The 56,608-nt window shown below is 71.8% G+C and carries 53 protein-coding genes and 1 riboswitch (2 of these 54 only partly in view); of the genes, 26 read left to right on the top strand and 27 right to left on the bottom strand.

The window, feature by feature from the left end; genetic code table 11:
* From ABZU25_RS02620 to ABZU25_RS02610, 3 genes are all read left to right on the top strand, one after another.
* On the top strand, positions 1-2,302 hold the 3' portion of the coding sequence (locus ABZU25_RS02620) for a S8 family serine peptidase (protein ID WP_355027566.1). It extends 266 nt beyond the left edge of the window; 2,302 of the gene's 2,568 nt are visible here — the last part of the coding sequence; the start codon falls outside the window, past its left edge; it ends in the stop codon at positions 2,300-2,302.
* 40 nt (positions 2,303-2,342) lie between these two features.
* Positions 2,343-3,281 (top strand): GNAT family N-acetyltransferase, encoded by a 939-nt coding sequence (locus tag ABZU25_RS02615; protein WP_355027565.1) that lies wholly within the window; start codon positions 2,343-2,345, stop codon positions 3,279-3,281.
* Positions 3,282-3,359: 78 nt separating this feature from the next.
* Positions 3,360-3,608, top strand: a complete 249-nt coding sequence (locus ABZU25_RS02610; protein ID WP_355027564.1) for a hypothetical protein — start codon at positions 3,360-3,362, stop codon at positions 3,606-3,608.
* Positions 3,609-3,664: 56 nt separating this feature from the next.
* On the opposite strand, the gene groL is transcribed toward ABZU25_RS02610, so the two are convergent.
* The 3 genes from groL to ABZU25_RS02595 form a co-directional block, all read right to left on the bottom strand.
* The gene (groL, locus tag ABZU25_RS02605; RefSeq protein ID WP_355027563.1) at positions 3,665-5,287 is read right to left on the bottom strand and encodes a chaperonin GroEL; all 1,623 of its coding nucleotides are present in this window, start codon (positions 5,285-5,287) and stop codon (positions 3,665-3,667) included.
* A gap of 272 nt (positions 5,288-5,559) precedes the next feature.
* Positions 5,560-6,726, bottom strand: coding sequence for a hypothetical protein (locus ABZU25_RS02600; protein ID WP_355027562.1), 1,167 nt, complete (start codon positions 6,724-6,726; stop codon positions 5,560-5,562).
* A gap of 95 nt (positions 6,727-6,821) precedes the next feature.
* On the bottom strand, positions 6,822-7,025 hold the full coding sequence (locus ABZU25_RS02595; protein WP_107161326.1) for a cold-shock protein: 204 nt from the start codon (positions 7,023-7,025) through the stop codon (positions 6,822-6,824).
* 395 nt (positions 7,026-7,420) lie between these two features.
* On the opposite strand from ABZU25_RS02595, the gene ABZU25_RS02590 reads away from it, so the two are divergent.
* Entirely contained in the window at positions 7,421-7,951 is a 531-nt protein-coding gene (locus ABZU25_RS02590; RefSeq protein ID WP_355027561.1) for a GNAT family N-acetyltransferase, read from the top strand.
* A gap of 76 nt (positions 7,952-8,027) precedes the next feature.
* Here ABZU25_RS02590 and paaN read toward each other — a convergent pair whose 3' ends face one another.
* The 4 genes from paaN to ABZU25_RS02570 all read right to left on the bottom strand — a co-directional run bounded on the left by paaN (position 8,028) and on the right by ABZU25_RS02570 (position 13,759).
* Positions 8,028-9,701, bottom strand: a complete 1,674-nt coding sequence (gene paaN, locus ABZU25_RS02585; RefSeq protein ID WP_355027560.1) for a phenylacetic acid degradation protein PaaN — start codon at positions 9,699-9,701, stop codon at positions 8,028-8,030.
* A 150-nt stretch (positions 9,702-9,851) separates the two neighbouring features.
* Positions 9,852-10,871, bottom strand: coding sequence for a GNAT family N-acetyltransferase (locus tag ABZU25_RS02580; protein WP_355027559.1), 1,020 nt, complete (start codon positions 10,869-10,871; stop codon positions 9,852-9,854).
* A 316-nt stretch (positions 10,872-11,187) separates the two neighbouring features.
* The gene (thrC, locus tag ABZU25_RS02575; protein ID WP_355027558.1) at positions 11,188-12,474 is read right to left on the bottom strand and encodes a threonine synthase; all 1,287 of its coding nucleotides are present in this window, start codon (positions 12,472-12,474) and stop codon (positions 11,188-11,190) included.
* A gap of 10 nt (positions 12,475-12,484) precedes the next feature.
* A riboswitch (SAM riboswitch) is annotated at positions 12,485-12,620 on the bottom strand.
* A 170-nt stretch (positions 12,621-12,790) separates the two neighbouring features.
* Positions 12,791-13,759: a DMT family transporter gene (locus tag ABZU25_RS02570; RefSeq protein WP_355027557.1), complete on the bottom strand. Its 969-nt coding sequence runs from the start codon at positions 13,757-13,759 to the stop codon at positions 12,791-12,793.
* Positions 13,760-13,850: 91 nt separating this feature from the next.
* Here ABZU25_RS02570 and ABZU25_RS02565 point away from each other — a divergent pair, with 91 nt between their 5' ends.
* The 3 genes from ABZU25_RS02565 (at position 13,851) to ABZU25_RS02555 (ending at position 15,100) form a co-directional block, all read left to right on the top strand.
* Positions 13,851-14,156 (top strand): helix-turn-helix transcriptional regulator, encoded by a 306-nt coding sequence (locus tag ABZU25_RS02565; protein ID WP_355027556.1) that lies wholly within the window; start codon positions 13,851-13,853, stop codon positions 14,154-14,156.
* Between the two features lie 151 nt (positions 14,157-14,307).
* A complete protein-coding gene (locus ABZU25_RS02560) occupies positions 14,308-14,499 on the top strand; it encodes a type II toxin-antitoxin system HicA family toxin (protein WP_355027555.1) in 192 nt (63 codons plus the stop codon).
* Positions 14,492-15,100, top strand: a complete 609-nt coding sequence (locus ABZU25_RS02555) for a hypothetical protein (protein WP_355027554.1) — start codon at positions 14,492-14,494, stop codon at positions 15,098-15,100. Before ABZU25_RS02560 ends, ABZU25_RS02555 begins: the two co-directional genes overlap by 8 nt.
* 120 nt (positions 15,101-15,220) lie before the next feature.
* Here the strand turns inward: ABZU25_RS02555 and ABZU25_RS02550 are convergent, their stop codons facing one another.
* Positions 15,221-15,670 carry a DoxX family protein gene (locus ABZU25_RS02550; protein WP_355027553.1) on the bottom strand — a complete coding sequence of 150 codons (450 nt, stop codon included), beginning with the start codon at positions 15,668-15,670 and terminating at the stop codon, positions 15,221-15,223.
* A 454-nt stretch (positions 15,671-16,124) separates the two neighbouring features.
* Complete coding sequence (locus ABZU25_RS02545) at positions 16,125-16,361, bottom strand: winged helix-turn-helix domain-containing protein (RefSeq protein WP_355027552.1); 237 nt, start codon at positions 16,359-16,361, stop codon at positions 16,125-16,127.
* A 579-nt stretch (positions 16,362-16,940) separates the two neighbouring features.
* On the opposite strand from ABZU25_RS02545, the gene ABZU25_RS02540 reads away from it, so the two are divergent.
* The 3 genes from ABZU25_RS02540 to ABZU25_RS02530 all read left to right on the top strand — a co-directional run bounded on the left by ABZU25_RS02540 (position 16,941) and on the right by ABZU25_RS02530 (position 19,390).
* The gene (locus tag ABZU25_RS02540) at positions 16,941-17,249 is read left to right on the top strand and encodes a hypothetical protein (protein ID WP_355027551.1); all 309 of its coding nucleotides are present in this window, start codon (positions 16,941-16,943) and stop codon (positions 17,247-17,249) included.
* Positions 17,224-18,780: a plasmid pRiA4b ORF-3 family protein gene (locus ABZU25_RS02535; RefSeq protein WP_355027550.1), complete on the top strand. Its 1,557-nt coding sequence runs from the start codon at positions 17,224-17,226 to the stop codon at positions 18,778-18,780. The genes ABZU25_RS02540 and ABZU25_RS02535 overlap by 26 nt, the downstream gene beginning before the upstream one ends.
* Positions 18,781-19,129: 349 nt before the next feature.
* Complete coding sequence (locus tag ABZU25_RS02530; RefSeq protein ID WP_355027549.1) at positions 19,130-19,390, top strand: hypothetical protein; 261 nt, start codon at positions 19,130-19,132, stop codon at positions 19,388-19,390.
* Here the strand turns inward: ABZU25_RS02530 and ABZU25_RS02525 are convergent.
* Positions 19,380-20,246 (bottom strand): ABC transporter permease subunit, encoded by an 867-nt coding sequence (locus ABZU25_RS02525; protein ID WP_355027548.1) that lies wholly within the window; start codon positions 20,244-20,246, stop codon positions 19,380-19,382. The genes ABZU25_RS02530 and ABZU25_RS02525 overlap by 11 nt on opposite strands.
* Positions 20,246-23,110, bottom strand: a complete 2,865-nt coding sequence (locus ABZU25_RS02520) for an alpha/beta fold hydrolase (RefSeq protein ID WP_355027547.1) — start codon at positions 23,108-23,110, stop codon at positions 20,246-20,248. The genes ABZU25_RS02525 and ABZU25_RS02520 overlap by 1 nt, the downstream gene beginning before the upstream one ends.
* Positions 23,111-23,484: 374 nt before the next feature.
* Between ABZU25_RS02520 and ABZU25_RS02515 the strand changes: the two genes are divergently transcribed.
* The 8 genes from ABZU25_RS02515 (at position 23,485) to ABZU25_RS02480 (ending at position 32,694) form a co-directional block, all read left to right on the top strand.
* Positions 23,485-24,663 carry a hypothetical protein gene (locus ABZU25_RS02515; RefSeq protein WP_355027546.1) on the top strand — a complete coding sequence of 393 codons (1,179 nt, stop codon included), beginning with the start codon at positions 23,485-23,487 and terminating at the stop codon, positions 24,661-24,663.
* Positions 24,650-27,175: a nitrate- and nitrite sensing domain-containing protein gene (locus ABZU25_RS02510; RefSeq protein WP_355027545.1), complete on the top strand. Its 2,526-nt coding sequence runs from the start codon at positions 24,650-24,652 to the stop codon at positions 27,173-27,175. The genes ABZU25_RS02515 and ABZU25_RS02510 overlap by 14 nt, the downstream gene beginning before the upstream one ends.
* Positions 27,172-27,645 (top strand): roadblock/LC7 domain-containing protein, encoded by a 474-nt coding sequence (locus ABZU25_RS02505; protein WP_355027544.1) that lies wholly within the window; start codon positions 27,172-27,174, stop codon positions 27,643-27,645. Before ABZU25_RS02510 ends, ABZU25_RS02505 begins: the two co-directional genes overlap by 4 nt.
* The gene (locus tag ABZU25_RS02500; RefSeq protein WP_355027543.1) at positions 27,642-28,130 is read left to right on the top strand and encodes a DUF742 domain-containing protein; all 489 of its coding nucleotides are present in this window, start codon (positions 27,642-27,644) and stop codon (positions 28,128-28,130) included. Before ABZU25_RS02505 ends, ABZU25_RS02500 begins: the two co-directional genes overlap by 4 nt.
* A complete protein-coding gene (locus ABZU25_RS02495; protein ID WP_355027542.1) occupies positions 28,108-28,854 on the top strand; it encodes an ATP/GTP-binding protein in 747 nt (248 codons plus the stop codon). The genes ABZU25_RS02500 and ABZU25_RS02495 overlap by 23 nt, the downstream gene beginning before the upstream one ends.
* A gap of 37 nt (positions 28,855-28,891) precedes the next feature.
* Positions 28,892-29,407 carry a hypothetical protein gene (locus ABZU25_RS02490; RefSeq protein ID WP_355027541.1) on the top strand — a complete coding sequence of 172 codons (516 nt, stop codon included), beginning with the start codon at positions 28,892-28,894 and terminating at the stop codon, positions 29,405-29,407.
* 36 nt (positions 29,408-29,443) lie between these two features.
* The gene (locus ABZU25_RS02485; protein WP_355027540.1) at positions 29,444-31,669 is read left to right on the top strand and encodes an AAA family ATPase; all 2,226 of its coding nucleotides are present in this window, start codon (positions 29,444-29,446) and stop codon (positions 31,667-31,669) included.
* Positions 31,670-31,761: 92 nt separating this feature from the next.
* Positions 31,762-32,694 (top strand): superoxide dismutase, encoded by a 933-nt coding sequence (locus tag ABZU25_RS02480; RefSeq protein WP_355027539.1) that lies wholly within the window; start codon positions 31,762-31,764, stop codon positions 32,692-32,694.
* Between the two features lie 62 nt (positions 32,695-32,756).
* Here the strand turns inward: ABZU25_RS02480 and ABZU25_RS02475 are convergent, their stop codons facing one another.
* The 9 genes from ABZU25_RS02475 to ABZU25_RS02435 form a co-directional block, all read right to left on the bottom strand.
* Entirely contained in the window at positions 32,757-33,266 is a 510-nt protein-coding gene (locus tag ABZU25_RS02475; RefSeq protein ID WP_355027538.1) for a GNAT family N-acetyltransferase, read from the bottom strand.
* Positions 33,267-33,406: 140 nt separating this feature from the next.
* Positions 33,407-34,303: a hypothetical protein gene (locus ABZU25_RS02470; RefSeq protein ID WP_355027537.1), complete on the bottom strand. Its 897-nt coding sequence runs from the start codon at positions 34,301-34,303 to the stop codon at positions 33,407-33,409.
* Positions 34,272-34,925 (bottom strand): DUF3618 domain-containing protein, encoded by a 654-nt coding sequence (locus ABZU25_RS02465; protein WP_355027536.1) that lies wholly within the window; start codon positions 34,923-34,925, stop codon positions 34,272-34,274. The genes ABZU25_RS02470 and ABZU25_RS02465 overlap by 32 nt, the downstream gene beginning before the upstream one ends.
* A gap of 22 nt (positions 34,926-34,947) precedes the next feature.
* Positions 34,948-35,343 (bottom strand): phage holin family protein, encoded by a 396-nt coding sequence (locus ABZU25_RS02460; RefSeq protein WP_355027535.1) that lies wholly within the window; start codon positions 35,341-35,343, stop codon positions 34,948-34,950.
* Positions 35,340-35,975 (bottom strand): hypothetical protein, encoded by a 636-nt coding sequence (locus ABZU25_RS02455; RefSeq protein ID WP_355027534.1) that lies wholly within the window; start codon positions 35,973-35,975, stop codon positions 35,340-35,342. The genes ABZU25_RS02460 and ABZU25_RS02455 overlap by 4 nt, the downstream gene beginning before the upstream one ends.
* Positions 35,976-36,155: 180 nt before the next feature.
* Positions 36,156-36,560: a DUF3263 domain-containing protein gene (locus tag ABZU25_RS02450; RefSeq protein WP_355027533.1), complete on the bottom strand. Its 405-nt coding sequence runs from the start codon at positions 36,558-36,560 to the stop codon at positions 36,156-36,158.
* A gap of 111 nt (positions 36,561-36,671) precedes the next feature.
* A complete protein-coding gene (locus ABZU25_RS02445) occupies positions 36,672-37,688 on the bottom strand; it encodes an ABC transporter permease subunit (RefSeq protein WP_355027532.1) in 1,017 nt (338 codons plus the stop codon).
* On the bottom strand, positions 37,685-38,695 hold the full coding sequence (locus ABZU25_RS02440; protein WP_355027531.1) for an ATP-binding cassette domain-containing protein: 1,011 nt from the start codon (positions 38,693-38,695) through the stop codon (positions 37,685-37,687). The genes ABZU25_RS02445 and ABZU25_RS02440 overlap by 4 nt, the downstream gene beginning before the upstream one ends.
* Positions 38,696-38,816: 121 nt before the next feature.
* Positions 38,817-39,602 carry a DeoR/GlpR family DNA-binding transcription regulator gene (locus tag ABZU25_RS02435; protein ID WP_355027530.1) on the bottom strand — a complete coding sequence of 262 codons (786 nt, stop codon included), beginning with the start codon at positions 39,600-39,602 and terminating at the stop codon, positions 38,817-38,819.
* Positions 39,603-39,802: 200 nt separating this feature from the next.
* Between ABZU25_RS02435 and ABZU25_RS02430 the strand changes: the two genes are divergently transcribed.
* The 3 genes from ABZU25_RS02430 to nagA are packed head-to-tail and all read left to right on the top strand — an operon-like array spanning position 39,803 to position 42,842.
* The gene (locus tag ABZU25_RS02430) at positions 39,803-40,732 is read left to right on the top strand and encodes a sugar isomerase (protein ID WP_355027529.1); all 930 of its coding nucleotides are present in this window, start codon (positions 39,803-39,805) and stop codon (positions 40,730-40,732) included.
* The gene (locus ABZU25_RS02425; RefSeq protein ID WP_355027528.1) at positions 40,729-41,736 is read left to right on the top strand and encodes an ROK family protein; all 1,008 of its coding nucleotides are present in this window, start codon (positions 40,729-40,731) and stop codon (positions 41,734-41,736) included. The genes ABZU25_RS02430 and ABZU25_RS02425 overlap by 4 nt, the downstream gene beginning before the upstream one ends.
* Positions 41,733-42,842, top strand: a complete 1,110-nt coding sequence (gene nagA / locus ABZU25_RS02420; protein WP_355027527.1) for an N-acetylglucosamine-6-phosphate deacetylase — start codon at positions 41,733-41,735, stop codon at positions 42,840-42,842. Before ABZU25_RS02425 ends, nagA begins: the two co-directional genes overlap by 4 nt.
* A 229-nt stretch (positions 42,843-43,071) precedes the next feature.
* On the opposite strand, the gene ABZU25_RS02415 is transcribed toward nagA, so the two are convergent.
* On the bottom strand, positions 43,072-44,295 hold the full coding sequence (locus ABZU25_RS02415; RefSeq protein ID WP_355027526.1) for a DUF4032 domain-containing protein: 1,224 nt from the start codon (positions 44,293-44,295) through the stop codon (positions 43,072-43,074).
* 119 nt (positions 44,296-44,414) lie between these two features.
* On the opposite strand from ABZU25_RS02415, the gene ABZU25_RS02410 reads away from it, so the two are divergent.
* On the top strand, positions 44,415-45,152 hold the full coding sequence (locus ABZU25_RS02410) for a phosphatase PAP2 family protein (protein WP_355027741.1): 738 nt from the start codon (positions 44,415-44,417) through the stop codon (positions 45,150-45,152).
* A gap of 11 nt (positions 45,153-45,163) precedes the next feature.
* A complete protein-coding gene (locus ABZU25_RS02405; protein ID WP_355027525.1) occupies positions 45,164-46,402 on the top strand; it encodes an APC family permease in 1,239 nt (412 codons plus the stop codon).
* Positions 46,403-46,429: 27 nt separating this feature from the next.
* Here ABZU25_RS02405 and ABZU25_RS02400 read toward each other — a convergent pair whose 3' ends face one another.
* The 6 genes from ABZU25_RS02400 to ABZU25_RS02375 form a co-directional block, all read right to left on the bottom strand.
* Entirely contained in the window at positions 46,430-47,215 is a 786-nt protein-coding gene (locus ABZU25_RS02400; RefSeq protein ID WP_355027524.1) for an ABC transporter permease, read from the bottom strand.
* Positions 47,212-48,201 carry an ATP-binding cassette domain-containing protein gene (locus tag ABZU25_RS02395; RefSeq protein ID WP_355027523.1) on the bottom strand — a complete coding sequence of 330 codons (990 nt, stop codon included), beginning with the start codon at positions 48,199-48,201 and terminating at the stop codon, positions 47,212-47,214. The genes ABZU25_RS02400 and ABZU25_RS02395 overlap by 4 nt, the downstream gene beginning before the upstream one ends.
* Before the next feature lie 30 nt (positions 48,202-48,231).
* Positions 48,232-51,141 carry a BTAD domain-containing putative transcriptional regulator gene (locus tag ABZU25_RS02390; RefSeq protein ID WP_355027522.1) on the bottom strand — a complete coding sequence of 970 codons (2,910 nt, stop codon included), beginning with the start codon at positions 51,139-51,141 and terminating at the stop codon, positions 48,232-48,234.
* A gap of 107 nt (positions 51,142-51,248) precedes the next feature.
* On the bottom strand, positions 51,249-51,491 hold the full coding sequence (locus ABZU25_RS02385) for a type II toxin-antitoxin system RelE/ParE family toxin (protein WP_355027521.1): 243 nt from the start codon (positions 51,489-51,491) through the stop codon (positions 51,249-51,251).
* On the bottom strand, positions 51,488-51,787 hold the full coding sequence (locus ABZU25_RS02380; RefSeq protein ID WP_355027520.1) for a type II toxin-antitoxin system Phd/YefM family antitoxin: 300 nt from the start codon (positions 51,785-51,787) through the stop codon (positions 51,488-51,490). Before ABZU25_RS02380 ends, ABZU25_RS02385 begins: the two co-directional genes overlap by 4 nt.
* Positions 51,788-51,835: 48 nt before the next feature.
* Entirely contained in the window at positions 51,836-53,806 is a 1,971-nt protein-coding gene (locus ABZU25_RS02375; RefSeq protein ID WP_355027519.1) for an NAD-binding protein, read from the bottom strand.
* A 95-nt stretch (positions 53,807-53,901) separates the two neighbouring features.
* Between ABZU25_RS02375 and ABZU25_RS02370 the strand changes: the two genes are divergently transcribed.
* The 3 genes from ABZU25_RS02370 to ABZU25_RS02360 all read left to right on the top strand — a co-directional run.
* Positions 53,902-54,384, top strand: a complete 483-nt coding sequence (locus tag ABZU25_RS02370; RefSeq protein WP_355027518.1) for an MSMEG_6728 family protein — start codon at positions 53,902-53,904, stop codon at positions 54,382-54,384.
* 30 nt (positions 54,385-54,414) lie between these two features.
* Positions 54,415-55,968 carry an FAD-dependent oxidoreductase gene (locus ABZU25_RS02365; protein ID WP_355027517.1) on the top strand — a complete coding sequence of 518 codons (1,554 nt, stop codon included), beginning with the start codon at positions 54,415-54,417 and terminating at the stop codon, positions 55,966-55,968.
* Between the two features lie 67 nt (positions 55,969-56,035).
* Positions 56,036-56,608, top strand: the start of a protein-coding gene (locus ABZU25_RS02360) for a hypothetical protein (RefSeq protein WP_355027516.1). The gene runs 639 nt beyond the window's last position; the window shows 573 of its 1,212 coding nt (coding positions 1-573); it begins with the start codon at positions 56,036-56,038; its stop codon lies off the right edge, out of view.

Raw genomic sequence — 56,608 nt, 5'->3', positions numbered from 1 at the left:
CGGGCGGCTCTGGCTGCTCGGGGCACTGACCCTGGGGTTGCTCACACTGCTGCGGGTCGTGCCGCCGGTGCACCACGAGGCGTACCTCGCCGCGCTGGCCGGCGTAGCCGTGCTGACCGCACTGGTCGTGCGCTGGTCGGCGCGCCGTTGGGCGTACCCCGGACCGGCCGACCCGGCCGTCGGCGCGACGCCCACCGAAGACAGCGACGCCGCGCCGACCGAGGCCGGTGGCACCGCGCGGACCGAGGCCGGTGGCACCCCACGGGTCGAGGCCGGCGACGCCGCGCGGACCGAGGCTGGTTCCGAGCCGGCCGGGCGTTCACGCAGGCCCGGCCCGGTGCCGCTGCTCGCGGTCGCCGCCGGGATGGCGCTGCTGCTGCCGTGGGCCTGGCTGGGCGCGCTCGGCGGGCTCCTGGAGACCGCGCTCGCGCTACTGGCGGCCGCGGCGCTCGGGGTGCTGGCCGCGACGCTGCTGGACGCCACCTTCTGGTCGCGGTTCGCGGTCGGCCGGCCACCCCGGCCAGCTCGGCTGGTGCTGGTCGGCGGCCTGGTCGCCGGGGTGGCGCTGCTGCTACTCGCGGCCGGCACCGGTCAGTCCGGCGCGCAGCTGCCAGCGCTGCTGACCCTGCCACCGGTGGGTTTCGCCCTGGCCGCGCTCTGGGCCGCGGCGTGGCGGCCCACCGCCGACCCGGCCGACGCCGCGCGCGCCGGCCGATCGGCGACCGGCTGGCTGGTGGGCCTGGCCGCACTCGGCCCGCTGGCCTTCACCGACCCGGAAGAGATCACCCTGCTGCTGGTCGGCACCCGCGACGTCCCGTTCTGGGTGGCGGCCGCCGCCGGCGCCGGGCTCGCCGTCGCCGTCCTGGTCGCCATCGGGTACGCGGTGCTGCTCGCCCGGAAGGCGGCAGGCGCCCCGAGCCGTCGCGTCGCGGCGGTGGCAGCGGTGGTGCTGCTTGTGGCGTTCGGCGTGGTCGACCTCGGCCCCGGCCAGCCGGGCCTCTACGGCGAGCGGCTGTTCGTGATGTTGCGCGCGCAGGCCGACCTGACGGGCCTGCCGGCCGGCCAGCCAGGTCGGGCCGGGCGGGACGCCCGCGCGGCGGAGGTATACCGGCGGTTGGTGACGACCGCCGAGCGCAGCCAGGCCGACCTGCTCCGAGGGCTGAGTCGACTACGACTCGACCCGGTGTCGTACTACCTGGTGAACGCGGTCGAGGTGGACGGCGGCCCGGCGGTGCGGGCGTGGCTCGCCCGTCGACCGGAGGTGGCCCGGGTGCTGGTCAGCCAACGCCTGCGACCGCTGCCGGCCCCGGCGGGGCAGAACCGGGGCACCGCGCCCAGGCCCACCGGCCCGGAGTGGAACATCCGCCAGATCGGCGCCGACCGGGTGTGGTCCCAGCTCGGGGTGACCGGCACCGGCATCGTGGTCGGCAGCTCGGACTCGGGCGTGGACGGCACCCATCCGGCGCTGCGAGGCGGGTTCCGCGGCGGGGACGACTCCTGGTACGACCCGTGGGACGGCACCCGGAGCCCGACCGACCAGGGCGGGCACGGCACCCACACGGTGGGCAGCGCGGTCGGGCGGGACGGCATCGGGGTGGCACCGGACGCGCAGTGGGTGGGCTGCGTCAACCTGGACCGCAACCTCGGCAGCCCCGCGCACTACCTGGACTGTCTCCAGTTCATGCTGGCGCCCTTCCCGGCCGGCGGCGACCCGTTCACCGACGGTCGTCCGGAGCGCGCCCCGCAGGTGCTCACCAACTCGTGGGGCTGCCCGCCGATCGAGGGCTGCGACCAGGGTGTGCTGCGGCCGGCCACCGCCGCGCTCGACGCCGCCGGGATCTTCGTGGTCGTCGCCGCCGGCAACACCGGGCCGTGGTGCGCGTCGATCGACGACCCGCCGGCGCCGTACGCGGACGTGTTGACAGTGGGCGCGGTGGACGCGCAACGCCGGGTCGCGGAGTTCTCCTCGCGCGGGCCGGTGTCGGGTGGCACGGGTAAGCCGGACGTCCTGGCCCCGGGCGTGGGTGTGGTGTCGGCGATGCCGGGCGGCACGTACGCGGCGTTGGACGGCACCTCGATGGCGACCCCGCAGGTGGCGGGGGTGGTCGCGCTGATGTGGTCGGCGAACCCGGCGCTGGTCGGCGACGTGGACCGTACCCGGCAGATCCTGCGGGACACCGCGACGGCGGCGACGCCCACCTACCGCTCGGACAACCCGGCGGACGCCTGCGGCGACCCGTCCAACGTCACCGGCTCGGGCCAGGTCGACGCCTACGCCGCCGTCGAAGCCGCCCGGCGGTGAGGTGCGCGCAGGAGCACCCGGTGATCTAGGGTCGGCGACCATGGACGTCGAGATCACCGTCACCGAACTGACCCCCGAGCTGGCCCCCACCGTGGCGCGGCTGTGCGAGCAGGCTCTCGACCTGCCCGAGGACGCCGCCGAGGCGACCCCCATCGTGGATGTTCTCTGGCCCCGGGCCGCCGCCGCCGACCGGCCGGTGGTGGGGCTGGGCGCGTACCGGGGTGCGGACCTGGTCGGGGTGCTGCTCTGCTCGGTGTCGTCGACCGAGCCGGGCATCGGGCACGTGGACCTGGTCGCGGTCCTTCCGGATCACCGCCGCCGGGGCGTCGGCCGGGCACTGCTGCGCCGGGCCGAGCGGGTGCTGGCCGAGCGCGGGGTGACCGAGGTGCTGCTGGCTGGGAACCCGCCGTACTACGCGTGGCCGGGCATCGACGTCCGCTACACCCCGGCGGTCTGCGCCGCCCTCGCGCTCGGCTACCAGCAGGATCGGACCGCCTGGAACATGACAGCGGACCTGTCGTACGACGGTTCGCCGGCACTGCGGTCCACCGAGGCGGCCGAGCGGCGGCTGACCGGTCAGGGGGTGACCGTACGCCGGGCGGAGCCGGCGGACCTGCCCGCGTTGACCGCGTTCGCCCGGTCCACCTTCGGTGGCACCTGGGACGGTGAGCTGGCCGGGTCGGTGGGTCGTGACGGCGCCGGTTGTCACCTGGCGGAGCGGGACGGCGAGGTGCTCGGCTTCGCCGCGTACGGGTCGTCCCGGCCGAGTTGGTTCGGGCCGATGGGCACCGCGCCGGCCGCCGAGGGGTCGGGCATCGGTGGCGTCCTGTTGCGGCGCTGCCTGCGGGACCAGCAGGTGGCGGGACTGACCCGGGCGGAGATCGGCTGGGTGGGGCCGGTGCCGTTCTATTCCGGCAGCGCGGGTGCCCGGATCGAGCGGGTCTTCTTCCTGTACCGGCGAACCCTGCCATTGGCGTAACCAGGGCAAAAAGGGCATTGATTCATTCGCCCGCGTCGGCCATCGACGCCCCCTACCGTTTTGGTAGAGGAGGCAGCCATGACCACGGATGACGACCAGACCGAGGACGGCCCGCCGATCACCTGGAAACCAGTCGGCGAACTCCCCGGCCAACTGCCGTTCGACCGGCTCGACTACGGCGACGCCGAGCAACTGGCCGAGATGACCACCGACGACGACTCGGCGGTCGTCGAGGAGCCACGGGAGATGGTGGACGCGCCGATCCAACTGCTTCCGCCGTACAGCCGGGCGCAGAAGCGGCGCAACCAGCGCCCACTGCCGACCTGACGACGAACGGGGCGGACCGCGTCAGCGGCCCGCCCCGTTCGGTGTCGGAACTGGACTCAGAAGTCCATGTCCCCGCCACCCGGGCCAGCCGGGGCAGCCGAGTTCTTCTCCGGCTTGTCCGCGACAACGGCCTCGGTGGTGAGGAACAGCGCCGCGATGGAAGCGGCGTTCTGCAGCGCCGAGCGCGTCACCTTGGCCGGGTCGATGATGCCCGCGGCCAGCAGGTCGACGTACTCGCCGTTGGCGGCGTTGAGGCCGTGACCCGCTTCGAGGTTACGGACCTTCTCCACCACGACGCCGCCCTCAAGGCCGGCGTTGACGGCGATCTGCCGCAGCGGGGCGTCCAGCGCCACCTTGACGATGTTCGCACCGGTCGCCTCGTCGCCGACCAGGTCGAGCTTGTCGAAGGCGGTCTTGCCGGCCTGCACCAGCGCGACGCCACCACCCGGGACGATGCCCTCCTCGACGGCGGCCTTCGCGTTGCGAACGGCGTCCTCGATGCGGTGCTTGCGCTCCTTGAGCTCGACCTCGGTGGCCGCGCCGACCTTGATGACCGCAACGCCGCCGGCCAGCTTGGCCAGCCGCTCCTGCAGCTTCTCCCGGTCGTAGTCGGAGTCGCTCTTTTCGATCTCGGCCCGGATCTGGTTGACCCGGCCCTGGATCTGCTCGGCGTCACCGGCACCGTCGACGATGGTGGTCTCGTCCTTGGTCACCACGACCTTGCGGGCGCGGCCCAGCATGTCGAGGCTGGCGGCGTCGAGCTTGAGGCCGACCTCCTCGCTGATGACCTGGCCACCGGCGAGGATGGCGATGTCGGTCAGCATGGCCTTGCGGCGGTCACCGAAGCCCGGCGCCTTGACGGCGACCGACTTGAAGGTGCCACGGACCTTGTTGACCACCAGGGTGGCGAGAGCCTCGCCCTCCAGGTCCTCGGCGATGATCAGCAGCGACTTGCCCGACTGCATGACCTTCTCCAGGATCGGGAGCAGGTCCTTCACCGACGAGATCTTGCTGTTGGCGATCAGGATGTACGGGTCGTCGAAGACGGCCTCCATACGCTCCGGGTCGGTCATGAAGTAGGCCGAGATGTAGCCCTTGTCGAAGCGCATACCCTCGGTGAGCTCCAGCTCCAGCCCGAAGGTGTTGCTCTCCTCGACGGTGATGACGCCTTCCTTGCCGACCTTGTCCATCGCCTCGGCGATGATCTCGCCGACGGTGCTGTCGCCAGCGGAGATGGAGGCGGTGGAGGCGATCTGCTCCTTGGTCTCGACGTCCTTGGCGAGCTTGGACAGCTCCTCCGAGACGCTCGCGACAGCAGCCTCGATGCCCCGCTTCAGGGCCATCGGGTTGGCGCCAGCGGCCACGTTGCGCAGGCCCTCGCGAACCAGGGCCTGGGCCAGGACGGTCGCCGTCGTCGTGCCGTCACCGGCAACGTCGTCGGTCTTCTTGGCGACCTCCTTGACCAGCTCAGCGCCGATCTTCTCGTACGGGTCCTCGAGCTCGATTTCCTTGGCGATGCTCACACCATCGTTGGTGATGGTGGGGGCACCCCACTTCTTCTCGAGCACGACGTTGCGGCCCTTGGGGCCGAGCGTCACCTTTACGGCGTCGGCGAGCTGGTTCATGCCCCGCTCGAGGCCGCGGCGCGCCTCTTCGTCGAACGCGATCATCTTGGCCATACGGTGTTGTCCTCCTGGACACTCACGGGCCACCCGAGATGTGTGCCTCGGATAGACCGCTTGGTGTGCGCACCTTGGGACGTCGCCACCTGGCGACGACGACGTCCTACGGTCGGGCCGGATAGCCCGCGACGACCGGCCATGTGCCGCCCCGGCGTCTCCACGCCGGTGCAACCTGGCCCCACCGTCCCGACCGCTGGCACTCACGGTATGCGAGTGCCAATGACTTGTTTAGCACTCTCCCCTGCCGAGTGCAAGCACGATGGGGCGGCTCAGCCGAGTTCCGCCGCCAGTCCGGCGGTGTTCACCGGCGCCTCATGAGCGCGCTGCTCGGCGTACGTGACCAGCAGACCGATCAACTGGGCCAGGTGGGCCGGTAGCGCCAGCACGGCGGTGACCCCGATCACCGCCACCGCCCCGACAGCGGTGCCCGGCGACGTGAGGGGATCCGTGCCGAACGCGGCGATGCCCGCCCCCTCCAGGCCACCGGAGATCACGTTGACGATGATGACCGCCAGGGCCACCAGGGCCACCCGACCGAGCAGGAGGCCGAGCCGGTCGTGGAACATCCGGAACGATCGACCGATCGGGTTGTGGCGCTCGAAGAGATAGACCGGGCCGGCCATGCTCAGCGCGAACGTCAGGTAGATGCCCGGCAGCACGCAGCAACAGAAGCCGATGCCGGCGATCACGCTGATCAACAGGGTCCAGCCCCAGAGCCCGAGTGCCCGCCGGAGGCCGTAGCGCAGCGCGGAATCCAGGCTGCCCGGCTGACCGGACGCCTGCTGCGTGATCACCCAACTGCCGGCGGCCCACCCGACGGCCTGCACCAGGCCGACCAACAGACTGCCGCCGATCGCCACCACGAGAAGACCCGCCAGATCGGTGGCGAAGGTGTCCGGCAGCGCGGGAGTCGGTTCAGCCCCGATCTGGACGTCCCACTTCGCCGTCGGGTCGACACCCAGGGAGATCACCGAGAGTACGGCCGCCGGCAACACCTGGGTGAGCAGCATGATGGGCACGAGCTGGCGCCAACCCCGGCGCAGCGCTCCCCCGCACCTGTTGAACCAGCCGGCCAGACCGGCACCGCGTGGAGTGACAAGGCGGTCGTTCGGGTCGAACCCGTAGCCCGGCGGGTACCAGCCAACCGGCGGCCCCGGATACCACGGCTGCGCACCGTAGGGACCCGACCCGGGTGGGTAGCCGCCGGTGGGCGGGAACGTCCAACCCGGCGGCGGGCCCCAGCCACCCTGCGCCGGATCCCAACCGCCCTGCGCCGGATCCCAGCCGGGCGGCGGGCCAGCCGGAGGTACGCCCGGCCGCAACTCGGATGGCGTGTCCCCTGCCGCGCCGGAACTGCCGTACGGCACTGTCGGATCGGACGGACCCGGCTCCCCCGGCCCAGAGGGTGGGGTGGGCGGGGGCGGCTGGTCAGTCATGAACGCTCCTCAGCATCGGCTGGAACGGCCATGATCTTCCCGGTTGTGCGCCCGTGTCGCAGCCCCGACGCGCGGGGCCGCTCAAGGAGGAAAGCTCAGGCGATGACGCGTACGTGCTCGGCCTGCGGGCCCTTCTGACCCTGGGCGATCTCGAACTCCACCCGCTGACCGTCGTCCAGCGCCTTGTAGCCGTCCATCTCGATCGCGGAGAAGTGGACGAAAACGTCCTGACCGCCGTCGACGGCGATGAAGCCATAGCCCTTTTCGGAGTTGAACCACTTCACGGTGCCCTGTGCCACTGTGCACTTCCCTCACTATGCGCGGTGTTGCCTGACCTGGCGCACGGCACGGCCGGACGCCCACCGACCACCACCTCAGCGATCGATGGCGACCATTGAGAAAGGTGACCGAAATCGCACGCTACACGAGGAGTGAGCGCCGCGCACGGCCACAAATCGGGCGCATTGCGAGACTGGTCCGACTCCGCCAGTCGGTCGGCTTTTCGATAGGCCGGATCCATGTCGGTGATTGCACGGTGCAACTCCCGGCCGCCGGGCCGCCGGGCCGTCCCGGGCCACAAGATCACCGGCCGCCGGGCCGCCGGGCGGTCCCGGGCCACAGGGTCACCGGCCGCCGGGCCGCCGCTGGCGGGCACGGCCGTACCGGCAACCGACCCTGTGGTAGGCATGCGGGCATGACCACCGAGACGGGCGCGACCGCCCTACGGCAGGCGGAGATCCGCCGGGTTCGGCCGGAGGACGCCGCCCGGATGCGGGCACTGCGTCTGGAGATGCTCGCCGACGCGCCGTTGGCCTTCCTGGAGACCCTGGCGGACGCGGCGGCCCGGCCGCACACCGAGTTCGCCGCCCGGGTCGCGTACACCTCGGCCGGCCCCGGCAACGCGCAGTTCATCGCCGACCCGGGTGGCCGGCTCGTCGGACACGCCGGTGGCACGGTCTCCCCGAACGAACCCGGGCTCACCGTGATCTACGCGGTCTACATCACGCCGGCGTGGCGGGGGCGCGGACTTCTCGGTGAGCTGATCGACGGGGTGGCCGCGTGGTCACGCGCCTGCGGCCGACCGGAGCTGCTGCTGGAGGTGGTGGTCGGCAACGACCGCGCCTACCGCGCCTACCAGCGGCTGGGCTTCACCGACACCGGCGTACGCGTCCCCCACCCCACCATCCCCGCCCTGAACGAGCTGCAAATGCGCCGCAGAGCGTGAGCCAGGCCCCGGTGATCAAGAGGTTTGCGTCAGCCGGAGGGCTGTTCCTGACGCAAACCTCTTGATCAACAACGGCTCAGGCGTGACGCCGCGACTGGACGATGCGGAAGCGGTTGGCCACGTACGCTCCGTCGGTGAGCGCGGCGTTGGCCGCGGCGTTGGCGCCACTGCCGTGGAAGTCGGAGAACGCCGCCGACTGGTTCACGAAGACTCCGCCGGTGAGGTTGCAGGACAGGTGCACCCCGACCTCGACCGCCACCGCCTCGGTGGCGTCCAGCACCGCCTCGTCGGTCGAGTAGACCCCCGCCGTGAGCGCACCCTTCTCGCCGACCGTGCGGCGCAGCAACTCCAGGCTGTGCGCGGTGGAGTCCGTCGCGATGGCGAACGAGATCGGCCCGAACCACTCCCGGCCGTACGTCTCCGCGTCGTCCGCGGTCAGCTTCACGATCGTCGGGGTACGCACCACCGCGTCGGCGTACGACGGGTGGGTCACGGCCCGCGACTCCAGCACCGGCTCGCCGACCTTGGTGACCTCGGCCAGCCGCTCCAGCACCCCGTCGTTGACGATGGCGCCGGTCAGCTCGACGCCCCGGGCCGGGTCGGCGGTGAGCTTGCCGATCGCAGCCGCGATCCCGCCGGCCACCTCGTCGAAGCTCTGGTGCCCCTGGTCGGTCTCGATGCCACCGGCCGGGATGAGGATGTTCTGCGAGGTGGTGCACATCTGACCGCTGTACAGGGTCAGCGTGAAGCCGAGGTTGCGGCACATGCCGGCGAAGTCGTCGGTGGAGTCGATGACGACAGTGTTCAGACCGGCCTTCTCGGTGTAGACCGACGCCTGCCGGGCGTGCGTCTCCAGCCAGTCGCCGTACTCGGTGGAGCCGGTGAAGTCGACGATCTTCACGGAGCGGTGCAGGGCCAGGTCGCTGGCGAGCTTCTCACCGGGGGCCTCGGCCGCCAACATGATCAGGTTGGGGTCGAACCCGGCCTCGGCCAGCACCTCCCGGGCGTACTTCACGGTGATGGCCAGCGGCAGCACCGCGCGCGGGTGCGGCTTGACGAGCACCGGGTTGCCGGTGACCAGCGAGGCGAACAGCCCCGGGTAGGAGTTCCAGGTCGGGAAGGTGTTGCAGCCGATCACCAGCGCCACCCCACGCGGCACCACGTGGAACGTCTTGGTCATCCGCAGCGGGTCGCCCTTACCGGCGGCCTTCTCCCAGTCGGCCGTGCCCGGGTGCCGGGTCATCTCGGCGTACGCGTACGCCAACGCCTCCAGCGCCCGGTCCAGTGCGTGCGCGCCGCCGGCCTGGAAGGCCATCACGAACGCCTGCCCGGTGGTGAACTGCACCGCGTTGGCCAGCTCGAAGATGTGCTTGTGCAGCCGGTCGAGAATCTCCAGGCAGACCCCCACCCGGGCCTGCGGGCCGGCGTCGCGCCAGGCCGGCAGCGCGGCGGAGGCGGCGTCGATCAGCTCGCCGGGACCGGCATGCGGGTAACGCACCGCCAGCTCCACCCCGAACGGGCTCGCCTCGGTGGCGACCCGTCCACCGGTGCCCGGCTGGTCGAGCGGAAAATCACCACCGAGGTACGCCTCGAAGGCGGTCCTACCGTCGGCGGCGGCGGTCTCGCCGTACACCCGGGGGCTGGGAGATTCGGGATAGGCGGACCAGTAGCCCCGCTCCGTGATCGCGGTCAGCGCACGGTTGAGGGTGTCGGCGTGCCTCTCGTACAGGGGATGCGGGGTCTCCGTCATGCCCGCCATCATGCCTGAGTCACGTCCGCGAGCAGTAGCGCGAATGCCCGACAACGGTGCATGCCTGAGTCACGTCCGCGAGCAGTAGCGCGAATGCCCGACAACGGTGCATGCCTGAGTCACGCCCGCGAGCAGTAGCGCGAATGCCCGTCAGAGCGTGAGCTGCCAGTCGGTCCAGCAGTCCACCGGGCGGAAGCCGAGCTGTTCGTTGATCGCCACCATGTAGCTGTTGCTGGCCGCGTTCCAGGTGTCGATCACGCGGACCGCCGGCTCGTGGGTGAGCAGGTGGTGCAGGTTCTCGGCCTTGGCGATGAGACCGAGCCGGTGCCCACGGTGATCCGGGTCGACGATGGTGATCTGCTGGAACGCGTGCCAGTCGGCGGAGGCGCCCACGTCCAGCAGGGTCCAGGCGACCAGCCGACCGGACGCCTCGTGTCGCATCCCGAGGTGGTAGCACCGCCGGCCTCGGGCGGCCAACGCCCGTTCGTTGCCACGGATGCGCTCGGCGTCCACCTGCTCCGGGTCCCACTGCACGTCGCCCATGGGCGCGTCCAACAGCAGCCGGCCGTCCAGGTAGGCGATGTCCGCCACGTACTCCTGCGGGGTGGCACCCTGCCAGCAGACCGACCGGTAGCCCTCGGCTCGCGGCTGGGCCTCGGCCAGCGCCGCCCGCAGCGCGACCCGGTCGATCGCGTCGACGTCGAGGCGGCGACGCACCTCGGCGAGGGCGGGTTGGGCGCCGGTGGCGGCGGCGAAGGCATCGCCCGCTCCGCTTCGGGCTGGCCCGTCGGGCAGTGCGGAGACGGCCATCGCGACCACTCGCTTGCGGCCGTTCTCGCGCAGCAGGCGGATCCCGTGCTCGTGCAGCGCCCGGCCGACGCCCCGCCGCCGCAGCTCGGGATGCACCGTCAGCTCGGCGGTGGCGTTGTCGGTGTTGTCGAGGTACGGCAGGTCCAGCTGGAGGTAGCCGGCCGGCACCCCGTCGAGCCGCGCCAGCGCCCAGAGCGACTCGGCACCGGGCATCGGCGTGTGGAACAACGCGTCGAAGCGTCGCCGGCAGAAGGGCGGAAGGTCCGGCAGGTCGGCGTCGTTGGCCGCCGCGCCAATCAGGTACGCCTCGTCGACGGCGGCTCGGTCGGCTTCGTCGAACGCGGCGATCGTGATGCTCATGCCGCTGAGCGTGCGCCCCGGGAAAGCGATCGGGCCAGCGAATTATTCGCTGGCCCGATCGAACGTGGTCGGGAGGGACACTCGCACAACGCCTCCGGCGTTGGGTCGCAAGAACTTCAAAAGTCTTCGGCGAAATGCCCTCCCGCACGGAGCATCTTGCGCCGTCCGGTTCCTGCCGTCAAGTCCGCAGCGGCGGGTTTTCCATACTCACAGCGAAACCCCAGTTACGCACCTGATCCACTCGGGTTCCCTGAGAACGGGGTGTCCGGGCTGGGCGGATACCGCGGCTTCCAGGAACCCGAGTGGATCAATCGGGTCAGCCGAGGAGACCGGCGTCGCGGGCGGCGCGCAGCGAGGGCTTGATGTGGTGGGTCGGCCCGACCTGGCCGGCCACCGCGTCGACGGTCTTCAGACCTTCGCCGGTGTTGAACACGACGGTCTCCGCGGTCGGGTCGAGCCGACCGGATTCGACAAGCTTGCGGAGCACCGCCACTGTCACCCCGCCTGCGGTTTCCGCGAAGACACCTGTGGTGCGGGCCAGATCGCGGATGCCGGCGCGGATCTCGTCGTCGTCGGCGTACTCCATCCAGCCGCCGGTGCGGCGGACCGCCTCCAGGGCGTAGAGGCCGGCGGCCGGGTCACCGATGTTGAGCGACTTGGCGATGCCGGTGGGCTTGACCGGGATGATCGTGTCGGTGTCGGCGTGCAGCGCGACGGCGATCGGGTTGCAGCCGGCGGACTGGGCGCCGAAGACCTTCCAACCGCCGGCCGGCGCCTCGACCAGGCCGACCTCCACCAGCTCGGAGAACGCCTTGTCAATCTTGGTGAGCAGTTCACCGCTGGCCATCGGGATGACCACCTGCGCCGGAATGCGCCAGCCGAGCTGCTCGGCCACCTCGTAGCCGAGGGTCTTGGAGCCCTCCGCGTAGTACGGCCGGACGTTCACGTTGACGAACGCGGTGTCCTCGAATTCGTCGGTCTCCACCAGCTCGCCGCAGAGCCGGTTGACGTCGTCGTACGAGCCGTCGATGGCGACCAGCTCGCCACCGTAGACGGCGGTGGTGATGATCTTGCCCTGCTCCAGGTCACTGGGGATGAAGACCACCGAGGGCGCCCCGGCGCGGGCGGCGTGCGCGGCCACCGAGTTGGCCAGGTTGCCGGTCGACGCGCAGGCGAACCGGGTGAAACCGAGCGCCTTCGCGGCGGTGAGCGCCACCGAGACGACCCGGTCCTTGAACGAGTGGGTCGGGTTGGCGCTGTCGTCCTTGACCCACAGCGGTGCGGTGATGCCCAGCTCGGCGGCGAGGTTCGGGGCCGCCACCAGCGGGGTCAGACCCGGATCGAGGGTGACCCGACTGGCCGGGTCCTGACCGGCGGGCAGCAGTGCGGCGTAGCGCCAGATGTTCTCCGGGCCGGCCTCGATCTGCTCGCGGGTGACGGTGGCCAGGGCGGCGGTGTCGTAGTCGACCTCCAGCGGGCCGAAACACTCGTAGCAGGCGTGCTGGGCGACGAGCGGGTAACGGGCTGAGCAGGCACGACAGACCAGGGCGCGGGCGGGGCTGGCGGAGGTGTCGATGCCGGAGGCGGCGAGCGTCGACGTCATGTCGAGGGTCCTCTCATCTTTCCCCACATCGCACGGTGCGGCGGGGACGGAATTGGCACCTGCCCCGCGGGTCGCTCAGCGGTGAGCGCGCGGGGTGGTTGCCGGGGCGTCGTCGGGCCGTATCCCTCAGCCCCTCTGGATGAGGTATGCAGTTGTGCCGTCGAGTCTAGGCAACTATGTCCGCCGCCTCTACCGCGGATCCCACGCTGTGAGCCGAACGACTCAGCCAGTTACCGGCGGCGTCGCTTCCCGAGATAGATCGTCACGGCACCGAAGGCGACCAGCGCGGCCACCAGAATCCAGCCGGCGACCGGGGTCAGCGGGCGTTCACCGCAACGGGGTCGACCACCGCGACCCGGTCCGTGATCGCGGTCGACTGCGGCGGCGACGACGGCCGGATCCGCGCCCTGGTGGCGAGGTTCGCGGCGACCAGCGCGCCGATCGTGATGGCGGCCCCGACCAGCTCGATGGGCTCCGGGCGGTAGCCGCGGGCGATCTGCACCGCGAAGGTGGTGACCGGGACCAGGTTCATGAACAGCGCGGCGTTGGCGGCACCGAGCCGCTGCACACCGGTGTTCCAGGCCAGGACCGCGATCACCGCGCCGACGACCACGGCGTACGCCAATTGTGGGGTGACCGCCGCGAGATCGGCGGCGGCCGGCGCGTGCTGCCAGCCGACGGCGTCCGCGCCGATGCTCGCGGCCAGCATGGCCGCCGTGCCGGCGAGCGCGGTCAGAGTCGTGAAGCGCAGCGGTGACCAGTCGCCGAACCGGCTGGCGCCGTGCGTGTAGATGCCCCAGCCGAGTACCGCGCCGATCATCATCAGCCCACCGAGCCCGAACTGACCGAGCCCGGCCAGGCTCCCGCGGGTGATCACCAGACCGACTCCGAGGAGCGCCACCAGGGAGAGGGCCAGCAGGAGCGGCTTCGGCCGTACGCCGTCACGGGCCCAGCGGACCAACTGGGTGATCAGCGGGGTGGTGGCCACGAAGAGAGCGATCTGCTGGGGGGCGGCGTGTTCGAGCGCCAGGTTGGTGAGCACGTTGAAGCCGGCGAAGCCGACAACGCCCAGCAGCACGATCTCGCCCGTCCGGCCGCCGTGGCGCAGCGCGCCGGCACCTTCCCGGAGCAGCAGGATGGCGACCAGGATGACGCTGGCGAGCAGGTAGCGGGCGGTGGTCAGATTGAGGGGGTCGACCCGGGTCAGGGCACTGGCCAGGACCGGGAACATCACGCCCCAGCCGAGCACGGCGAGCAGCGGGTAGGCGGCGGCACGGGGTCGCATCGTCAGCTCCAATGTTCGAGTATCGTCGAACCAACGACACCGACCCTAGGGTGTTGTTCGATAGTTGTCGAACAAGGGTTACACTGGTCACATGGAGCCGCACGAACCCGACCTGACCGGCGTACCGGTCACCACCGTGCTGGCCGCACTCGCCGACGACGTGCGGCTACAGATCGTGCGAGCGCTGGCCGAGGGGGGCGAGGCGACCTGCGGCAGCTTCGACTTCGGCGTCTCGAAGGCGACCCGCAGCCACCACCTCAAGGTGCTGCGCGAGGCCGGCCTGACCCGCACCCGGGCCGCCGGCACCAGCCGCCTGGTCCGGCTCCGCCGCGACGAGCTGGACCGCCGCTACCCCGGCCTCCTGGACGCGGTCCTCAGTCCTCGCCCTTCGGCGTAGATGAGCCTGACGGACAAGCGGTCCGTGCGCTGAGTACAGCCCCTCCAAACGGCAGTGTCGGTACGGGTGAGACACGCTCGGATAGAGGAAACTGCTGCGCATGGGGAGCCAGTGGCCATCGTTGAAGGCGAGAGCCTTGTTGAGGTTGCTCATGGGCGAACTCGGCTACCGGGTTGAGCGACAGTCCGGTTCTCACCGCCGCCTCGTTGCCAACGGTCGCCCGTCGATCACCTTTGCCTTCCACGACAAATCCACGGTCTCACCACGCGCGGTCGGCGTCATACTGGTACAACAGGTCGGGCTCACCCCCGAGGAAGCCAGGGAGGTGTTGAAGAGTGCGTGAAAACGTCATCGATCTGATCGTGATCAGCCCGAACACGGATGACGAGGACTGGGCCTTCCACAGCCCTCAGATACCAGGGCTGGTGGGCGGGCGCAGCAGCCTGCTTCAACTGCGCGCAGACCTGCCGGAAATCCTCCGCTTCGCCGATGTCCCACTGCCAGTACAAATTCGTGTCCATGTGGAGGACGTGTACGACTCGGCTGGCACGAGTTACCTGATCCGCCAGAGTCAGGATGGGCACCGGACTGAGCGTTCTGCCACCGCACAACGCCTACGTGCGGCTCTGACGGTGGCGGAGCAGCGGGAGCAGTTGCTCTCGTCGCCCCGTACCAGGACGGGCGAGGTTCTATTCATCACCGCGGTGCCCTCGGACACTCTCCACGACCTTTCCACGCAACTTCATCCGTCCGGCGATGCGGCGGTGGTGGTTTGCAACGTAGCTGACGAGCTTCTCTGGTCGTTCCATCTCACGAACGCCGAAGATCTCGATGCTGCGGCCCGACCGCTGGGCGACCTCGGGCTCTCCGGCGAAACCACGATCGCGGAGGTCATGCGCCAACGCCCAGTGGGTTCCCCGACACCGGCCCTGCTGGCCAGCTGAACGGCCAATGGTCGACAGCGCTTCGAGTCCACCAAATCGTCGCCCCACCCGCGCAACCCCACCCGGCGCGTCGCCGGACCCGCCTCGTCGAGGCTCCGGCGACGCGCGGTACAGGTGCGGTCAGACCACCATCGAGGTCGGCTCGACCACCGCTACTGGTGGAGCGTCGGCACGACGCCGAGCGAGCAGGTTGTCGAGCGCCCAGGCGCCTGGGCCGAGGGCCGCGACCAGCAGGAACGACCAGCAGAAGAGCGCCGACAGCTCACCACCGTTGCGCAGTGGCAGCAGATCATCCGGCTGGTGCACGACGAAGTAGGCGTACGCCATCGAGCCGGATGCGAGCAGAGCGGCGGGTCGGGTGAAGAGCCCGGCCAGCACCAGGGCGCCGCAGACCAGCTGGATCAGCGCGGCCCACCAGCCCGGCCAGGTGCCGAGCGCTATCGCCTCACCGGTCATCGGGTTGCCGCCGAACAACCCGAAGACCGAGGTCAGGCCGTGCAACGTGAACAGCAGGCCGATCACGATGCGGAACAGGGACAGGGTCGGCCCGCCGAGCCGAGGAACGTTCATCGGTACCTCCATCGAAGGAATCGGATCTCTTCAATGTGAGGCATGAAACTATCGAAGCTTATAAATTCCTTGTTAGTGGGAAAGTCCCCGGTCGGAATGTACCGGTGTCCACAGCCCCGCGTCGAGCATCCTCGACGGCGCAGGCCCGCCTCTACGCCTCTGAGCTGCGGTTACACCCGGATCCAGGCAGCGCCGCCCGTCGTGGGCGCGCTCCCATACTGTGGGTACGGCCTGTCGAGCTGCCCCAGATGCGGGGCAGACCCCAGACCCCCACCCCCCGGATCGCGTGCTGAAGCAGCTCGGTCACACGACCTCGCTCGCCCAGATTGCGTTGTGCTTGATTGAGTGCAGGATCGAGACCATGCGATCGGCGTCGTCGTTCGAGAACAGGGCTCGCACCATGCTCCGCACAGCAACGGACAATCTCAGGGCGTACCTGCGCCCGGTCTAACGGTCATGACTCGCCGGCATCTCGTTCCCTGACAAACACCCCGCGCCCCGGCGCACCGACCACGACGCCGCGGTCACGTAAGAGCGCCACCGCGCGAGCAGCCGTAGAGAACGACACCGAGTAGAGGTCACCGAGCTGCGTGTAGGACGGCAGCTTGGCACCGGGCTGGTATTCGCCAGATTCGATGCGGGCAGTGATGTCCGCAGCGATGTCGACGTAGCTCAAAGGGATCGCGGGCATGGGTGGTCCTCCCGGGTTGGCAGCCCCATCTGATCACGCCGCACGGCTTCACCTCAAGAACATGGTTGACCTATGTCACTAGGTGGATTAGCGTTTGGACGAGCCTCCCGGGTTGGCACCAGGGTTGGTTCACCTTCCGGGGGCAGCCCCGAAACCGAGCCGGGGCAGCGCGCATGGCGGTTCAGATGTCCCCCATCTGGGCTGGTTGTGGCGCTGCCCCGGCACCACACCAACCATGAGGAGGTCCCGTGACCGTGACCGAAGCGGCAGGCCCGGCGCTGCGGGGACGACGCGCTCGACCTGGCCGGTGACGCCCAACGGCAGCTCACCGACGGAGGCCACATGACGCGGCCACCGAGACGGCGAGCGGGCAGTGGTCCCGGGCCGCCGAGCAGGTCGACCCTGATGTCGGAGAGCCTCACGGCGACCGTGGAGGCACTGACGTCGTACACCGAAGGGTTGTCCGGAGCGACCACCTGATGCAGGCCCGGGGCGGGTGCCGGGCTCCGGCCAGCGACTGTCCGGGCGATCGTCGGCCGACCCCACCCGCCTCGGCGCCACCCCAGCCAAGGGAAGACCATGACGGAGTACGAGGCACCGCCCCGCTGGATCGTGCACCTGCCCACCACCCTGACCAGCGTCGACGGTGCCCGGGCACTGGCCGAGGCGCTGCGCGACTCGCTCGGCCACGTGACCGCCATCGACTTCGGCGAGACGACGCTGAGCGAGGAAGACCGCCAGTTCGTGCGTAGCCGCGTCTGGTGCGACCACCGCCTACCCGGCGGCGACCGCTGCACCCTGCGGACCCACCACCCCGGCGCGTTGTGTCAAGCCGCCCCGGCAGCCGTGAAAACATGCTCGGATGAGTCCCGAGAGCCGCCGTCGTAAGCGCGCCAAGCCCAGTCGGTCCGGGCAGCAGGTCGTACGTCGTGCCCGTCCCGTCGAGGCGGACCAGTGCGACTGCCCGGCGTGCTCAGATGCTGACTTCGACCCACAGAACCCCATCGGCGACCTGGTTGCCGGCGCTGCCGACCTGATCAAGACGGACGATCCGATCGAGGCCGAGTTGTTTGCCGCGACGTTCCTGTCCGCCGGTGACCTTGCCGGCGAAGGTTTCACCGAGGCCCTCAACGAGGGCATACTGCCGGCCATCGCCGAAATCGCCACGTCGGAAGCGCTCGCGGTGCTGCTCGCGATCGACGCAGTACGGGAGGGCACCGTCGCTGCGACCGCCGCCCAGCGCCTAATGGACGAGGGCGTCGCAGCGCCGAGTTGGGCCGGTGAGTTGCGCCAGCCCGTGCGGGTCGGCCCATGTCGACGATTTGCCGACCCGGCGGGCAGCGCCTCCGTGCTCGTCTGCGCCTTCGAGCGGGCGGGGCGATCACACGGGTTCCTCGTCCACGTCGACCATCTCGACTGTGACGCGGCGGCCGACATCGTGCTCTTCCCTGCCCACGCCCTGAACGAGGTTGTCACCACCATTGTGCAGAACGGCCATGGTGCCGGTCTGACGATCGCCGAGGAATTGCTGGACCCGGCCGAGTTTCGGTGGCAGGTCGAACGAGCTCTCGACGCCCGTGCGGACCACGACCAGGAATGTGACCCCTCGGAGTTAGACGACGAACTCGACGACGAGAACGGGCCGGGCTATCACCCGTTGGCGGTGCTGCTGCGAGCCCGGATCCGTACGCTGCCCGAGCCGACGCGCCCACCAGCCCAGCACGACGCCGACGACCGACAGCCGACCCTCGAACTGCTGGCGATGATGAACCAGATCGCCGGGCAGGCGCAGCAGATCCAAACCCTGGCGGGACGGCGTACCGCAGGGCGGAAGCTGCCGGCAAAGCGGAGGAAATCCGGCCCTGCCGCACCGATCTACCAGCTCAAGGTGGGTCTGCGGGGGGCGAAGCCGCCGATCTGGCGGCGTTTGGAACTGCCCGCCGACACCAGCCTGGCGGACCTGCACAACATCATCCAGGTGGCTTTCGGCTGGGACGACTCCCACCTGCATGTCTTCGAGACCGCCTACGGCGACTTCGGGGTCGCCGACCGGGAGCTGGGCTACCGCGCCGAGGCCCCGGTAACTCTGGAACAGGTAGCGCCCGGCGTCGGCGACCGGTTCAGGTACACGTACGACTTCGGTGACAACTGGGAGCACGAGATCGTTGTGGAAAAGGTGCTGCCTCGCCAGCCCATCACGTACCCACGATGCACGGGCGGTCGGCGGGCGGCCCCGCCGGACGACTGTGGCGGTGTGTGGGGGTACGCCGAACTGGTCGAGGTGTTGAACGATCCCGCCCACCCCGAACACGGCGACCGGCTGGAATGGCTCGGGCTGGCCTCGGCCGCCGACTTCCAGCCCGCCCGGTTCGACGCCACCGAGATCACCCGAGCCCTGACCGAAGGGAGCCACGGATGACTGATCCTGCCGGCGAGCTGATTCTCTACCGCGCCGACGACGGCAGCTCCGTCGTCCAGCTGCGTGCAAGCAAGGGGACTGTCTGGGCTGACTCAGACTCAGATGGCGGAGCTGTACGGGACCTCGGTTCCCAACATCGTGCAGATCATGCGCCGAGTGCTGGCCGACAAGGAGGTGACCGAGGCAACTATTAACTCTGAGTTAATAGTTCGCGCCGAGGGTGGTCGGGAGGTGCGGCGTGAGGTCAAGGTCCACAGTGAAGTCGGCCCAGATATGGGGCAGCTCGACACGGCACCCGACTGTCGGGGCCGGGCGGCGGCGGCACACCCACGTGGGCGAGGATCAACGAATGGTCTCCGGCGACACGGCAGCACCGCGACGGGTCATCGCGACGGTCGCGATGGCTCTCGCGCTCGGCGGCTGCACTACCGGCGACCATCGGGGCCAGGGCGGGGACCCTCCGAGCCGGCCGCCGATCGCTCCGAGCCCGTCCCCGAGCACCGACCCGCTGGCCGACTGCCCGGCCTCCGGTTTCCGGATCCGCTCGACCGGCGGGGACGCCGCGATGGGCCTCCGCGCTCTCGGCCTGGACCCGGCCCCTATGACGTGATGTCCTTGCGGGTGAAGCGCCAGAACGCCAGTCCCCAGAACAGCGTCGCGTAACTGATCGCCGAGATGCAGCCGCGCACCACGTCGTCGGTCTGCACCGGGGTCGAGAGCAGCCCCAGCCAGGCGGTGCTGAAATGGGTGGGCAGGAAGTCGCGCACCGCGCCCAGGGCGGTGATCTGGTCCAGGATGCTGGACAGGATCCAGAGCAGCACGGCACCGCCGACCGCGCCGAGCGCGGCGTCCGTGGTCACCGACAGCAGGAACGCCAGCCCGGCCACCACCAGCAGTACGACCGCCAGGTAGCCGAGCACGGCCAGCAACCGGAGCAGCCCCTCGGTGGGTTCCAGCTCGGCGGCGACAGTGCTGCGCAGCGGCGACCAGCCGTAGCGCAGGGTGCCGGCCAGCAGCGCGGTGCCAGCCAACAGAACAAGAGCCAGTCCCGAGTACGCGAGTGCGACCACCAGCTTCACCGTCAACAACCGGGCCCGGGGCACCGGGATCGCCAGCAGGTAGCGCAGGCTGCCCCAGCTCGCCTCACTGGCCACCGTGTCGCCACAGAACAGCGCGACGACCACCACGAGCAGGAACGACGCCGACACGAAGATCGAGAAGAGGGTGAAGTTGAGCCCGCCGGAGGTGGCCAGGTCCACCAGACTGGCGAACTCGTTGTTGCCGTTGTCGTCGTCGCCACCGGAGTTGAACTGGAACGCGATCAGGATGATCAGCGGCAGCAGCACCATGAACCCGAGCGCCAGCTGGGTCCGCCGCCGGGACGCCTGCCGACGGAATTCCGCAGCGAACGGCATGGTGGTCGACGGCCGGTAGCCCTGGGCCTCGCCCGCGTCGACAACAGCCATCACCGGTCACCGCTTCCCCGAGAGTTGTCGCCCACCAGGGCGAGGAACGCGTCTTCCAGGCGGCGCCGCGGCACCACCCGGTCCACCCCGATGCCGGCGCGCACCAGCTCGGCCACCACCTCGCTGCGGGCCGTGCCGTTCGTGTCGACCACCAACTGGCCGTCGCTCTCCGGCAGCACCCGCACCCCGTGCAGTCGGTCCAGCACGGCCCGCGCCGCCACCGGGTCGCTGACGTCGAACAGCACACTCGGCGACTCGCCCACGATCTCCTCCACCGGCCCGGACGCCACGATCCGGCCCTTGTTCACCACCACGGCGTGGGTGCACGTCTGCTCCACCTCGGCCAACAGGTGGCTGGAGACCAGCACCGCCCGGCCGTCCGTGGCGTACCGCTGGAGCACCCGGCGCATCTCGGCGATCTGCGGCGGGTCGAGCCCGTCGGTCGGCTCGTCCAACACCAGCAGCTCGGGCAGGCCGAGCATGGCCTGGGCGATGGCGAGGCGCTGGCGCATACCGTGGCTGTAGTTCTTGGTCTTCCGGTGCACGGAGTCGCCCAGCCCGGCGATCTTCAGGGCCGCGTCGAACTGTGCGTCCTCCCACGGCCGGCCGGTGGCCCGCCAGTACGCCTTCAGGTTCTCCAGCCCGGACAGGTGCGGCAGGAACCCGGGTCCCTCGACCAGCGCGCCGATCCGGGACAGCACCGGCGAGCCGGGCACCAGCCGGCGACCGAAGACGTAGATCTCCCCGGCGGTCGGCTGGGTTAACCCCATCAGCACCCGCAGGGTGGTGGTCTTACCGGCGCCGTTGGGCCCGAGCAGACCCACCACCTGACCGGGGTGCACCTCGAAGTCCACGTTCGACACCGCCACGAAGCCGTCCGCGTACTCCTTGCGCAGTGCGCGCACTGCCAACGGCGTGTCCGCGTACTCCGGATGCACCGACCGGTCCTGGCGGCGATGCCGGCGGCGCAGCACGGCGACGACCACGACGAGGCCGATCGCGATGGCGGCGAGCAGACCGGCGAGCACCCAGCGCCAGAGCGTCGCGGCGGTGGGGATCGGCTCGCCGTCGACAGTGGGCAGGGTGACAGCGCCGTCCGCCGCCACCGTGTAGACGGTCGGCTCGACGGGCGTGGTGTACGCCTGGTCGGAGGTGGCCACCACCAGTCGCAGCCGGTGGCCGGCCTCCACCCGGCGGACGATCCCGGGCAGTGTCACGGTGACCGGGCGGGCGTCCTGCACCTGCTGCGGCAGGCCGGTGAGCCGGATCGGGGCGACCAGCCCGTTCGGCAGGGTCGCCGTGCCGTCCTTGTCGACGTCGTAGAGCTTGACGAAGAGCACCGCCGTACCGGTCGGCGACGCGGCCCGCACGGTGACGGTGGGCGCACCGGCCACGTCCACCGCCTCGGTCAGCGGTGTCGACTCGAACCTGGCGTGCTGGCCGGGCACGTCACCGGCCACGCCGTCGAGCAGGGAGGTGAGCCCACCGGCGAACGGGATCGAGGAGATGGCGGCCGGGTTGCCGTTCGGCGGGTTCGCGATCGGCTGGGCCGGCCCGGCGACCGTGACCTCCCGGCGGGCGCTGCCGGTCAGGCCCGGGTAGTCCGCGCGGCGGAAGCCGATGGCGACCAGACCCCGGTCGAGCGCGTCGAACCCGGCGATCCGCGACCAGGTGAAGTCGTCGCCGGGCGCGCCGCCCTCGCCCTTGACGTAGTGGTCGAGCCACTGGACGGTCAGGAACTTCACCCGGTCTTCGTCGGAGCGGGGTCCACTCCCACCGTCGTGACCGCCGGTGAACCAGGCGACCCGCACGGGGGTGCCGGCGGCGGCGATGCCCCTGGCGTTCGCGTCCGCCTCGCCGAGGGGGAAGAGCGTGTCCGCCTCGCCCTGCACCAGCAGGGTGGGTGCCTTGATCCGGTCCAGCACGCCCGCCGGGCTGGAGCGGCGCAGCAGGTCCACTGCCGCCTGATCGGCCCGACCGGTCGTGGCGATCCGCAGGTACGCGGCGCACACGTCGGCGGCGAACCGGCCGCAGGACGGGTCGGCCGCACCGGCCGGGGCACCACCGGGACCGGTACCCGGACCGGCACCCGGCCCCGGGCTGGGCGGGCCGGCCGACGCCGGTGCGCCCTGCGGCTGGGCGGCGGTCCCGCCGGAGAGCCCGGCCGGGCCGGAACCCACGTTGCCGCCGCCGCCGAAGAACAGACCGGCCCAGCCCTTCTTGAACACACCTTCGGTCGGCGCTCCGCCGGTGCTCTCCGGCAGGAAGGCGCGGGACAGGTCGTTCCAGGTGATCATGGGGACGATCGCGTCGACGCGAGGGTCCTGAGCGGCAAGCAGCAGCGCCAACCCGCCGCCGTACGATCCGCCGACCACACCGACCTGCGGGTCGCCGGCGGCGTTGGTGCGGACCTCCGGTCGGGCGGCCAGCCAGTCCAGCAGCCGAGACGCGTCGCGCACCTCGTGGTCCGGGCTGTCCAGGTGGATCTCACCGCCGCTGCGGCCGAAGCCCCGGGCCGTCCAGGTGAGCACCGCGTAGCCGCGCCCGGCGAACTCCTCCGCGTCGGAGCGCACCGACTCCTTCGTGCCGCCGAACCCGTGTGCCAGCAGCACCGCCGGAACCTTCCGCCCGGATGACGCGTCGCCCGGGACGTAGAAGGTCGTGTCCAGGTCGACCGGCTGGTCGCCGGACGGTCCGGAGCGGACGGTGAGCATCGCGCTCTCGGTGCGTACGCCCGGCCCCTGCGGCCATACCGCCCAGGTCACGGCGGCGGCCAGCAGCACGACGACCGCCGCGGCGGCGATCCCGCGACGGCGGGTGGGCAGGGCACGCCGGATCCACGCGGCCGGCGACGGCGATGTCATGCGGCACACGCTACGGCCCGCAGCCTGAGCGTTGGCTGAGATCCGCCGTACGTCCGTCCGGTTGCCCCGATCGGTGCGCGGGGGGCAGCGAGCGCGCCATGTCCGACGCGGCCCAGTGAGTTGAGTTCGGATCCCGTGAATTCCGATCTTTCACTGATATCCCCCTCGATCCCTCCATGTCACACGCACTGACGAAACAGAGCGTGTTGGGAACGCGGGCGAACTGTGACATTGCTCGAACTGACGCGAACCTGACTCGCCCACCAAGGCCTGACCAGTAGGGGGGTCGGTTAGTTTTCCGGTCCGGTGCACGGGACTTGTCGGGTCACCCGACGCCGCGCCGATCCGCGCCCCATGCCGGAGGAGACACAACCATGACAGTCCCCGCGCCGCGGGCCCGTCGACGTCCGTCCACCCTGGGCCGACTGCTGCCGCTGCTGCTCATCGGGGCGCTACTGGCACCGGTGGGTCTGCTCGTCACATCCGCCTGGCGGCAGACGACCGACGACCGGGACCTGGCCGTCCGGGAGCGACTCGGCGTGCAGTACCTCACCGCCCTGAGCTCGGTCACCGACGCCCTCGTGGAGGCCCAGTCCGCCGCGGTCAGCAATCGACAGGTGTCCGGCGACGCGCTGAACCGGGCGGTCGAGGGGGCCGCGGCGGTGGACGCCCGCATCGGCGCCGAGCTACTCAGCCAGGAACGCTGGGCCGGGCTACGCGCCAAGCTGGAGGCACTGCGCGGCCGCAGCCCCGCCGACCCGGAGTCCGCCTTCACGGCGTACAGCGAGGTCACGGACCTGCTGCTGGCACTGCACCGCAAGGTCCGGGAGAGTTCCGGGCTGGTACGCGATCCCGTCACTGACTCCTTCTTCCTCCAGGACAGCGCCGGCCAGGAACTGCCCGAGGCGGTGGTGTCCGCCGGCCGGCTCGCCGATCTGGGCACGCTGGTCTCCCGCCGGCCAGCCGCCGAGCAACCACGCGGCCTGATGGAGCTGACCGGTCTGCGGGTGGCCGCCCTGGCACCCGCCGGTGACCTCGTCGACAACCTGCGCTCCGCCGTGGACGGCTCGGAGAGCACCGATCTCGGTGCCAACGTGCTGACCCCACTGGACACCTACCAACGCTCGGTGGAGGCGCTGGCCGCGTACTCCACCCCGGCCAAGGGCACGAGCGTGGTGGACCCCGGTCAGTTGAGCGCCGCCGGGCTCAACACGCAGCGCGCAGCCCGCCAACTTCAGCCGGTCATCCTCGCCGAGCTGGACGCCCTGCTCGTCGAGCGCATCGACGAGTTCAACCGGGACCGCTGGCTGATCAGCGCAGCGGGAGTGCTCGCCGTGCTCTTGCTGAGCTGGCTCGCCGCGCTGCTGGTCGTCGCCCGTGGCCGGGCCCGGCGCCGGGCGGCCCTGGCCGCGACCCACGCGGAGGGTGCCGACGCCCCGTCGCCGGCAGAGTCGTGGCGACCGGTGCCCAGCGACCAGCGCGAGCTGCAACCGGCCGGCGCGGCCCGCGATCCGGAGCCCGCGCAGTGGGGGGCCTTCGATGCTGCTCGGTAGGCTCCGGATCCGCGGCAAGCTCGCGCTGCTCGTGGTGATCCCACTGCTCAGCATGGTCGGCCTGGCCGTGCCCGTGATGCTCGACCGGGTGGCCGCGGCGCAGCGGGCCAGCGACACCGCCGAGCGGGTACGGCTCGCCAGCCGGGTCGGCAGCCTGGTCCAGGACCTCCAGCAGGAACGCATCCTCTCGGTCGGTTTCCTGCTCGGCCGGGTCGAGCGCAGCGAGGTGGTCCGCAAGTCCGCCGACGTCGACGACCGGGTGGCCGACCTGCGGGCCGGGCGGAGCGACGCGCTGACCGACCGGGTCGACCACGCCCTGGACGGGGTGTCCAGCCTCGTCGACCTGCGCACCGCCGTGCTGGCCCGGGTCGCGAACCCGGGTCAGGTGATGGAGGCTTTCGGCCCGGTGAATCTGGGGTTGATCGAGTCGCTGCGGCTGATCTTCGGGGTGGACACCGAGACGCTGCCGGGCCGTCAGGTGCTCGCCCTCGACGGGCTGCTCCGCGTCGACGAGGGCCTGGGCGCCTGCGCCACCCTGAGCCTGCTGGTCAAGGCGATCGGCAGCTCCGACACCATCAGCGGGTACGTGGCGTGCATCGCCGCGCTCCAGGTCGACAACCAGCGCTTCCGCAGCCTGATCACGCCCGAACAGCTCAAGGTGGCCCAGCTCAACGACGCGGCTGTGGCCGCGCGTACCAGCTCGGACTTCCTGGTCACCAGCGCCCGGGACCCGGCCGCCGCGGTCCGCGACGTGCCGATGGAGGCACTCTTCCCGGCCGTCCGCACGATGATCCGGCTCGGTCAGTTCGTGGAGAAGAAGCTGGTCGCCGACGTGCTCACCGCGGTGACCGCCGAGCAGCGGCGCGCGCTGACGGCCGCGTACCTGGTCGGGGCCACGGCGGCGCTGATCCTGGCGTTGGTGGTGCTGCTCAGCGCGGCGGTCGCGCGGACGGTGGCCCGACCGCTTACCCGCCTCACCCGCTCGGCCGACCGGGTCGCCCGGGTCGCCGAGGCGGAGCTGGTCCGGGTCACCGACGACGAGGGGGAGAGCCCCCAGCCGGTGCGCCTGGAGCCGGTGGACATCCGGGCCAACGACGAGATCGGCGACCTGGCGCGGGCCTTCGACCGGGTGCAGAGCACCGCCGCCCGGCTGGTCGAACGTCAGGTCGCCGGCCGACGCAACGTGGCGCAGATGTTCGGCCACGTCGGGCGGCGCACCCAGAACCTGGTGGGCCGGCAGATCGCGCTGATCGACCGGCTGGAGCAGCAGGAGGCCGACCCGGGCCGGCTGGAGCACCTGTACCGGCTCGACCACATCTCCAGCCGGTTGCGGCGCAACGCCGGCAGCCTGGTGGTGCTCTCCGGTTCGGCCGGCGCCGACGCCCACACCGCGCCGGTGCCGCTGGCCGACGTGGTCCGGTTGGCGCTCGGCGAGATCGAGGACTACACCCGGGTGGAGGTGCGGGTGCCGGCGGGCATCTCGGCTGCGCCGGCGGTGGTCGGCGACCTCATCCTGACGCTGGCCGAACTCATGGAGAACGCCACCGCCTTCTCCCCGCCGCACACCCGGGTGCTGGTGGCCGCCGACACCTCCGGCCTCGGCGCGCGGATCACCGTCGTGGACCACGGCATCGGCATGGGCGAGCAACGGCTGGCCGAGGAGAACGCCCGGTTGACCCGCCGGGAACGGCTCGACCTGGCGCCGACCGAGGTGCTCGGTCTCTTCGTGGTGGGCCGGTTGGCCCGCCGGCACGGCTGGGAGGTGGGCCTGGCCACCACCACCGGCGGTGGGGTGACGGCACACCTGGAGATCCCGTCGACGTCACTGGTGCTGCGCCGAGCCGACCCGGCCGGGAGCACCGTCGCCCGGGCCGCGGTGCCGGAACGAGACCGGCGTACGGCGGCCGCATCCGAGCGCGCCGCGCGGTCCATCACGGCGGCCGTCGCCGAGCCAGCCCGCTTCGACTCGGACCTGCTCAGCCGGGCCACCCGCAGCCTGGAGGCCAGCCCGTCCTGGAACGCGTTCGGCCCCGGCCAGCCGCAGCAGCCCGTCCCCACTGCCCAGGAGCCGGCACCGTCGGGCTCACCGAGCGCGCCGCGGGTCCGGCAGCGGGTGCCCGGGGCCAGCCTGCACGCCGCCGCCACCCCGACCCGGCCGGTGGACGCCACCGGCGCGGACCCCGCCGAAGCCCGGGCTCTGGTCGAGGCGTTCCAGGCCGGTGTACGCCGGGCCGAACTGAACACCGTCGACCTGCCGAGCACACCGGGAGGCGTCGGCCCTACGGTGGCCGGTGGCGCCGGCCCGTCCGACGCCACCCCGGGTCGACCCCGACTGAGCCGACGGGTGCCGGGGGCGAACCTCACTGTCGTCCCGGCCTGTCAGCCACCCAGTACCCACCTCGGTGACCCGGCCGAGGTCCGCAAGCGGATCAGCGAGTTCGAGGAGGGCGTCGCCCGCGCTCTCCGCGAAGTCGGCCCAGACCGCCGGAACGAAGAAGGATCATCACGGTGACCAGTCCCTTCCTGCACGACAACGTCGACCAGAGCCAGTCCGGCGCCAGCGGGGACCTCAGCCCGGAGGCCCGTACGTTCAACTGGTTGCTGGACTCCTTCACCTCCGGCACGGCAGGGGTCCTGGAGGCGATCGCGGTCTCGTCGGACGGCCTGCTGATGGCCATGTCGGCGATCAAGGACCGGTCCAACGCGGAGCGGTTGGCTGCGGTGGTCTCCGGGATGACAAGTCTCGCCGGCGGGGCGGCCAGTTGGTACGCGCTCGGCGGTCTGAACCGGGTGATCGTCGACATGGCCGACGGCTACCTGCTGATCAGCGCGATCAGCAGCGGTTCCGTGCTCGGGGTGGTCGCCGACCGGTCAGCCAACCTGGGCACCGTCGCGTACGAGATGACGCTCTTCGCCGGGCGGGCCGGTGGCGCCCTGACCCCGCGGCTGATCGTCGAGTTGAAGAACGCCGTTCAGCAGTGACCCCCGACGTCGCCGGTGAGGACCCGGACCCGGAACCCAGGGTCCGGATCCGCCCGTACCTGCACACGGCTCCCCCGACCGGCGCCGGCGACGTGGTGGTACCGCCGCTGCCGGAGCCGGAGCCGGGCGGTGGCCGGCCGGCCGGTCCCCGCCCCTTCGTGCTCACCTCGGGACGGGTGGCGGGTGCCGATCCGGCGATCGGGTTGGAGACGCAGGTGACCGCCCGCACGGACGGCGGCTGGTCGACCGGCCCGCCCGGTGCCCTGCTGGCACCGGAATTCGAGGCGATCATCGCGCTCTGCGCGGAACCGATCTCGGTTGCCGAGATCTCGGCCCGCGCCCGGTTGCACCTCGGGGTGACGCGGGTCCTGGTCGGCGACCTACGGGCGGCCGGCCACCTGGACGTGCACGTCACCGACACCAACGACGCCGCCGACCCCGACCTCATCCTGCGAGTGATTGATGGACTTCGTGCGATCTCCTGAATGGCCGGTCGCCCCGCTCGGCGGGGTCGCCGGAAACAGCGCAGCCGCCCGTTACGCCGTGCCGAGCGGCGGGCCGGCAGTCGGACGTGCCGGCACACCGCCGCCGCCGTACCAGCCTCCGTCCGGAGCGGGGACGTCACCGCCGCCGGTCGGTAAGCCGGCGGCACCGCCGATCCCGGTCAAGATCCTGGTGGCCGGTGGGTTCGGGGTGGGCAAGACCACCACCGTGGGTGCGATCTCCGAGATCGCTCCCCTGACCACCGAGGCCGAGATGACAAGCGCCGGGATCGGCGTGGACGATCCGGGTGTCCGTTCCACAAAGACCACCACGACGGTGGCGATGGACTTCGGCTGCGTGACAATCGATCGCAGTCTGAAGCTCTACCTGTTCGGCACGCCGGGGCAGGCCCGGTTCGGCTTCATGTGGGACGACCTCGCCCGCGGGGCGCTCGGCGCGCTGGTCGTGGTGGACAGCGCCCGGCTGGACGACTGCTTCCCGGCGATCGACTTCTTCGAACGGGCCGGGCTGCCGTTCGTGGTGGGAGTCAACGCCTTCGACGGGCGGCTGGCCCTGGAACTCGGTGAGATCCGCTGGGCACTGGCCATCGGTGACCACGTACCCCTGGTGCAGTTCGACGCCCGGGACCGGCTGTCGGTGCGGGACGCGCTGCTTGTCGTCCTGGACCGTGCGCTGGACCGTGCGACCCGGGACAGGCAAGCCTGAGCCGACCGGCTCCGGCCGTGCGGGAAGAGGTGATCTGGTGAGGGGCGACCTGGACGAGACGCTGGCCCGACTGGCCCGGCGCGAGGAGGCGCTGCGCCGGCGGACCAACGACCGTGACGACAGCGTGCCACCGCCGGGCCATCCCGGGCCGGGCCCGGACGACGTCCGCGACACCGGGTCGGGACGGCACGACCCCCGGCACGCGGGGGCGGACTCCCCGGGTGACGTGGCCGGGTGGGGCCCGGTGGAAGAGGTCGCCGAGGCGGTCCGTCAGGTCGTCGGCGGCCATCCCGGGCTGGCGGTGACAGTGCAGGTGCAGCACGACGGGCGGACGTACCCCATGCGGATCTCCTGGGCCGGTCCGGACGTCACGGTCGGACCGGTGCCCCCGGCGGCGCCGGTGGAACCCCCGCCGGCCTGGCCGCTGTCCGGCCGGACGGTGCCCGAGTGGCCGCCCGGCCCGGACGGGTTGACCCCGGACCCGGCGGCCCGGTTGGCCGAGCTGATCAGGCGGGACCCGTCGTTGCTTGACGAGTTGGATCCGCGGCGCTGACCGGCGGAGCTGGCCGGCGGCGGCTACGGTCGGGCGGTGGCGCAACCCGACCTGACCCTGACGGCGAGCCTCCGACCGGCCGCGCTGGACGCCCGACGGGGCATCGTGCGGCTGCATCCGGAGGCGCTGACCGCGCTGGGGCTGCGGCCCGGCGACCCGGTCCGGCTTGTCGGCCGCCGGGAGACCGCGGGCATCGTGGCGACCGCAGCGCCGGGCGCGAGCAGCGCCCTGCTGTACGCCGACGACCTGACCCTGGGCAACCTGGGCGTGCGCGACGGCGCTCAGGTGCGGGTCAGCCCCGTGCCGCTGGTGCCGGCGGGTCGGGTCGTCCTGGCCGGGCCGGTGGAGGTGGTCGCGGCGGTGAGCCCGGAGATGCTCCGGCTGGCCCTGCTGGGCAAGGTGCTCACCGCCGGTGACGACGTGTCGCTGCTGCCACAGGACGTGCTGCCGGACGCCTCGGTACGCAGCCTGGTCGAGGCGGCTCGACGCAGCCTCGCCAACACTGTCGGTTTCGCCTGGACCAGCACCCTGCTCACCGTGCGCTCGGTCGAGCCGGCCGCCGGCGCGCTGGTCACCATGGACACGGTGATCGGGTGGGAGCACGGCCCGGCCACCCACGGCGGCCCCGCCCCGGTCGACGCCGGGCGGACGCAGCCGACCCGGCCGGACGACGCGGCCCCGGCGGTGGACCAGCCCGACGACACACCGGACGTGGACGAGCTGCCCGGGCTGCGCACCCAGGCCGAGGAGCTGACCGAACTGTTCGACCTCGGCTTCCACCACCGGGAGGTGTTGGGCCGGCTGGGCACCACCATCTCGCTGGGGGTGTTGCTCGTCGGCCCGGCCGGCTCCGGAAAGTCGGCGCTGGTCCGGGCCGTCGCGGCCCGGGTCGGTGCCCGCGTACACCCGCTGTGGGCACCCGAGGTGGCCGCGTCGACAAACCAGGCCGCCGCCGACCGGTTACGCGCCGCGGCGACGGCGGCCCGAGCCGGCGGGCCGGCGGTGCTGCTGGTCAGCGACGTCGAGGCGCTCGCACCGGCGGACCAACCCGGCCCGGTGGCGACAGTGTTCCGCCAGGTGCTCGCCGAGTGCATCCGGGCCGGTGTCGCAGTGGTCTGCGCCACCGGCCGACCGGAGGCGGTCGACCCGGCGCTGCGCGCACCCGACCTGCTGTCGCTGCGGATCAGCATTCCGCTTCCCGACCAGGCGTTACGCCGCGAACAGCTCACCGTGCTGACCCGGCAGGTGCCGCTGGCCGACGACGTCCGGTTGGACGAGGTGGCCGCGCGTACCCCCGGGTTCGTCGCGGCGGACCTGGCCGCGCTGGTCCGGGAGGCCGGGGTACGCGCGGCGCTGCGGCAGAAGTCCGCCGAGACACCGACGGTGTCGATGGCGGACTTCACCGCCGCCCGGGAGGTGGTCCGGCCGACCACGATGGCGGCCTCGACCCTGGATCTGGCCTCGGTGACCCTCGACGACGTGGGTGGCCTGGACGAGGTCAAGCAGACGCTCACCGAGTCGGTGCTGTGGCCGTTGACCTATCCGGACACCTTCGCCCGGCTCGGGGTGCAGCCGCCCCGCGGTGTGCTGCTCTACGGGCCACCGGGCTGCGGTAAGACCTACCTGGTCACCGCGCTCGCCGGATCGGGGCGGGCCAACGTGCTGTCGGTAAAGGGCGCGGAACTGCTCTCCAAGTGGGTCGGCGAGAGCGAACGCGCGGTCCGCGAACTGTTCCGCCGGGCCCGGGAGGCGGCCCCCACCCTGATCTTCCTGGACGAGGTGGACGCCCTGGCGCCGGTACGCGGCCAGGCCACCGACGGGGGCACCACGGATCGGGTGGTCGCCGCGCTGCTCACCGAGCTGGACGGGGTGGAGACGTTGCGCAACGTGGTGGTGGTCGGTGCCACCAACCGGCCCGACCTGGTCGACCCGGCGCTGCTGCGGCCGGGCCGGTTGGAGCGGCTGGTCTACGTGCCACCGCCGGACGGGCCCGCCCGCGCGGAGATCCTGCGAGCCGCGTCCCGGCAGGTGCCGCTGGCACCGGACGTCGACCTGGCCGCCCTCGGCGACGAGCTGATCGGCTTCTCCGCGGCGGACTGCGCGGCGCTGGTCCGGGAGGCGGCGCTGGCCGCGATGCGGGAGTCACTCGCCGCCGCCACTGTCACCGCCGGGCACGTGGCGACGGCACGGGCACGAGTGCGTCCGTCGCTGGACCCGGCCCAGGTCGCCTCGTTGGCCGCGTACGCCGCCCGGCGGGACTGAGCACCGTACCCAACCTTTTGGTGGCTCCAGAGTGTTATAAGGGCGTCACATTCCTCTGTGGAGTCCTCCACCTGGATGTCAGGCGGTGTTTCTTGCGCAAGCTGCTGTCCCTCTTCCTCGTCCCCCTGGTCGCTGCGGCGACCCTGGCCACTGTTGGTGCGCCGGCGACCGCTCGTCCGACGAAGCCGTTCCCGGCCCGAATCGCCCTGCCCGACGGTTTCACCCCGGAAGGGTTGACGATCGGTCGGGGCACCACGGTGTACGTCGGGTCCGTCCTGGACGGTGCGGTCTGGCGGGGTGACCTACGCACCGGGCGCGGCTCGGTGCTGATCCCGGGCACCCCCGGCGCCAGCAAGGCGGGCCTCAAGATCGACCCGCAGGGCCGGCTCTGGACCGCCGACTTCACCGGCGGCGGGGCCAGCGTGTACGACGCGAACACCGGCGCCAGGCTGGCCCACTACCAGTTCACCACCGACCCCGACAGCCTGGTCAACGACCTGGTGATCACCAAGCGGGCGGTCTACTTCACCGACTCCACCCGACCGGTGCTGTACGTGGTGCCGCTGGGCCCGGGTGGCCGCCTGCCGGCCCCGGCCGCCTTCCGGGTGCTGCCGCTCACCGGTCCGGGCGCGACGCCGGACGCGTTCAGCAACGGGATCGTGGCGCTTCCGGACGGCGATCTGCTGGTCGCGCAGATGCTGACCGGCCAACTCGTCCGCGTCGACCCGCGCACCGGAGGCAGCCGCCTCTTCGACCTCGGCGGCTACTCGGTGGACCGGGCCGACGGGCTGGTGCTGCGCGGTCGCACCCTGTACGTGATCCGGAACCTGACGAACGTCATCGCGGTGGTCCGGCTCAACGCCGGCCACACCGCCGGGGCGGTGCAGCGGGAGATCACCGGTCCGCTGCTACGTTCGCCGGCCACCGGTGACCTGCTCGGCTCGGCGCTGTACGTGGTGAACGGTCGGTTCGACGTGGAGTCGACGCCGACCACCGACTACGACATCGTCCGGGTGCCGGCCTGATCCAGCCGGTCGGCGGTGGCCCTGCGGTCGCCGCCGACCGGCCCGGGGCAGACCGGTACGCCTCAGAGCGCCGGCGGCGTCGAGTCCAGACAGATCTCGGCGCGCACCTTGCCGTCGTCCTCGAACAGTTTGGCGCCGCACTTGTGCAGCACGGCGACCGCGCCGATGTTGTCCGGGGTTGTCTCGGCGACCACCGCCCGCATGCCCGCCCGAGCGGCGGCGTTCAGCAACTCCCGCAGGGCGGCCGCGCCGATCCCCTGCCCGCGGGCCGAGCGACCGAGCCACATACCGGTCTCCACAGTGCCGGGCTCGTCACAGCGCGTCATCCGGACCATGCCCAGCACCTCGCCGCCGACGAGGATCGCGTACATCTGCGAGCGGGTCGGGCCGTCGAGCCCGCCGAAGCTGGCCCGATGGAACTCCCGGAACGCCTCTCGACGGGCGAGCGACCAGCCGGCGGGGGCCTCGACCGGAGGCATCACATCATCGGGCTCGGCCTCGGCAGCCGCTACGGAGAGCAACGGCTCCAGGTTCTGCTCGTCCACCGGCTCCAGCCGGACCGCACCCGCCACGTGCCGCAGTCTGCCGCTCTCATCGGCCGAAGTCCACCCCATTGGCCATCCACTGGCGGTCCGGACAACGGTACCGGCCGGTCGGGCGGGCGGGGTGTTCCGCATCACGCTCTGTTGTCACCCGACCGGGTGTAAGGGGCTCAAACCGTCGATCCGAACTCGCAGAACACCACCGACGCGTCGTCGGTGGGCTTGTGCCGGCGCAACCGGTCGGGGTGGTCGCGCTCGGCGGCCCGGACCCGGTCGAGCAACGCGCCCGGCCCGTCGGCGCTCAGCAGGTCCAGCAACCCGCCCCAGTCGGTGAGCTCGAACTGCTCGACCGCACTGGACGCGCCGTCACTGAGCAGTGCCGCCCGGCGTATCGCCGCCGGACCTCGCCGGGGCATCGTCCCGGTGACCGCGTGGAAGGCCGCGTCCGGGTCGGCGGCGGCGACCCAGTAGCCGTGGGTGCGGTTCATCCGCTCCCGCTGGACGCTCACGGCATGCCGGAACCGGGTGACCGGATCCGCCGCGCCGCCCGGCAGAACAGCCACCGTCTCCCGCAGCTCGGCCATCGCCGCGTCCAGCCGGTTGTCGGTGACCACGCTGACCTGACCGCCGTCGTCCAGGACCAGCGGGCTGTCGCAGAGGACCAGGTAGTCCACCTGGTCACCGCAGTCCCGGAGGAGGCAGACCGTGCTGGACGGGGTGCCCGGATGGTCGAGGTCGCACTGCCCGCCGTGGTCGGCACGCACCGCGAGGATGGCCGCCGCCAGGTTGCTGGTCAGCCGGGCCGCCGGACGGACCGCCTCGGCGACGCCGATCCGGGCGGCCAGGTGCCGGACGTACCACTCCGGCCCGTGCACGCAGCCGGTGTCGAAGCCCTCCGGCACGGTAGCGCCGTCCAGGACACCGACCAGCGGGCCGAACCGGAAGACCAGGTCCTCGTTGACCGGCCGACCCGGGGCCGGTGCGGACGCGGAGCGAACCCGCATCACCGGCACCGGCCCCGCCGCGCCGAGCGGATCAGCGCTGCCGAAGGTCGTCGGCGGCCGCATGCGCCTCTCCCTGCACCTGACCGGCAGCCGAGCGGCCCTGGTCCCGTACCGCGGACACGCCCTGCTGGGCGGTGGACCGCACCGACTGGGCCGCCTGCTGCGCGGGCTCGCGCAGGTTGTCCTGCATCTGGTGGCCGACCTGGCTCGCCTGGTCGCGGAGCTGATCGGAGTGCTCACTGACCATGGTCCGCGCCTGGCCGGCGAGGTGCCGCTCCCGCCCGCTCGGCGGGATCAGCGAGGCGGCCAGCAGACCGACGCCGAAGGCGACCAGGCCAGCCGCCATCGGATTGCCCTGAGCCTGCTCGCGGGACTGCTGCCCGAGCGAGCGCGCCTCGTCCCGCACCGAGCCCATTGCCTCCCGAGACTGCTGCCCGAGCGATCGGGTCTCGTCGCGTACCGAGCCGGCCATGTGCGACATCCGCTGGCTGGCCTCTTGCCCCATGTGACTCGAGCTGCCCATCACCTTCTCCTTCGCTCGGGTGAACGCGCCGCGGGCCTGCCCGACACTGTCACCGGCGATCCGACGCGGGTTGACCTTGTCGGTCAGCGCGTCGACGTCATTGCTCAACTCGGTGCGGGTGGTCTCGATCTCCCGCCGGATCCGATCCGGATCACTGGACATGATCTGTTCCCTCCCGACTCGTTCACCGACCCCGCAGGGCGTCCGGCAACTCCCGGGCAGTCTGCTTCGTCCGGGGCAGCACGGCACGTGCCCGCTTCAGCTGGGTCCGGGCGTTGATGAAGAGACCACCGGCCACGGCGGCCCAGACGACCGCGACGATCAACGCCGCCCAGCCCTGGTCCATCGTGTTGGACAGCCCCCACCAGACGGCGTACGACACGAAGAGCACCGCCAGGAACCCGGCGAGCCCGGCACCACCGAACATGCCGCCAGCCTTGCCGGCCTGGCTGACCTCCTCGCGGAGTTCGGCCTTGGCCAGCTCGACCTCCTTACGCATGAGGGTGGACATGTCCCGGGTCACGTCGCCCAGCAGCTCGCCGACCGAGGCCTGGGTCCGTTCCTTCTCCGGGGCGCTCACGGGGCCACCCCACCTGGCAGGTCGGCCGACGGCCGGTTGGCGGACGAGACGTTCTGTGCCCGTGCCGAACCCACGTACGGCTGATCAGGCTCCGCCGGCGTGCCCTGCGGCTGGGACGGCCCGCCGGACGCCCTCCCACCTCCACCGTTGCCGGACGCCGGCGCGGTCAGGCCACGGGTGAGCCGCCCGACCAGCAGTCCGGTCACCGCCGCGCCCGCGAGGAACGTCCCCGGGTGGCGCCGCGCGTACGTGCTCACCTCGTCGAGCACCTCACCGGGCTCGCGCTCGTCGAGCCATCCGGCGGCCTGCTGGGCGGCGTCGGCCGCCTTGCGTACCACCTGACCGGCCAGCCCGGAATCGCCGTCCCGCTCGGCCATCGAACTGAGGTTCTGACCCAGGTCGCGCAGCCCATCGGCGGCCCGTCGCTGCTGCGTCTGCGCCTGATCCCGAAGCTGCCCGGTGGCCTCGCCGGTCAACTGCCGGGCCTGGCGCCGCGCCTCTGCGGCCACCTGCCCACCCTGTTCGGCGGCGGCGTGGGCGACCTGACCGCCGGCGTGGGTGGCCTGCTGGCCGACCTGGGAGGCTTCCTGCCGGGCCTGTTGCGCTCTACCGCTCTGGTTCATTGCCGTCATCCCCCGCTCCCTTCCTGAGTCCGGGGTCGCCTGGCGGCCCCGGAACGCCTCCCGCCTACCCGCCTGGTCAGCCGACATGCGGTTCTGCCGTCCGGCCTGGGGCGCGACGACCGGCAGCGAAGGCAACAACGGGAGGAATCGGCGGAATCGGCCGCCGGGGCGCAAGAGGAGGTAGCGCGGTCAGCGGCGCCGGTTGCGGGCGCGCGACGAGCGCAAACGGCGAAGCCGGCCGATCAGCAGCGGCTCGGCGGCGAGCGCAGCCGGGTTGTCCAGCAATCCGTTGAGCAGTTGGTAATACCGGGTCGACGAAACGCCGAAGGTGTCCCGGACGGCCTGTTCCTTGGCGCCGGCGTGCCGCCACCACTGCTGCTCGAAGGCGAGGATGGCTCGTTCCCGTTCGGTCAGCCCGACTGTTGGCGCGCTGGGCGCAACGTCGGCCCCGTCGTCCGGCTCGGGGTCATCGGTGCTCTCGATGGGCGGCACCGGCCGCGGAGTCGGAACCGCCGGCGCAACAGCACCCGCGACGTCAGCCCGACGAGCGTCAGTGGACGGCTCGGGGGCGGCCGGGGTGGCGTCGGCGGACATGGCACTCAGCCTAGCCAGGGACGACCTGGGTCGCACCAGCCGGCGCGGCCGGCCCCGCGCCGCCGGGAGTCCCGACGGCCGGGCCGACCGCGCCGCGTCGTACCGGTCGGGTCAGGTGATGTCGCGGCGACGCATCACCCAGAGCGACGCTCCGAGGATCACCACCACCGCGACCGAGAGCAGCACCGAGGACTGCTGCCAGGTGATGTCCAGGGTCTTCGGTTCGCACGACCCGTCGTAGGTCGCATTGCAGGAGTTCCAGTCCTGCAGGGTGATCGTCTTGGTTATCCAGGCCAGCATGTACGTGGGCAGCAGGTACGCCTCGGCCCAACGCACGTTCGCCATCTGCAGCAGGATGCCCAGACCGAACTGGCCGACCACCATTACCGCCACCACGCCACCGAGGGCCATCGCGGTGTGCCGACCCAGCGACGCCAGGGCGAAGCCGATCGTGGTGAGGACCAACACCAGCACCACCCCCCGCACTCCGGTCAGCATGAACGACTGCCAGGCCCCGGAGGTCATCTTCTCGGTGCTGCCCCGGAACGAGGCGACCGCCCAGAACCCGGCGAACCAGAGCACCGCGGCGGGCAGCGCCACCGCCAGCATGCCGGTGAGCAGCGCGGCCAGCTTGGTGAGCAGTACGGTGAGTCGCTTCGGCCGCCAGAGCAGCAGGTTCATCATGCCGCCGGTGCTCCACTCGGCACCGATGAATGACGCACCGACGACGAACCCGACCAGCCCGAGGATCGCCGCGAACGGGACCAGTGTCTCGTCGAACGTCTCCCGGAAGTCGAACGTCGAGGGCAGGAACCAGTCAGCTTGAATCTGTTCCCGGGGCGGGGGCTGGATCTGCGAGCAGTCGTCGGGGTAGCGACGGTCGTCCGACGTGTTGGCCTTCTTGGCCTGCTCGCACGCGACGCGCTCCTGCTCGGTCCAGCGCACCTGCTGCTGGTACTCCTGGTCGGCCTGACGCTCGGCCTTGGCGTACTGGTCGGCGCCGATCTTCTGGTTGCTGAAGAACACTCCGATGAGCACTGCGGCCAGCACCAGCAGGCCGAGCAGCGTCATGTACCGGGTGAAGCGCCGCTTGGTGAGCCGGCGCAGCTCCGTACGAAAGAGGCTCACGCGCCCCACCCTCCCCCGGCGGTGCCGGGCTGACCCGCCCCACCGACCTTCATGGACTCGTCGACCTGCCGGTGCTGACCGGGGACCGGTGCGGTGGACGTCAGTTCGAGGAAGACGCTCTCCAGATCGACGGCGATCGGCGCCAACTCGCTGACATAGAGGTTGTGCTCGGCGAGCAGGCGCGTCACCGTGGCCGGCTTGTCGACTCCGGTCAACATCAGGTGGTCGCTGTGACCGGTGACTCCGATCCCGGCCGTGGTGAGCGCCTCGGTGGCCGCCGGCAGGTCGCTCACCGCTTCCAGCCGGACCCGGACCGCACCGGACGAGTGCTGCGCGAGCACCTCGTCGACCGGGCCGAACGCGACCCGCCGGCCCAGCGAGATGATGGTGACCGAGTCGCAGATCAGCTGGATCTCGCCGAGGATGTGGCTGGAGAGCAGCACTGTCATCCCGGATTCCGCGAGACCGCGCATCAGTGAACGCATCTCCCGGATGCCGCCCGGGTCGAGGCCGTTTGCCGGCTCGTCGAGGATGAGCAGCTTCGGGTTCTTCAGCAGGGCCGAGGCCACGGCGAGCCGTTGCTTCATGCCCAACGAGTACGTCTTGACCCGCTCGTCGGCCCGGTCGCGCAGCCCGACGAGTTCCAGCACCTCGCCGACCCGGACGGCCGGCACGTCGCCCGCCCCGGCCAGCAGGGACAGCGTGTCCCGTGCCGTGAAGTGCGGGAAGAACTGCGGGCTCTCCACGATCGCGCCGACCTGGCCGGCGACCGTTGGCAGCGCGTCGGGGACCTCGTGCCCGAGCAGCGCCATCCGGCCGCCGTCGGGTCGGATCAGGCCGAGCAGGGTACGCAGCGTGGTGGTCTTGCCGGACCCGTTGGGGCCCAGGAAGCCGTGCACCTGCCCTGCGTCGACCCGCATGTCGAAGCCGTCGAGCGCGTTGCGGGCACCGCGTCGACGACTCTTGTACGTCTTACGTAGACCTTCGATCTCCAGGACAGCTGGCAAGCTGCACCTCCCCCGATGGGTGGGCGTGACAGCCGACACCATACGCGGTATGCAGACGCGCGCAATACGCGGTATGCATCGACGCGCCGAATGGGCTATTTCATCGACGGAACGTGACCGCTCAGGCGCAGATGACCTGCACGCCGGCGGCGCGGAACGCGTCCACCAACTCCGGGGCGGCGCCGGAGTCGGTCACCAGCGTCTCGACCCGCTCGACCGGACAGATCCGGGCGAAGGCGTGACCCCCCAGCTTGGACGAGTCCGCAATGATCACCACGCGTTTGGCCCGGGCCACCATCAGGTTGTTCATCGCGGCCTCTCCCTCGTGGTGGGCGGCGGCACCGAGCTGCGGGTCGATGGCGTCCACGCCGAGCAGCGCGACGTCCAGGGTGACCTCGCGCAGCAGCGCCCCACCCAGCGGGCCGACAAGTTCGAACGACTTGGGGCGCACCACCCCGCCGGCCACCACGACCTTCATCCGCGACCGGACCAGCAGCTCGTTGGCGATGTTCAGCGCGTTGGTCACCACTGTGAGCTGGGCGCCCTCGGCACTGGTGTTCAGGTCCGGACGCACGGCGAGCGCCCTCGCCACCTCGGTGCTGGTGGTGCCGCCGTTCAGGCCGACCACGGTGCCCGGCGTGACGAGCGCGGCGGCGGCCGCGCCGATCCGCTGCTTCTCCGCCGAGTGCTTGGCCGTCTTGTAGCGCAGCGGCAGGTCGTACGACACGCCGTTCGCAACCGCGCCGCCCCGGGTCCTGGTGATCATCTGCTGCTGGGCGAGCTGGTCGAAGTCACGCCGGATGGTGGCCTGGGAGACGTCCAGCCGCTCGGCTGCCGCCTCGACGCTGACCCGGCCGTTGTCGGTAAGCATCTCGAGCAGGGCGTTCCATCTGGCGTACCGGTCCACCTCGGGGGCCCTCCCAGTGACTGCACGGACGGTGATTGATTGCGTGCACACTAGTGCGCAAAACTAGGCTGGCGCAAAAGGTTGATCTGCGCGATCGGTTGGTCAGTTGCCACGGCCACCGGCGTTCGCGCAGAATGACGCGCGAAATACGTGCCTAACGAGCCGTATTGCGCACCGGTGTTCCCTGCGAGGAGTTTCCCATGGCGTACGTGGACGCGGAGATCGCGAGCCAGCCCGACTGCTGGCGGGAGGCAGCCGTACTGGCCGGCGTCGTGCACGGTGACCTGCCCCGCCCGGGTGAGCGGGTCGCTGTCGTCGGTTGCGGCACGTCGTGGTTCATGGCGATGGCGTACGCGGGCCGCCGCGAGCAGGCCGGCCAGGGCGAGACCGACGCGTTCCAGGCGTCCGAGTTTCCCGCCGGCCGCCGCTACGACCGGTTGATCGCGATCACCCGCTCCGGCACCACCACCGAGGTGTTGGAGCTGCTCGCCGCGCTGCGGGGGCGGACCCCCACCACCGTCATCGTCGGCGACCCGGCGTCACCGGCGGTCGAGCTGGCCACCGCCGCTGTGACAATGCCCTTCGCCGACGAGCGGTCGGTGGTGCAGACCCGCTTCGCGACCACCGCGCTGGCCCTGCTCCGAGCCCACCTCGGCGACCCGGTGACAGCGCTCGCCGCCGACGCCGAAGTCGCTGTGCGATCCCCGCTGCCGATCGACCCGGCCACCATCGGGCAGGCCACCTTCCTCGGTCGAGGGTGGACGGTCGGCCTGGCCCAGGAGGCAGCGCTGAAGTGCCGTGAGGCGGCCACCTTCTGGGCCGAGGCGTACCCGGCGATGGACTACCGGCACGGTCCCATCTCGGTCGCCGCGCCCGGCAGACTGGTCTGGGCGTTCGGCGAGCTACCCGACGGACTACCCGAGGATGTGGCCGCCACCGGGGCCGCCTTCGTGCACAGCCGCACGCACGGTTGGCGCACGGTGCTGGGCAGTTGGTCCGCCGGCCGTACCCCGGTCGACCCGATGGCCGACCTGATCCTGGCGCAACGCTTCGCGGTCGCGCTGGCGACCAGCCGGGGCCTCGACCCGGACGCGCCCCGACACCTGTCCCGGTCGGTGGTGCTGGCGTGACAAGCGGCGACCCCGCGGCCACCGACGAGGTCGTCGTCGCGCTCGATGTGGGCGGCACCGGCATGAAGTGCGCCCTGGTCCGACCGGACGGCGTCGCGGTACGCACCGAGCGGTACCCCACCAACGCGGCGCGCGGCCCGGCGGCCGTGGTCGGCACGATCCTGGACGTGGCCGTTGGGCTGGCCGCGAAGGCCCGAGCCGAGGGGCTCACGCCGATCGCGGTCGGCATCGCCGTACCCGGGGTGGTGGACGAGGCGCGCGGCGTGGCGGTCTGGTCGGCGAACGTGGGCTTCCGGGACGTACCCCTGCGGGACCTGGCGGTGACGCGGCTCGGCCTGCCCACGGCGCTCGGCCACGACGTGCGCGTCGGTGGTCTCGCCGAAGCACGGCTCGGTGCCGGGCGCGGCGCCGGGCACGTGCTGTTCGTGGCGATCGGCACCGGCATCGCCGCCGCGCACGTGGTCGACGGCTCGGCGTCCGTGGGCGCGCATGGCGCCGCCGGGGAGATCGGCCACATCATGGTCCGGCCCGACGGCCCGCGCTGCGGCTGCGGTCGACCCGGCTGCCTGGAGACGATCGCCTCGGCCGCCGCCATCGGCCGCCGCTACGCTGAACTGGCCGGTGCTCCCGGGACGGCGGCCGATGTCGCCGAGCGGGCCGCGGCCGGGGAACCGCTCGCCAGCCAGGTCTGGCAGGAGGCGGTCGAGGCGCTCGCCGACGGCCTCGCCACCGGGCAGGCCTTGTTCGACGTGGCGACGATCGTGCTCGGCGGCGGCCTGGCCCAGGCCGGGGACCTGCTGCTGACCCCACTGCGGGCGGCGCTGCACGAGCGGATGACCTTCCACCGGGAGCCGCGGCTGGTCGCGGCAGCCCTCGGCGACGAGGCCGGCTGCCTCGGCGCCGCCCTGCTCGCCCTGGACGCGGTACGCGTCCGTGACCATGACGCCGTGCGCGTCCGTGACCATGACGCCGTGCGCGTCCGTGACCATCAGGAGAAGCGATGACCGTGCGGGTGGACGGCCGAGTGGTGACCCCGACCGGTGTCATCCGACAGGGCTGCGTCGAGTGGGACGGGGATCGGATCACAGCGGTCGCCGAATATCCGTCGGTCCGTGACGGCAACTGGATCCTGCCCGGCTTCGTCGACATGCACACCCACGGGGGTGGCGGGCACACCTTCACCACCGGGGACGCCGACGAGGCCCGCGCGGCGGCCGACTTCCACCTCGCACACGGCACGACCACCCTGTTGGCCAGCCTGGTCAGTGCGCCCTTCCCGCTGATGCGCGCGGCCACCGAGGCGTTTGCTCCGCTTGTCGACGAGGGCGTGCTGGCGGGCGTCCACTTCGAAGGCCCCTATCTCTCCGCTGCCCGTTGTGGCGCGCAGAACCCGGAGTACCTGCGCGACCCGTCGACCGACGAGCTGGCCGAGCTGATCGAGCTGGGCCGGGGCGCGATCCGGATGGTCACCCTCGCCCCGGAACGCGACGGCGCGTTGGAGGCGATCAAGCTGCTCACCGCACAGCGGGTGGTGGCTGCGGTCGGCCACACCGACGCGACGTACGAGCAGACCCGCGCCGCGGTCGCCGCCGGCGCGAGTGTCGGCACCCATCTGTTCAACGGCATGCGCCCGGTGCACCACCGCGAGCCGGGGCCGGTGGTGGCCCTGCTCGACGCGCCCACCGTCATCTGCGAACTGGTCGCCGACGGGGTGCACCTGCACGACGGCATGCTGACCTTCGCAGCCGCGACCGCGGGCCCGGACCGGGCGGCGCTGATCACCGACGCGATGGCCGCCGCCGGAATGCCAGATGGCGAGTACGAGCTGGGCGGCCAGGCCGTCACCGTGACCGACGGGGTGGCCCGACTCGCCCGCGGCGGTGCGATCGCCGGCAGCACGCTGACCATGGACGCCGCGCTGCGGCACGCGGTGAACGCCGGAATCCCAATCGCCGACGCGGCGCGGATGGTGGCCACCACCCCAGCGCGCGCCATCGGCCTGGGCAACCGGGTGGGCTCCCTGCAGGTGGGCCTCCGCGCCGACCTGGTGGTGCTGGACGAAGGCCTGAACGTGGTCCGGGTCCTTCGCGGCGGCACCTGGGTGGAGTGACGTCGGAACCTTCGGCGCGCGTGCTCGCGTCGGGGAGCTGAACCCCCGCCATCCGCTACCGGCAGTGCCTGTTGCGCAGCCTGTAGAGCTGCCCCAATCGTGGGGCAGGCAGCTCTACAGGCTGCCCCGGACGTGGGGCAGCTCTACAGGCTGCCGAGGACCACCTGCCGGCTCCGGTGCGCCCAAGGCGGGCGCAAGGCGGGCGCAGGGCCGTTCGGCGGGCGGAAGGTCAGCTGAGACTGGGCACGTCCACGCCGAGCACGGCCTGCTCGTCGGGGCGGTGCACCAGCACGTCGGCCAGGTAGGAGTGAACCGCGTGGCGCATCCCGACGTCCCGGCCGGCCTGCTCGGAGAGCAGCCACTTGTGCTCGATGATCTGCGCGAACAGCTCCTGCGGCTCCAGCTTGCGGCGCAGATGCGCGGGAACGGCCCGGACCACCGGCTCGAAGACCTCGGTGAGCCAGCGGTGCGCGGCCTGCTGCTCGTCGATCAGGTCACTCTCCGCCCGATAGGCGTCCAGGTCGTTGAGCAGCTTGCGCGCCTGGTTCTCCTCGGCGTCGAGACCGGTAAGCCGCAGCAGCCGCCGGCTGTGGTAGCCGGCGTCGACGACCTTCGGCCGGACCAGGTAACGCCCGTCGTCGATGGACGACATGGCCACCTCGGCCACGTCGAAGCCCAGCTCGTTGAGGCGGCGGATCCGGCCCTCGATGTCGTGCCGGGCCTCCCGCTCGACCGCCTGCTCGTAGGTGATCTCGTGCCAGAGCCGCTCGTAGCGCTGCACGACCTCCTCGCAGACGACCTCCGGGTCGATGGACTCGTGCAGCAGGCCAGCGGCCTGGAGGTCCAGCGCCTCGCCGAAGATGTTCACCCGGGCGATCTCCAGGTCCTCACCGCGCTGACCGTTGGAGAGCGAGTTGTGCAACGCGCCCGTCTCCGCGTCCACCAGATAGGCGGCGAACGCTCCGGCGTCACGGCGGAACAGCGTGTTCGACAGCGAGCAGTCACCCCAGAAGAAGCCGGTGAGGTGCATCCGCACGATAAGTGCGGCGAGCGCGTCGAGCAGCCGGCTCATCGTCTCCGGCCGCAGGGTGTGCGAGAACAACGCCCGGTACGGCAGGGAGAACTGCAGGTGCCGGGTGATCAGCACGGATTCGAGGGGTTCGGAGTCCTCGGTCTGCCGGTCGGCGACGACCGCCACCGCCTCGACCGACGGGAAGTCGATCCGCTCCAGGGCCCGGAGCAGGTCGTACTCCCGCTCGGCGATCCGCTCGCGGGTCTCCTTGAACGCGTAAACGTAGTCACCAAGCCGGACGAACCGGACGATGTGTCGGGAGATGCCCTGCGGCAGCGCCACCAGGTGTTGGGCAGGCCACTCCTCCAGCGGTGTCGACCAGGGCAGGTCGAGCAGCGCCGGGTCCACGAGGGCAGACGTGATCCGCACGGGCACAAGCATGACTGGTCGTCCCCGCATCCGCCTCTGATCGTGGTTGGTCCCACAGCGCCGACCGCCCCGGCCTCGCGCCGGGCCGGTAGCGTGGTCGCGTGCTCAAACCCACGGCGGTACGACGTGACCTGCGGCTACGGCCTGTCCGCCCGGCCGGCTGGTGGTTCGACGCGCTCCTGCTGATCGGTCTGGTCGGGATGACCGTGGCGCTCGCCGCCGAACACCTCTTCGGGCTGGACCGGGCCGTCGCCGACTGGTCCGACGGGCACCGGCCGACGGTCGCCTACTGGGTGGCCCGGGTGCTGAATCTGCTCGGCCAGGGCACCCCGCTGACCCTGATCGCCGCCGGGTTGGGCGTGCTGCTGGCCGTCCGGCTGCGGTCGGTGCGGCCGATCCTGCCGCCGGTGGTCGGGTTCGTGCTGACCTATCTGACAATCGGTCCGCTCAAGGTCTGGACCGCGCGCGCCGCGCCGAGCGCCAGCGTCAAGGAACCGTTCCTGACCCCCGAGCAGACCCTGCCGCTGTTCCACGACGACCTGCCGGTGCGATTCGCCCAGTCCTACCCGTCGGGGCACGTCGCCAACGCGATCGTCTGGTACGGCGTCATCGCACTGCTGCTCGCCCCCCTGGCCCGCAGCTTCGGCCGGCAACTACCGGCCCGGCTCGTCACCGTGATCCGCATCGTGCCGCCGCTGGTCGTCCTCACCACCACCACCTACCTGGGCTGGCACTGGCTGACCGACTCGGTGGCCGGGCTGCTGCTGGGCCTGCTCCTGGACCGGCTGCTGCACCGGGTGCCGTGGGACGACGTGCCGCTCCCCGGCCGGCTACGCGAATGGGACCGGCCGTTCACGTCGTACCCCTAAGGTTTCCATCCGTGGATCAACTGGCGCGGCGGCTCGGCGTACCCGATGCGGTTGTCATCGGGTTGGGCTCGATGCTCGGCGCGGGCGTCTTCGTGGTCTTCGGTCCGGCCGCGGCGGCGGCCGGCGGCGCCGGCCTGCTGCCCGCGCTGGTCCTTGCCGGCTTCATCGCCTTCTGCAACGCGACAAGCTCGGCGCGGCTGGCGGCCCGTTACCCGGAGTCCGGCGGCACCTACGTCTACGGCCGGGAGCGCCTCGGACCGTTCGCTGGTTTCCTGGCCGGCTGGGGCTTTGTGGTCGGCAAGACGGCGAGCTGCGCGGCGATGGCGTTGACCATCGGGGCTTACCTGTGGCCGGGCCAGGCCCGGCTGGTCGCCGTCGCGGCGGTGCTCGCGGTGACCGCGGTGAACCTGCGCGGCATCGGCAAGACGGCCACCGTGACCAGAGCACTTGTCGCGCTGGTGCTCGCGGTGCTGGTCCTGGTCGCGGTCGTCGGCCTGGTGGCCGGGCCGGTGCGCCTGGATCGGCTCGGCGAGCCCGGCGGCTCCGCCCGGGGCGTGCTCACCGCCGCCGGGCTGCTGTTCTTCGCGTTCGCCGGGTACGCCCGGATCGCCACGCTCGGCGAGGAGGTCCGCGACCCGCAGCGGACCATTCCCCGGGCGGTGCCGCTGGCGCTCGGGGTGGTGCTCGCGATCTACCTGGTGCTGGCCGTGATCGCACTCGGCGTGCTCGGCGCCGACCGGCTGGCCGGGTCCGCAGCGCCCCTGGTCGACGTGGTGACCGCCGCCGGGCTGCCCGGCCTGGCCTGGGTGGTCCGCGCCGGAGCCACCATCGCGGTCGTCGGAGTCCTGCTCTCCCTGGTCGCCGGGGTCGGCCGGACCACCCTGGCGATGGCTCGCCGCCGGGACCTGCCCGCCACGCTGGCCGTCGTGCACCCCGTACATCAGGTGCCGCACCGCGCCGAACTGGCCGTGGCCGCCGTGGTGGTCGTGGTGGTGCTGCTCGGCGACGTGCGCGACGCCATCGGGTTCTCCAGTTGCACAGTGCTCGTCTACTACGCGATCACCAACGCGGCGGCCCTGACGCTGGGCCGGGAACCGGTGCGGAAGCTGCCGGTGCAGGTGCTCGCCGGCCTGGGGCTGCTCGGCTGTCTGCTGCTCGCGATCAACCTGCCGACGGGCAGCGTCCTCGCCGGCTTCGGTGTGCTCGCCGCCGGCGCCGCCTGGTACGCGCTGCGCCCCGCCCGCCGGTGACCTGAGCAGGTCACCGGCGGCCAGGGGTCAGCGACTCAGCCGCCGGTATCGACGTACCGCCAGCGGAGCGAACGTCGCGATCAGCAGCACCGGCCACACCACCGCCAACAGCACGGCGTGCTCCGCCGGCCAGGAGTCGCCACCCAGACCGGGGTTGCCGAACAGTTGACGGATCGCGGCGACGGTGGCCGAGAGCGGGTTCCACTGCGAGATGGCGCCGATGACCGATGGCATCAGCTCGGGCGACACGAAGACGTTGGAGATCGCGGTGAACGGGAAAGCGGCCGGGAAGACGATCATGCCGACCGTGTCCGGGTTGCGGACCAGCAGCGCCAGGTAGATCCCGACCCAGGTGATCGCGATCCGGAGCAGCAGGAGGAGCCCGACGGCGAGCAACGCCTTGCCGACACCCTGTCGCCACTGCCAGCCGACGAGCAGGCCACAGACCAGCAGGGTGGACATCTCCAGCAGGGCACGGAGCAGGTCGGCGGCACCGCGGCCGGTCATCAGGGCGGAACGGGCCATCGGCATCGACCGGAACCGGTCGACGACACCTCGGCTCAGATCCAGCGCCACGCCGCTCGCGGTGGCGCCGAGGCCGTACAGCATCGTCATCACGAAGACCCCGGGCAGCAGGAACTCGCGGTAGTTGCCGCCACCGGACACCTGCATGCCGCTGCCGAACACGTATCCGAAGACCAGCACGAACATGATCGGCAGGGAGAAGTAGAGGATCAGCTCCTCCGGTGCGCGGATCACGTGGATCATGTTCCGCCGCGTCATCGTCCAGCCGTCAGCCACCGCCGCCGTCATGCCACGTCCGCCTTTCGTCCAACGCCGACCGGCTCGCGGGCCTCGTCGGGCCGGTGCCCGGTCAGGTGGAGGAACGCCTCGTCCAACGTCGCGCGCCGCAGGCCGATGTCCTCCACCGCGACCCCGGCGTCGTCCAACGCCCGCACCACGTCGACCAGCCCGGCGACCCGATCAACCACCGGCACGCTGAGTCGCCGCACCTCCGGATCGAGTTCGGGCTCCGCACCACAGATCGACGCGACGATGCGGGCCGCCTGGGTCAGGTCGGCCGCATCGCGCATCACCACCTCGATCCGGTCACCGCCGGTCATCGACTTCAGCTCGTTGGGGGTGCCCTCCGCCACCACCCGACCGGCGTCGATCACCGAGATCCGGTCGGCGAGCTGATCGGCCTCCTCCAGGTACTGCGTGGTGAGCAGCACCGTGGTCCCGTCCGCGACCAGGCCACGGACCAGGTCCCACACCTGGTTGCGGCTACGGGGGTCCAGGCCGGTGGTCGGCTCGTCGAGGAAGAGCACCCGCGGGGTACGGATCAGGCTGGCCGCGAGGTCCAGCCGGCGGCGCATCCCACCCGAATACTCACCGGCAGACCGACCCGCCGCCTCGTCGAGCCCGAACCGTTCCAGCAGTTCGTCGGCGCGTTGGCGGGCCGCCCGTCGACCCAGCCGGAACAGCCGGCCGAACAACTCCAGGTTCTGCCGGCCACTGAGGGTTTCGTCGACCGCAGCGTACTGCCCGGTCAGCGCGATCCGGGCCCGCACCTCGTCCGGCTGACGCCGCACGTCGAACCCGGCCACACTGGCCCTGCCCGCGTCGAAGCGCAGCAGCGTGGTGAGGATCCGAACGGCCGTCGTCTTTCCGGCGCCGTTCGGCCCCAGCAGCCCGTACACAGTGCCGGTCGGTACGGCCAGGTCGAACCTGTCGAGCGCGCGGGTGGGGCCGTACCGCTTGCCCAGGCCCTCCGCGACCACCTCGTATGTCGTCATGCCCCCACGGTGCGGGCACGCGCTGACGGGTCACGCACCGTCCGCTGACGGCGGCGCACCGGGCCGGCTCGCGGCCCCGGCCTTCTCCGCCTCGGTGATCTCGTCGAGCACGAGGATGATCTCCGAACGGGTGGCCTCGCCGACGTACCAGCCGGTGAGCCCGCCAACCAACGCCGCCTCGCAGAACCTTCTCGCCTCGGCCAGATCGCCGCGCAGCCGGGCCACCTGGGCGAGGCCGAGGCGGGCGCTGGCCACGAACTCGGGAGCGCCGCTGCGCTGCGCCAGGAGCAGCGCACCGGCGAAGTCGTCCCGTGCCGCGGTGAGGTCACCGGCCCGCAGCCGGATCTCGCCCCTGGTCCGCAGCATGTCGGCCTGGTCGACGGCCGACCCGAGCGCCTCGACAAGTCCCATGGCCTCATCCATGTGGGCGCCCGCCGTCTCAGGGTCGCCCTGCCAGGCAGCCAGTTCGCCGAGCGCACCGAGTGTGATCATGCAGCCCCACCGGTCGCCGGTGCTCCGGAAGCCGTCGAGCGCGGTGGCCAGCGCGGTCCTGGCCCGGTCCCACTGGCCACCCCACATCAGCGCCGAGCCGCTTCCCATCGCGCCGAGCGCGTTGATCCAGGTGTCCGGGCCAACCAGCCGCCGCAGCTCCCGCATCAGCTCGTCGACGTGCTCGGCGCCGCCGGACGGCGGCCCGGTCGAGATCCCCGACAGGTACAGCAGGAACGGTTGTCGAGGTGGCCGGTCGAGGCTGCGGATCACGGACCGCTGTGTGCCGAGCGACGGCAGGTGACCGGCACCGGCGAGCGAGGTGTTGTAGACGCAGAGCACGAACTCCTCGTTCAGCCCGGCCGGCGCTTCGGCCCCCAGCAGGTCGAGGACGTCGGCGGCCAACCGGGCCGCTTCCCCGCGCATGCCACGCAGCCACCAGTAGAACGACAGGGCCGCGACCAACCCGGCCGCGTCAGCCGCGTCACCGGCCGCTGTGGCACGGCGCAGGGCAGCGTGCAGGTTGTCCCGCTCGGCGTCGAGCCGCCGCAACCAGTGCAACTGTTCGGCCTGCCGCAGGTGGTCGCTGGCGGTCCAGGCGAACTCCAGGAAGTACGCGGTGTGCGCACGACGTAGCTGGTCGGCCTCGCCGGCTTCCGCGAGACGTTCGGCGCAGAAGGCGCGCACCGTTTCGAGCATCCGGTAACGGCCACCGCTCAACTCCACGAAGGACTTGTCGGCCAGCCCGCTGAGCGCGTCGACGAACTCGGCGCTGGGGAGGCCGGAGACCCGCCCGGCGGCCTCCAACGTCGCGCCGCCCGCGAAGACGGTCAGCCTGCGGGCGAGTCTCCGCTCGGCGTCGTCGAGCAGGTCCCAGCTCCATTCGACAACGGCCCGGAGCGTGCGGTGTCGGGGCGACGCGGCCCGGCTGCCCATGGACAGCAACCGGAACCGGTCGTCGAGACGGGCGGCCACCTCCGCGACGGGCAACGCCCGCAGCCGCGCGGCGGCCAGCTCGATCGCCAACGGCAGGCCGTCGAGGGTACGGCAGATCCGCAGCACCACGTCGACGTTGGCCGGCGTGACGGTGAAGTCGGGTGCGACGTCAGCGGCCCGTTGGACGAAGAGGCTGACCGCCGCGTAGTCGTCGGCCTCCTCCGTCGACGCGTCCGCTGGCGGCAGGGTGAGCCCGGACAACTGGCACAACGCCTCACCGGCCAGCCCGAGCGGCTCGCGACTCGTGGCGAGCACCCGCAGCGCCGGGCACGCGCCCAGCAGTCGTGCGGCGAGCCGGGCCGCGTCGGCGATGACGTGCTCGCAGTTGTCGAGCACGAGCAGCAGCCGTCGCTCGGCCAGTGCCTCGACCAGCCGGTCGGTGGACTGCCGGCCCGGCTCGGCCGGGGCTCGCAGGCCCGCGTCGCGCAGACCGAGCGCGCTCAGCACCGCCTGCGGTACGTCCGACCCGTCGGCCAGCCCGGCCAGCTCGACGAAGTGGACCTCGCCGTCGAGGCGTCCCGCCGCCTCGATGGCCAACCGGGTCTTGCCCGCTCCCCCGGGGCCGGTGAGGGTGACCAGCCTTCGCTCGCCGAGCAACGCTCGAACGCGCCTGAGTTCCTCCTCCCGCCCGACGAAGGTGGTGAGCTGGCTCGGCAGCGCCTGCTCGGTCGTCAGGCGCACGGCGAAGCTGTCCCCGCCGCGCAGCACGGCGGAACTCCCGTCGCCGCGCAGCACGGCCAGGTGGATCGCGGCCAGCGCCGCCGACGGGTCAACCCCGAGCTGCTCGGCCAGGCTGCGCCGAGCGTCCTCGAACTCGGCAAGCGCCTCGGCCGGCCTGCCCTGCGCGGACAGGGCGCGCATGAGTTGGCCTCGCGACCGCTCCCGCAGCGGATGCGCCACTACCAGTTGCCGCAACTCCGGGACCAGTTCCGCGTGCCCGCCCAGCGCCAGCTCCGCCTCGATCCGATCTTCGGTGGCGGCCAGCCGCAGCTCGTCCAGCCGCGCCGCCTGCGCGGGTACGCCGGCCACGTCGATGACGTCGGCCAGGGCGGGACCACGCCACAGCTCCAGCGCCTCGCGCAACACCGCCGCCGCCCGGGGCCAGTCACCACCGGCGAGCGCGCGACGCCCGGCCTCGGCGAGCCGCTCGAACCGGTACGCGTCGACGTCTGTGGGATCCACGGCGAGGCGGTAGCCGGCCGGGTGGAACTCGACAGGGGTGTGCTCGGCGGGCAGCGCCTGACGCAGGCGCGACACCAGGGACTGAAGCGCGTTGGCGGCCCCCCGCGGTGGGTGCTCGCCGTACAGACCATCGATCAGCCGCTCGGCGGACACCACCCGGCCCGCGTCGAGCAGCAGGAGCGCCAGCAGCGCGCGCAGCCGTGGACCGCCCACGGCGATCTCACGCCCGTCGGCCAGCAGCACCTGGGTCGGCCCCAGGACGCGGAAACGCATGGCACTGATTGTCACCCAGTGCCGGCCGGTTCCCGCTGACGCCCGCACACCGATGGCCCTTGACCTTCAACTCCGTCGCGGCCAGATAAGGCACATAGCCAGACGGGTCATGAGTAGACGTCCTTGCGATGACCGACGTCGTGGATGGTCAGCTCGTCGCTGTCGAGGCGATAGAGGACCCGGTAGTCACCGACCCGCAGACGGCGCCCAGATCCGTCGCGCATCTCGGTCGAATTTTGCGGCGCGGGATCGGAGACCAAGCCGAGGATTGCGCCCAGGACGGTCAGGAATACGTTGCGGGGCTGCTTGTGCAGCCAGACAAGCACGTCCCGGTCGATCTGAACCTTCACGCCGCCTCGCCGTTGGCCCGGTCGGCCAGCAGCGCCTCCACCTCACGTGGATCGACCCCGAGCGACTCCAGCGCCGCCGAGAGCGGCACGAACTGGCCTTCGGCACGAGATCGGGCAATCACTGCCGAATCCCGGCGATCTCGAAATGCCTCGATTTCTTCCCACTCGTCGATGCCGATGAGCACGGCGACGGGCCGTTCGTACTTCGTGATGATGACGGGCTCACCGGTGCGCTCGACACCGTCCAGCACCCGACCCGCGCCGTCACGGAATTCCCGTAGCGTGATCCTTTCCATGCAGGAAACTGTACCACGCGGTACCGCGCTGCCCGATCATCGAAGCTTTCAGCTCACCTCGCCGGTCCCGTCCTGCCGGTGGGTCAGTTCGAATTCGTCGGCTGGGCCGCCTGCGGATGTCGAGGGAGCACCCGCGCCGGGAGAAACGGGATGCGCCGCGCCGACCCCCGAGTCCGTCTGGCCTGGCACCGAGGGGGGCGTCGCCGTTGGGGTGGGCAGCCCGCCGTGGACCGGCCGGGCCGGCCAAGGGAGCGGGCCCGGGTGGGCGGGCGGGGCGCACTGCCTGGTCAGCCAGTCCAACCCGCGGCGGCGGGCGACCACTGTCAACCGGTCGCCCGCGAAGATCACCTGACGGGGGTCGAGGTCCTTCCACCAGATCGTCTTGCCGCCGCCGGCCGGGGTACGAGCGATCAACCGGACCTGCCCGTCCCGGTTGACCGCGTCCAGCGGTCGGCCGTCCAACTCGGAGCCGGCGGCGACCGGCACCTCGGCGACCGGCAGCGCGTGCCGGTCGACCGGGATCGTGGTGATCACGGCGCGTTCGGTGAGCGCCCCGATGAAGGCCGGGGCGGCCAGGTAGGAGACCGACCGGGACACCCCGAGGGCGAAGGTCTCCTCCACCCGTTCGGCGAAGTCACCGTCGAACAGCCGCAGCACCACCCGCAGGCCGGGGTGGAGGTCACGGGCGGCGAGCGCCGCCTCCAGGTTGGCCACGTCGTCGGTGGACGCCACCACCAGCGCCTGGCAGTCGGCCACCGACGCGGCGACAAGCGTCTCGGAGAGCGCGGCGTCGCCGACGATCACCGGCACCTCCAGCTGACGGGCCAGGGCACCGCCGCGCGGCGCCGGGTCCTTGTCGATCGCCACCACCTCGACGTCGTACTCCCGCAGCTGCGCCATCACCCGGGTGCCGACGTTGCCCAGGCCGATCAGCACGACGTGCCCGGCCCGCGCGGGCTGCAACCGGCCGGTGTGCAGGGCCAGCCGGGCGTTGACGATGCCGTCCACCACGACGGCGGTGATCAGCGGGATCAGTGCCAACCCGGCCAGGTTGAGCACCACCTGCATGATCTGCGCTCCGGCTGGCTTGGTGGTGTCCGGGTCGGCGCCGCTGAGGGTGGTGACCAGGGTCAGATACAGCGCCTCCAGCGGGGAGACGCCCTCGGTGCGGGAGATCAGCGCCCCCAGCACCACGATCACCGCGAGCACCAGCATCACCGCAACGCCGATCTTGCGGGTCGCGAAGCCGCGTACCGCTCCCAGCAGCACCGTGACCGGACGACGTCGCCGGCGGGCCCGGACCAGCCGACGGGCGGCGACCTCGGTGCCCGGCGGCTGCCCGGTCGCCTCGGCGAGCACCAGGTCCGCGCCGGCCTGCTCGGCTGGCAGCAACTCCACGCCCTGCGCCTCGCCGAGGTGGGCCAGGGCGCAGACCACGTCCTGCGGGCGGACGTCGGCCCGCCGCGCCACCCGGAGCGTCTTGTCGCGATGTTGGAAGCTGCTGGGGTCGACCTCGCCGAGCGCGGCGGCCACGAAGGCCGGCGCGGCCATCTCGGCGTCGGAGAGCACCTCGACCGGTGCCTTGATCAGCTTGCGCACACCGTCGGCGAGGGTGCCGTTGAACATCCGCAGCACCTGGCGGACCTGTTGATCGACGGCCTGCGCGCAGAGCGCCGCGTGCAGGTTGCCGACGTCGTCCTGGTGCAGCAGGGCCAGCCCGGTCGCCCCGGCCAGGCCGGCGGCCTCGAAGGTGGACACGTCCAGCCGGTCCGAGCGGACCACCCGAACCCCGCGCAGCCCCGCCACGTCCGGGCCGTTGCTGCGGTAACGCTCCGGCACCACGACTGTCACCCGCGCCCCACCCGCCGGCAGTTCGGATTCGAGCAGCGCCCGAGCCACGTAGTAGGCGAGCGCGTCCTTCCCGCAGATCACGTAGTGCGGGCGCGGATCACCGACCGACCGCAGCCGCCAGTTCCACTCGACCGCCCGTCGCGCCCGGTCCCGCCACGGCTCCGCCATGCCCGGATCGTAATCAGCACGGCCATGGTGGGCGACCCCGTCCGGATCATCCCGCGACCAGGCATGCCCGCTCTGGCGACGGGTAGAGCAGCGGCATGCAGACGTTCCTCCCGTACCCGGACTTCCTGGCCAGCGCCCGCGCGCTGGACCAGAAGCGGCTGGGCAAGCAGCGGGTGGAGGCCATCCAGGTGCTGCGTGGGCTCACCCGACCCGGGTACGGCTGGCGCAACCACCCGGCGGTGAAGATGTGGGCCGGGTACGAGGAGGCGCTCACCCGCTACGGGCTGGACATGTGCGCGGTGTGGACCGAGCCGGGGCGGGCCGACACCTGCGCCGCCACGATGACAGTGGACCTCGCGGCCGCCTGCGGGGCCGGCGTCGTACGGATGCAGGACGAGCTGGCCGAGGCTGGTGAGCTGCCACCGTGGCTGGGCCGCGACGAGTTGCACCTGAGCCACCGCTCGTCGCTGGTCCGCAAGGACCCGGCGCACTACCTGCCCCTCTTCGGGGACGACGTGCCGCCGGATCTGGAGTACGTCTGGCCCGCCTCCGACCGCGCGCGCCGCTGCCTCCCGTAGAGGAGACTGGGCCGGGAGAGGTAGGTGCCCATGGCGCTGTCGCAGGTGGTGGGTCGGCTCGTCGGCGTACGCCAACATCTGGTGGACCCGGGCGGCGGTGGCGCGGACCGCGTGCCGCGACCGACCGCGGCGGTGGTGGTGGGTGGCGGCATCGCCGGTATGTCGGCGGCGGTGGTGCTGGCCGAGCGGGGGGTGGCGGTCACGGTGCTGGAGGCGGCACCGACGCTCGGCGGTCGACTGGGCGCCTGGCCGGAGGCGCTGGCCGAGGGCAGCCAGCAGAACGAGCACGGTTTTCACGCGTTCTTCCGGCAGTACTACAACTGGCGGTCCATCCTCCGTCGGATCGATCCTGAGCTGGGCTTCCTCAAGCCCATTCCGGGTTACCCGATCCTCAGTGCCCAGTGGCCGACCGAGGAGTTCGGCAGGCTGCCGCCCGCACCACCGGCGAACCTGCTCGCGCTGCTGTTGCGCAGCCCCAGTCTGCGCCTGGGCGACCTGCGACTGATGGACCGGGACGCCGCGCTGCCGCTGCTCACCTACGACCCGGTTCGCACCTACGCCGAGTTGGACGACACCACGGCCGACGAACTGTTGGCGTCGCTGCGGCTGCCGGACCGGGCTCGGGCGATGCTGTTCGAGGTCTTCTCGCACTCGTTCTTCAACCACGAGGCGGAGATGTCGGCCGCCGAGATGGTCGCCCAGTTCCACTTCTATCTGCTCGGCAACCCGGAGGGGTTGGCGTTCGACTGCCCGGACGAGGACTACGCCACGGCGATCTGGGAGCCGCTGACCCGGCACGTGGAGAAGCACGGCGGCCGGGTGCTCACCGGCTGCGCCGCGACCGGGGTGCACCGGGACGGCGACGGCTGGCGGGTGACTACCACCGACGGAGGCGGCCACCCGGCGGCCCACGTGGTGCTGGCCGTCGACCCGCCGGCACTCGCCGCGCTGGTCGCGGCCTCTCCCGACCTGGTCGAGCAGGCGCCGGAGTTGACCGCCCGGATGCCCGCCTTCGGCCGGCCCGGCCCGCCGTACGCGGTGGCGCGGTACTGGTGTGCCGGGGACGTGGCCGCCGAACGGGCGGTGTTCAGCGGTGTGTCCCGGCAGCCCACGCTGGATTCGGTGACGCTCTACCACCGGCTGGAGGACGAGCCTCGGCGCTGGGCGCGGCGGACCGGCGGGTCGGTCATCGAGCTGCACGCGTATGCCTGCGAGCCGGGGGTGCCGGCCGAGGAGTTGGCCGAGCGGATGCGCCGCGAGCTGGTCGTGCTCTGGCCGGAGGTCGCCGACCTGCGGGTTCGCGAGCTGCGGGCCCGGGTGGAGGCGCAGGCGCCGGCGTTCACGCCGGGCAGCCATGCCTGGCGACCGGGGGTACGCACCGACGCGAGCGGCCTCTACCTGGCCGGTGACGGCATCGTCACGGACTTCCCAAGCGCGTTGATGGAACGCTCCGCCGCGACGGGCATCGTCGCCGCGAACCACATCCTGCGCGCGGAGGGCGGCGCGGCGGAGCCGGTGCGCTCGATCCGGCCCCGGGGGCTGCTGGCCGGCCGCGCCACCCCAAACCGACAAAACCCCATATAAGCAACGGTACGCTGCCGTACGCTTGGTTGATCAACCGTCGATCGACCGGGCGGGAGGGCAGCGGGGAATGTCACCACTGCACCGCGCCGGCGCGGAGAACCATCCATCGATCGGCGAGATCGGCCGCGACGACGCGTACCCCCTGATCCGCGACGAACGCGCCTGCATCGTCACCGCACTGCGTCTGGGCTGGTGGATGGCGGACGCCTACCACCACGGGCAGCACGCCGAACTCGGCGTCCCCGCCGAGGCCCGACCACCCGTACCGCCGGCCAAGCTCTCCAACCTCACCGAGATGTCCGCCCACCGACGAATGCGGATGTACCTCGACGGGGCGGACGTCGCGCTGGCCCAGATCGCCGAACTCACCCGACACACCGGGCCGGTGCCCGACACGTCGGCCGCCCGAGCCCTGCTGCCCGACCTGAGCCAGCCCGACCCGGCCGATCCGGTGCCGCTGCTGCTCGCCCTCGACGACCTCAACGTCGAGGTGCTGCGCTGGGCGATGGCCACCAACCACCGGGTCGGGCTGGCCTACCGGCTGGGCCGATCGGTGGCCGACACCGTCCGAGCCGGCGACGCCGCCCAGTTGCTGCGGCAGTTCGGCGGTCGGCAGATCCAGATCAGCCGCTGGCTGGAC

The organism is Micromonospora sp. NPDC005215, from assembly GCF_040607915.1.
Classification (GTDB): domain Bacteria; phylum Actinomycetota; class Actinomycetes; order Mycobacteriales; family Micromonosporaceae; genus Micromonospora.
This window is presented reverse-complemented; position numbering and strand designations above follow the sequence as displayed.

Coding starts and splice junctions, on each gene's coding strand:
- ABZU25_RS02615 (WP_355027565.1), top strand. CDS start 2,343: ATGGACGTCGAGATCACCGTCACCGAACTGACCCCCGAGCTGGCCCCC.
- ABZU25_RS02610 (WP_355027564.1), top strand. CDS start 3,360: ATGACCACGGATGACGACCAGACCGAGGACGGCCCGCCGATCACCTGG.
- groL (WP_355027563.1), bottom strand. CDS start 5,287: ATGGCCAAGATGATCGCGTTCGACGAAGAGGCGCGCCGCGGCCTCGAG.
- ABZU25_RS02600 (WP_355027562.1), bottom strand. CDS start 6,726: ATGACTGACCAGCCGCCCCCGCCCACCCCACCCTCTGGGCCGGGGGAG.
- ABZU25_RS02590 (WP_355027561.1), top strand. CDS start 7,421: ATGACCACCGAGACGGGCGCGACCGCCCTACGGCAGGCGGAGATCCGC.
- paaN (WP_355027560.1), bottom strand. CDS start 9,701: ATGACGGAGACCCCGCATCCCCTGTACGAGAGGCACGCCGACACCCTC.
- ABZU25_RS02580 (WP_355027559.1), bottom strand. CDS start 10,871: ATGAGCATCACGATCGCCGCGTTCGACGAAGCCGACCGAGCCGCCGTC.
- thrC (WP_355027558.1), bottom strand. CDS start 12,474: ATGACGTCGACGCTCGCCGCCTCCGGCATCGACACCTCCGCCAGCCCC.
- ABZU25_RS02570 (WP_355027557.1), bottom strand. CDS start 13,759: ATGCGACCCCGTGCCGCCGCCTACCCGCTGCTCGCCGTGCTCGGCTGG.
- ABZU25_RS02565 (WP_355027556.1), top strand. CDS start 13,851: ATGGAGCCGCACGAACCCGACCTGACCGGCGTACCGGTCACCACCGTG.
- ABZU25_RS02560 (WP_355027555.1), top strand. CDS start 14,308: ATGGGCGAACTCGGCTACCGGGTTGAGCGACAGTCCGGTTCTCACCGC.
- ABZU25_RS02550 (WP_355027553.1), bottom strand. CDS start 15,670: ATGAACGTTCCTCGGCTCGGCGGGCCGACCCTGTCCCTGTTCCGCATC.
- ABZU25_RS02545 (WP_355027552.1), bottom strand. CDS start 16,361: ATGCCCGCGATCCCTTTGAGCTACGTCGACATCGCTGCGGACATCACT.
- ABZU25_RS02540 (WP_355027551.1), top strand. CDS start 16,941: ATGACGGAGTACGAGGCACCGCCCCGCTGGATCGTGCACCTGCCCACC.
- ABZU25_RS02535 (WP_355027550.1), top strand. CDS start 17,224: ATGAGTCCCGAGAGCCGCCGTCGTAAGCGCGCCAAGCCCAGTCGGTCC.
- ABZU25_RS02530 (WP_355027549.1), top strand. CDS start 19,130: ATGGTCTCCGGCGACACGGCAGCACCGCGACGGGTCATCGCGACGGTC.
- ABZU25_RS02525 (WP_355027548.1), bottom strand. CDS start 20,246: ATGGCTGTTGTCGACGCGGGCGAGGCCCAGGGCTACCGGCCGTCGACC.
- ABZU25_RS02520 (WP_355027547.1), bottom strand. CDS start 23,110: ATGACATCGCCGTCGCCGGCCGCGTGGATCCGGCGTGCCCTGCCCACC.
- ABZU25_RS02515 (WP_355027546.1), top strand. CDS start 23,485: ATGACAGTCCCCGCGCCGCGGGCCCGTCGACGTCCGTCCACCCTGGGC.
- ABZU25_RS02510 (WP_355027545.1), top strand. CDS start 24,650: ATGCTGCTCGGTAGGCTCCGGATCCGCGGCAAGCTCGCGCTGCTCGTG.
- ABZU25_RS02495 (WP_355027542.1), top strand. CDS start 28,108: ATGGACTTCGTGCGATCTCCTGAATGGCCGGTCGCCCCGCTCGGCGGG.
- ABZU25_RS02470 (WP_355027537.1), bottom strand. CDS start 34,303: ATGCGGCCGCCGACGACCTTCGGCAGCGCTGATCCGCTCGGCGCGGCG.
- ABZU25_RS02465 (WP_355027536.1), bottom strand. CDS start 34,925: ATGTCCAGTGATCCGGATCGGATCCGGCGGGAGATCGAGACCACCCGC.
- ABZU25_RS02455 (WP_355027534.1), bottom strand. CDS start 35,975: ATGACGGCAATGAACCAGAGCGGTAGAGCGCAACAGGCCCGGCAGGAA.
- ABZU25_RS02450 (WP_355027533.1), bottom strand. CDS start 36,560: ATGTCCGCCGACGCCACCCCGGCCGCCCCCGAGCCGTCCACTGACGCT.
- ABZU25_RS02430 (WP_355027529.1), top strand. CDS start 39,803: ATGGCGTACGTGGACGCGGAGATCGCGAGCCAGCCCGACTGCTGGCGG.
- nagA (WP_355027527.1), top strand. CDS start 41,733: ATGACCGTGCGGGTGGACGGCCGAGTGGTGACCCCGACCGGTGTCATC.
- ABZU25_RS02415 (WP_355027526.1), bottom strand. CDS start 44,295: ATGCTTGTGCCCGTGCGGATCACGTCTGCCCTCGTGGACCCGGCGCTG.
- ABZU25_RS02400 (WP_355027524.1), bottom strand. CDS start 47,215: ATGACGGCGGCGGTGGCTGACGGCTGGACGATGACGCGGCGGAACATG.
- ABZU25_RS02395 (WP_355027523.1), bottom strand. CDS start 48,201: ATGACGACATACGAGGTGGTCGCGGAGGGCCTGGGCAAGCGGTACGGC.
- ABZU25_RS02390 (WP_355027522.1), bottom strand. CDS start 51,141: ATGCGTTTCCGCGTCCTGGGGCCGACCCAGGTGCTGCTGGCCGACGGG.
- ABZU25_RS02380 (WP_355027520.1), bottom strand. CDS start 51,787: ATGGAAAGGATCACGCTACGGGAATTCCGTGACGGCGCGGGTCGGGTG.
- ABZU25_RS02375 (WP_355027519.1), bottom strand. CDS start 53,806: ATGGCGGAGCCGTGGCGGGACCGGGCGCGACGGGCGGTCGAGTGGAAC.
- ABZU25_RS02370 (WP_355027518.1), top strand. CDS start 53,902: ATGCAGACGTTCCTCCCGTACCCGGACTTCCTGGCCAGCGCCCGCGCG.
- ABZU25_RS02365 (WP_355027517.1), top strand. CDS start 54,415: ATGGCGCTGTCGCAGGTGGTGGGTCGGCTCGTCGGCGTACGCCAACAT.